Here is a 55,405-nt window from a genome sequence, read left to right as displayed (position 1 = left end):
GGAGCCGGTGACGTCCCGCTCGGCGAGGAAGAACACCAGGAACGGCGTGACCATGAAGCCGATGCGGTGGACGACCGACCCGGCGAAGACGGTCCATACGGTGCGCGGCAGTCCGCGGTAGCTGGAGAACATGTGCGGAAGCCTGCGCCCGTCCCCCGCACCCCCACCAATGATTAAGCTCAGACCGAATCCAACAGGGATACGGACCGGAGGGTGTGCGCCCATGGAGTACGAACTCAGCTTCTCCGCGGCCGATCTGGCGCAGACCCGGTTCGCGGTCTCCCCCATGTGGGAGGTCGTCACCAGCTACCGGATCCTGCGCGGGGACGGCGCCGCCGCCGGGCCGCACCGGCGCTGGGCCGAGCAGGTCCGGCCCCGGCTCGCCGAGGCCGGGCTCGACCGGGGCTGGCTGGCCGAACTGATCCCGCGCACAAGCTACCTCGCCGACTTCCTCAATCCGGCCCCCGCCGCCCCCTTCCCCACCCTCGCCGCCGAACTCGACGCGATCCGCCGGACCGCGCCCGACCGGGTCCGCGTCGAACTCGACATGCTGGCCGCCCAGTCCGGCGACCGGCGTCCCGGCCCGCGGCTCCGGCTGCTGCGCGAGGCCCCCGAGGCGGCTCTGGAGAAGGTCGTCGCGGAGATCGAGTGCTACTGGGAGCTGGCGCTCGCGCCGTACTGGGCGAGGGTCCGCGACGTACTGGAGGCGGACGTCTTCCACCGGGCCCGGCAGGTCGCCGAGCACGGCGCCGCCCACGTCCTCAACGAGCTGCACGAAACGGTGAGTTGGGACGACGGCAGCCTACGCCTGGTGCGCCGGCACTGCCGGCTGACCCGCGACGAGGCCGGGGCCGGGCTGCTGCTGATCCCGTCCGCGTTCGCCTGGCCCCGGGTGCTCACCCGCTCCGTGCCGCCCGAGCCGCCGCAACTCGCTTATCCGGCACGGGGGATCGGCACGCTCTGGGAGCCGCGGACCACGGCGGCCGGCGAGGCGGTCGCGGCGGTGATCGGCCGGTCGCGGACGCTGCTCCTGACCGAGCTCGACACCCCGGCCTCCACCACCCAGCTGGCCCGCCACTCCGGGCTCTCCCCCGCCGGCGTGTCCCAGCACCTCACCGCGCTGCGCGACGCGGGCCTGGTCACCGCGCACCGGGCGGGCCGCTCGGTGCTGTACGCGCGGACGGCGGTGGCGGACGCGCTGCTGACGGCGGGAGCCTCCTGAGCGTCCCGCGCGGGGCGTCCTGGGCGCGGGCCTCGTGAGCGGGGGCGGGGCTTGCCATCGAGCGCACTCCAACTCCTAGGCTGCGGACCTCCAATCCCCGTACGCGAAAAGGGAGTCCGGCATGCGCTATCGCATCCTCGGCGGCACCGGCATCGAGGTCAGCACGTACTGCCTCGGAGCGATGATGTTCGGCTCCGTCGGCAACCCCGACCACGAGGCGTGCACCCGGATCGTGCACGCCGCCCTCGACCAGGGCGTCAACTTCGTCGACACCGCCGACATGTACTCGGCCGGCGAGTCCGAGGAGATCGTCGGCAAGGCGCTCGGCGGGCGCCGGGACGACGTGGTGCTCGCGACGAAGGTGCACTTCCCGCTGACGGAGGGCCCGAACCGGAGCGGGAACTCCCGGCGCTGGATCGTCCGCGCCGTGGAGGACAGCCTGCGCCGGCTCGGCACCGACTGGATCGACGTGTACCAGGTCCACCGGCCCGACCCGCGCACGGACATCGAGGAGACGCTGGACGTCCTCGGCGACCTGGTGTCGCAGGGCAAGATCCGCGCGTTCGGCACGTCGTCCTTCCCCGCCGACGAGATCGTCGAGGCCCATGCCGTGGCCGAGCGGCGCGGGCTGCGCAGGCCGCGGACCGAACAGCCGCCGTACTCGATCCTCGCCCGCGGGATCGAGCGGTCCGTGCTGCCGGTGACCCGGCGGTACGGGATGGGCGTCCTGACCTGGAGCCCGCTCGCCTTCGGGTTCCTCACCGGGCGGTACCGCAAGGACATGCCGGTCGATCTGACGAGCGGCCGGGCCGCGCTCCGGCCGACCCGCTTCGACCCGGCGCTCCCCGAGAACGCGGCCAAGTTCGAGGCCGTCGAGAAGCTCGCCGCGCTCGCCGACGACATCGGCTGCACCCTGCCCGAGCTGGCGATCGCCTTCGCCGCGGCGCACCCGGCGGTGACCTCGGTGATCGTCGGCCCGCGGACGGAGGAGCAGCTCGTGGGACTGCTGAAGGGCGCGCCGCTGGTCCTCGACGACGAGGTGCTCGACCGGATCGACGAGATCGTGCCGCCGGGCACGAACGTGTACGACCCGGAGGCCGCCTTCCCGCCCGCGTCCCTGACGGACCTCGCCGGCCGCCGCCGCCCGCTGACGGACCGTGCGGCGGCGGACGCGGCGTGAACCCGTGAACCCGTGAACCCGTGCCCCCTGAAAGGGGGGTGGTCCCCACGGGTGGAATCGGTGCGGTAAGGGCGCGGTGCCGCGCCTTTCCGGCGCGGCACGGCGTCCCCTGGAGGGAGCAGACCCACCGACCCCCGAGGGAGCGACGTCGTGAAGTACATGGTGATGGTGCTGGGCTCGCAGACGGACTACGACGCCATGAAGGGCGAGGGCTCCGCCCAGTCCCCGGTGTGGACCCATGAGGACGTGCAGAACATGGTCGTCTTCATGAACGAGCTCAACGAGGAACTGACCGCCTCCGGCGAGATGCTGGACGGCCAGGGCCTCACCGAGCCCGCCCGCACCCGCTTCGTCACGGCCTCCCCGATCGGCGGCCCCACGATCCGCGACAACCCGTACGACCGCTCCCAGGAACTCCTCGCCGGCTACTGGATCCTCGACTGCGCGAGCCTCGACCGCGTCACCGAGATCGCCGCCCGCATCACCCAATGCCCGGTCCCGGCCGGCTCCCCGGACTACCCGGTCGTCATCCGCCCGATCGACGAGGTCGGCCCGGGCCGGTGACGGTACCCGCGCGCGTCAGTGCGCGTGCGGGCCTCCTGTGGTGCGGGGTCTGCCCGGGGGGACGAGCAGGGGGACCAGGAGCGCGGTGGCGGCTGCCGTCAGGGCGCAGGTGATGAACGCCGCGCGGTAGCCGGCGAGGGTCCCGGTGGTGATGCTCGATCCGGCGATCGTGGAGACGACCGCGACGCCGATCGAGCCGCCCACCTCGTGGAAGGTGTTGATGATGCCCGACGCGAGGCCCGCCTCGTGCGGGGCCGTCATGCCGAGGGCCGTGGTGGTGGCGGTGACGAAGACCGCGCCGAGGCCGAGGGCGGCGACCGAGAGGGCCGGGAGCAGGGTGGTCCAGGGGTCGGATTCCGCCGTGAAGAAGGGGAGCGGGGCGCAGCCGAGGGCCGCGATCGTCAGGCCGGCCGCCGCGCAGGGCCTGCTGCCGAGGGAGCCTACGAGGCGGGCGGCCAGGTGGGCGCCGACGGCGGTGGTGACGGCGACGGGGAGGAAGACCAGGCCGGTGCGCAGGGCGTCGTAGCCGTACAGGTGCTGGAGCTGGACCGAGCCGAGGAAGAAGAACGAGATCAGCAGCGCGGTCGCGACCAGCATCAGGAGCGAGCCCGCGACCACCGGCCGGCGGGTGAACATCCGCGGGTCCATCAGCGGGGCGCGGCTCGCCCGTTCGACGGCGGCGAAGACCCCGTACAGCAGGAGCGCGCCGAGCAGCGGCAGCAGCGTGGACGGGGACGTCCAGCCCGCGTCGCCCGCGCGCACCAGGCCGTACACGAGCGCTCCGGTGGCCGTGGTGACCAGCAGCGCCCCGGGAACGTCGAGGCCGCGCGGCGGCTGCGGGGCGCGGGCCCGGACGACGGCCGGGAGCGCGGCGAGCAGCGCGAGCCCGACGGGGACGTTGACGTAGAAGACCCAGCGCCAGCCCGGGCCGTCGGCCAGCGCGCCACCGAGCAGGACGCCCACGGCCGAGCCGGTGCCGCCGATCGCCGCCCAGACGCCGAGGGCCTTGGTGCGCTCCGCGCCGTGGAAGCCCGTGGTGACGAGGGAGAGCGCGGCCGGTGAGAGCAGCGCGGCGCCGACGCCCTGGGCGATGCGGCCGGTCAGCAGCGTCGCGGCGTCCGGCGCGAGGCCGCAGGCCAGCGAGGCGGCGGTGAACAGCGCGAGCCCGGCGAGCAGGGTGCGGCGGGCACCGAGGCCGTCCGCGAGCCGGCCGCCGAGCAGCATCAGGCCGCCGAAGCAGAGGGTGTACGCGGTGACCGCCCAGGTCAGCGCGGAGCGGCCGAGGCCGAGGTCGGCGGCCATGGTCGGCAGCGCGACGTTCACCACGGTGACGTCGAGGATCAGCATGAACTGGGCCGTGCAGATCAGTGCCAGTGCCGTCCAGCGGCGCGGGTCGGGCGGCGGGGACGGCGCGTGGGCCCCGGTGTGGGCGTGTGCGTCGGTGTGGGCGTCGGTGTGGGCGTGGGCGTCGGACGGCGTGTGGGCATGCGGGTGCCCTTGGGCGTGCGGGTCGGACTTCATGACTGAACTGTACGGTTCAGTTCAGATGTACTCAAGAGTTCAGTTGCGTTGGTAGGGTCGGCCCATGAGCGCCCAGCCCGCCAGACCCGCCCCCAGCGGAGCCCGCGCCGCCCGCAAGCGGCAGGACATCGTGCGGGCCGCCCGCGCGCTCTTCCTCCGCGAGGGCTTCGGCGTCGGCATGGACGCCATCGCCGCCGAGGCGGGCGTCTCCAAGGTGACCGTCTACAACCACTTCGGCAGCAAGGAAGCCCTGTTCACGGCCGTGGTCGCGGGCGCCCTCGACGAGCCCCTCGCCGACGAGACCGAGGCGGCCGCCACCCTCGCGCGGCTCGCCGCGGCCGGCGCCGAGGACCTGCGCGCCGCGTTCGTCGCCGCCGGCCGCGCCTGGGTCCGGGCCGTACGCGAGAACGACGAGGGCCGCGCGCTGCGCGCCCTCGTCGCCACCGAACTCCACCGCTTCCCCGAACTGGGCCGCGCCTGGCGGGCGCACGGCCCGGCCGGGCACCACCCCGCCGTCGCCGACACCCTGCGCACCCTCGCGGACCGCGGCCGCCTCGACGTCCCCGACCTGGAGGTCGCCGTCCTCCAGCTCTACTCGCTGCTCGTCTTCCCGCAGATGGTCTTCGAGCAGTACGGGACGGAACTCACCGACGACCTCGCCGAGCGACTCCTCACGGACGGCGTGGAGATGTTCCTGCGCCGCTACGCGCCCGGCTACGCGCCCTGACGAAGCCGCTCGAGCGTCGCGTCCAGCGGCAGCCCGCAGGCCGTGGCCCGGTTGTACGGCAGCTTCCCGAGCATCGCCGCCATCCCGCAGGTGTTCGTGAGCGCCGAGAACACCAGCCCGCCGGCGATCCCCGCCGACAGCAGCTGGAACGCCGGATGCACCAGCAGTCCCAGCACCAGACCGAGCAGCACGAGCGATCCGGCGACGAGCCGCACCTGTCGGTCCATCGCCCACACCGCCTTCGCCGGCGCACCCTCCGGCCGGTCCAGTGCGTGGCCGCGGGCCGCCCAGCCGCCCGTCCCGCCGGTCAGGTCCAGTACGGGGACGCCCTGCGCCGCGAGCTGCGCGGCCGCGGACGCGGACCGGTTGCCGGACTGGCAGACCACGAGCAGCTCGCCGCGCCCCGCCGCCTCCCGCAGCGCGGGCACGGCCTGCCCGAGCCGGTCGAGCGGCACGTTCAGCGCGCCCGGCACGTGACCGGAGGCGTACTCGGCGGGGGTGCGCACGTCGACGACGGTGAGCGTGTCGAGCCGGGCGCGGGCCTGGTCGGCGTCGAGGAGAGCGACGGAGTCGCGGGAGTCGTTCGAGGAGGGCTTGTTCATCGCGGGTGTCATCCTTGGTTTTCGACGGGGCCCCGTTCGGGGGAGTAAATTACCCCCTGGGGTATCTGTGAGGAGTGGTTGTGGATCTCGAACTCGCGGGCGCGGAGCTGAAGGCCGTGCTCAACCGGCTGCGCCGGGCACAGGGCCAGATCTCCGGCGTGATCAAGATGATCGAGGAGGGCCGCGACTGCGAGGAGGTCGTGACCCAGCTCGCGGCCGCGTCCCGGGCCCTGGACCGGGCCGGGTTCGCGATCATCGCGACCGGCCTGCAGCAGTGCATGACGGACATCGGGGACGGCCGGAAGACCGACGAGGACCGCGACCAGATGCGGGCCCGGCTGGAGAAGCTGTTCCTGTCGCTGGCGTGACGATCGCCGGTGGCCGACCGTATCGCTCCGGCGTTGCGGCGGTGTGACCTCGGCATTGCACGACGATCCGGCGGTCCGACCTCGGCATTGCGGGCGATCCGCTACAGCACGACGTCGAGGAGCATCAGCCCCGCGACCGCCAACAGCATCGCCCCGAAGATCCGCCGCAGCGTGTCCCCGGAGACCTTCGCGGCCAGCCGCCGCCCGTCCCAGGCGCCCAGGATCGCCGCGCCCGTGAACGGGGCGACCACGGCCCAGTCCAGCGTGGCGGCCGAGCCCGCGCGGGCGAGCAGCGCGGCCAGCGCGTTCACGGAGACGACGAGCAGGCTGGTCCCGACCGCCGTCCGCATCCGCAGGCCGACCACCTGGACCAGCGCCGGTACGGTCAGGAACCCGCCGCCCACGCCCAGCACGCCGGTCACCGCGCCGAGCCCGGCGCCCGCGCCCGCGACGGCGGGGCCGGACCGCCGCACCCCCGCGTCCACGCCCGCGGGCCGGATCATCCGCACCGCGGCCACGCCCGCCACCGCCGCGAACCCGGCCGTGAGCAGCGTCTCGGGCAGCCTTGCGGCGGCGAGGCCGCCGAGCGCGGCCGGCACGAGACCGGCCGCCGCGAACAGCGCGCCGGTCCCCCACCGCACGCGGCCGTCGCGGGCGTGCCCGTACAGCGCGGTCGCGGAGGTCGCGAGCACGATGAGCAGGCTCGCGGTCGCCGCGGCGGGCGGGGCGAAGCCGAGCAGGTAGATCAGGACGGGGACGGCGAGGACGCTGCCCCCGCCGCCGAGCGCGCCGAGCGCCAGGCCGACCACCGCGCCGGCCGCCAGGGCGATCAACATGTGGGCTGTGCGGGCGCGTTGGCGAAGGAGTCGTCGATCGCCACCACTTCGCGCCCCGCCGCCGCCAGCATCGAGGCGGCGATCGCGGCCCGCATCCCGCCCGCGCAGTGCACCCAGAGGGTGCCGCCGGACGGCAGTTCCCTGATCCGGCCCGGCAGTTCGTGCAGCGGCACGGAGAGCGACCCGGGGATGTGCCCGTTCGCTTCCCGCTCCGCCGCGCGGCGGACGTCCAGGACGACATCCCCCTCGGGGAGCCCGGCCGGCAGGTCGGCGAAGGTCGCGCGCCGGTACGACGCCGGCCGCTCCCCCTCCCGTACCCACTCCTCCGGCCGGCCGGTGGCCGCTGCGGCCGGGCGGTCGATGCCGACCCGGACCAGTTCGCGCTGCGCCTCGGCGAGTCGGGCCGGCGAATCGGCGAGCAGGGTGACCGGCCGGCCCCACGGGATCAGCCAGGCGAGGTAGGTGGCGAGCTGCCCGCCCGCCTCGATGTTGTACGAGCCGGCCACGTGGCCCTCGGCGAAGGCGACCCGGCTGCGCAGGTCGACCACCCATTCGCCGGCCGCGAGCCGGGCCGCGATCTCGTCGGGGTCGGCGACGGCGGGCGGGGTCAGGTCGACGGGGGCGGGGCCGGCGGTGTTGAGCGGCGCCATGTGGGCGTAGTACGCGGGGACGGCGTCGAGTCCGGCGAGCAGCGCGGCGACGAAGGTGTCGGCGTCCCTCAGCAGGGCCTCGTTGACCTCTCTCTGCTCGCCGACGGTGGTCGGCGCGGCGTCGGGCGAGGTCGCCGTCGCGGAGCAGAAGGAGCCGAAGCCGTGGGTGGGCAGGACGGCGGTGTCGTCGGGGAGTTCGGCGGCGAGCCGGTGTGCGGAGGCGTGCTGTGCGTGGGCGAGCACCTCGGTCAGTCGGGGCTCGACGAGGTCGGGGCGGCCCACGGTGCCGATGAGCAGCGAGCCGCCGGTGAAGACGGCGGCCGGCCGGCCGGCCTCCTCCAGGACGTACGCGGTGTGGTGCGGGGTGTGCCCCGGGGTGGCCATGGCGCGCAGCACGAGCCCCTCGTCGACGGCGAGGGTGTCCCCGTCGGCGATCGGCAGCCGGGCGTACGCGACGGAGGCCGCGGCGGGGACCACGTACCGGGCGCCCGCGATCCGGGCCAGCTCCAGGCCGCCGCTCACATAGTCGTTGTGCACATGGGTCTCCACCACATGGGAGATCCGCACACCGCGGCGGGCCGCCGCAGCGAGCACCCGGTCGATGTCGCGCGGCGGGTCGACCGCCACGGCGGTGGCGGGCCCGCCCGCCAGATAGCTGCGATTGCCGAGACCCGGCACCTCGACGGTGTCCACGAAGAACACGGCCGCTCCTTCCAGAGAACTCGATTACCCCCCGGGGTATACGAGCGACCATAACAGAATTACCCCCGGGGGTATCCAGCGCCTTGCCGGAACGGCAAAACCGCAGGCCGTGGGCACGACGAAGGGCCGGGACTCCGTCGTACGGAGTCCCGGCCCTCGGCTCAGGCAGGAGTGCGGGGTCAGTCGACCGCGATGCCCTTCAGACGCTTGGCGATCGTGGCCAGACGACGGCCCTGGTAGCGGGCGGCCTCCAGCACGTTCTCCTCCGGCGCGCCGTTGGCGCCCGGGTGGGCGGTGCCGTAGGGGTTGCCGCCGGCCGCATAGACGGCCGGGTCGGTGAAGCCGGGCGAGACGATGACCGAGCCCCAGTGGTGGAAGGTGTTGTAGAGCGCGAGCAGCGTGGACTCGTTGCCGCCGTGCACGTTGTGGGCGCTGGTGAAGGCGGTCGCGGGCTTGTCCACGAACACGCCGCGCTGCCACAGGCCACCGGTGGTGTCGATGTACTGCTTGAGCTGCGCCGAGATGTTGCCGTAGCGGGTCGGGGAGCCGAACGCGTACGCGTCCGCCCACTCCAGGTCCTCCAGCGTGGCGATCTCGATCTCGCCGCTGGTGGCGTCGACGTGGGCGCGCCAGGCCGGGTTCCCGTCGATGGCGGCATCGGGGGCGAGCTCGGGCGCCCGACGGAGGCGAACCTCGGCGCCGGCCTTCTCGGCACCCTCGGCGACGGCCTGGGCCAGCTGGTGGACGTTCCCCGTGGCCGAGTAGTAGACGACTGCAACCTTGACGGACATGATCAGGCCCTCCACAGACCGCTCAACCGGATTAGTTTCCGCTTCACTGTCGCCGAGCTTAAACGGATAGAGTTCCACTTCGCAAGCGGAACCCCGGACCAACCGGATAGTGCTCCGATATGCTCGGAGACACCGGCACACGACAAGGGGGACGGACGAAGGGCGGCACCACGGATGAGCACGAACGAACCCCAGCACGTCCAGGACGCCCAGGGCGCCCGGCGCGCCGGGCACGCCGAGGACGCCGGCCGCGACCTCCAGGCGATCCCGCTGCTCCCCACCACGGACCGCCCCGCCCCCGAGCGCGCCGACGCCGCCCGCAACCGCCGCAAGATCCTCGACGCGGCCGCCCGGATCGTCGCCGAGCAGGGCCCCGAGGCCGTGACCATGAACGCCGTCGCGCACGCCGGCTGTATGGGGGTCGGCACCGTCTACCGCCGCTTCGGCGACGTCTCCCAGCTCCTGTGGGCGCTCCTCGACGACCGGGAGCGGCAGTTCCAGGAGGCGTACATGGGCGGCCCGCCGCCGCTCGGCCCCGGCGCCCCCGCCGAGGAGCGACTGCCCGCCTTCCTCGACGCCCTCGTCGACCGGATCATCGAGCAGCGCGAGATCCTGCTCGCCGCGCAGTCCGCCGCGCCCAAGGCCCGCTACACCTCCGGCGCGTACCTCGCGATGCACGCCCACGTCTCGATGCTCCTCGGCCGGCTCCGCCCCGAGGCCAACGCCCCGCTCCTCGCGCACCTGCTGCTCGCGCCGTTCTCCCCGAGCCTGATGCACCACCTGTCGGTGGAACGGGAGTTGTCCGCCGCCGAGCTGAAGGCCGGCGTCGAGGCGCTGCTGAGCCTGCGGAGTTGAGGAAGGGCCCCGCCCTCCTCGCACCCGGCAGGATGGCGCCATGACGACCTTCCTGATCCTGCACGGATACGAGAACCACCGCCCCGAAGGCCACTGGCAGCACTGGCTCGCCGGGAAGCTGCGCGCGCGCGGCCACACCGTGCGCTACCCGCAGCTGCCGGAGCCGGACGCGCCGGTCCTCGACGACTGGCTCGACGCGCTGGAGGAACACGGACAGCGGCCGGACGAGGGCGGGTTCGTCGTCCTGGCGCACAGCCTGTCGGTGCTGCTGTGGCTGCGGGCGGCCGGACGGATCGACGCCGACCGGGTGCTCCTGGTCGCCCCGCCGTCGCCGCCGGTGACCGTCGGCATCCCGGACATCGCCGCCTTCGCCGAGGGCCTGGACCTGGCCGCCGTACGCCTGAAGGCCCCGACCCGGCTCGTGTACGGCGACGGGGACCCGTACTGCCCCGAGGGCGCCGACGTGCACTACGGCACCCCGCTCGGCCTCGACCTGGACCTCGTCCCGGGCGGCGGGCACCTCAACCCCGACTTCGGGTACGGGGCATGGGACTCGGTCCTGGAGTGGTGCGAAAACCCGGAGACCCGGGTGCGGGGCAACCGGTAGCGTCGGGCGGATGTTCCCGGAGACCGCACCGTACGACGAAGGCCTGCTCGACGTGGGCGACGGCAACCGCATCCACTGGGAGGTCTCCGGCAACCCGAACGGCAAGCCGGCCCTCGTCGTCCACGGCGGCCCGGGCTCCGGCTCGTCCCCGAACGCCCGGCGGCTCTTCGACCCCGAGCGGTACCGGATCATCCAGTTCGACCAGCGCGGCTGCGGCCGCTCGCTGCCGCACGCGAGCGACCCCTCCGCCGACCTGTCCGTGAACACCACCGCGCACCTGGTCGCGGACATGGAGCGGCTCCGCGAGCACCTCGGGATCGACCGCTGGCTGCTGTACGGCGGCTCCTGGGGCTCCACGCTGATCCTCGCGTACGCCGAGACGCACCCGTCCCGCGTCTCGGAGATCGTGATCGCGGCCGTGACGACCACGCGGCGCTCCGAGACGGCGTGGCTGTACGGGGGCGTGGGCCGGTTCTTCCCGGAGGCGCACGCGCGCTTCCGGGCGGCCGTGGGCGCCGCCGACGACGTTCCCGCCGCGGAGCTGATCGCCGCGTACGCGCACCGGATGGCGGACCCCGACCCGGCCGTACGGGAGAAGGCCGCGGCCGACTGGTGCGCCTGGGAGGACGCGGTGCTGTCCGGCGAGGGCCAGGGCACCCCGTACTCCGACCGCGTCGACACCGCCCGGCTCGCCACCGTCCGGATCTGCTCGCACTACTTCGCGCACGGGGCCTTCCTGGAGGAGGGCGCGCTGATCCGCGACGCGGACCGCCTCGCCGGCATCCCCGGCGTGCTGATCCACGGCCGTCAGGACATGGGCGGCCCGCTGATCACCGCCTGGGAGCTGGTCCGCGCCTGGCCGGACGCCGAGCTGCACGTCGTCGAGTCCGCCGGGCACCTCGGCGGCGAGGAGACCCGGACCCTGGTCCTGAAGGCCCTGGCACGCTTCGCGGAAGGATGACCGGCCATGCGGCGGGCCCGGCGGAGCGGGATCATCGAAGCATGACCACCGAGATCCACCTCGCCCAGCAGCCGGAGGCCGACGCACTGCTCGGCCGCTCCCCGCTCGCCGCGCTGGTCGGCATGCTGCTCGACCAGCAGGTCCCCATGGAGTGGGCGTTCTCCGGCCCGTACACGATCACGCAGCGGCTCGGCGGCGACGACCTGGACGCCGGGCAGATCGCCGCGTACGACCCCGAGGCCTTCGCTGCGCTGCTCTCGGAGAAACCGGCGGTGCACCGCTACCCCGGTTCGATGGCCAAGCGGATCCAGCAGCTGTGCCAGTTCCTCGTCGACGAGTACGGCGGGGACGCGGCGGCCGTCTGGACGGACGCGAAGACCGGCAAGGAACTGCTGGCCCGGCTGAAGGCGCTGCCCGGTTTCGGGGCGCAGAAGGCTCAGATCTTCCTGGCGCTGCTCGGCAAGCGGTTCGGTGTGCGGCCGACGGGCTGGCGGGAGGCGGCAGGACCGTACGGCGAGGCGAACTGCTACCGGTCGGCCGCGGACATCACCGGTCCGGAGTCGCTGGCGAAGGTGCGGGAGTTCAAGCAGGAGGCCAAGCGGGCGGCAAAAGCCGCCAAAGCCGCCGGGAATTGACGATTCCGAATGTCAATCCTGCTAAATGCGGCATGAATTGGCGCCGGACTGTTCACAGAATGCCCCGGAGATCGCTAACTTCCCCTCAACCTCGTTCGCACCGGGAAGGACCTCTGTGAACGCATCTCACCGCAGAGCCGCGGCCACCCTCGCCGCGGCCGCACTCGTGACCCCGCTCCTGCTGGCGACCCCCGCCGGCGCGACCTCGGACCCCGCCGCCGCACCGGCCCGTGACGCCGCGAAGCTGGCGAAGAAGCTGGTCCGCGAGACCTCCGCCGCAGGCGCGTACAAGCACCTGGAGGCGCTCCAGCGCATAGCCGACTCGGCCGGCGGCAACCGCGCCGCCGGCACGCTGGGGCACGACGCGTCCGCCGCGTACGTGTACCAGCAGCTGAAGAAGGCCGGCTACGCCGTCACGTACCAGAAGTTCGACTTCATCTACACCCAGACGCTGGCCGAGAAGGTCTCCGTCGTGTCGCCCGCGCCGCGTGACGTCACGATCGCGGCCATGACGTACACCACGTCGACGCCGGTCGGCGGCATCAAGGCCGACCTGGTGGCCGCACCGGTCGACGCCGACGGCACGAACGGCTGCGAGCCGGGCGACTTCGCCTCCGGCACGTTCACCGGCAAGATCGCGCTGATCAAGCGCGGCGGGTGCACGTTCGCCGCGAAGCAGCAGAACGCCGCGGCGGCGGGCGCCGCGGGCGCGATCATCTACAACAACGTCGACGGGGCCCTGTCCGGCACGCTCGGCGACCCGGCGGCCGGCAAGATCCCGACCGGCGGTGTCACCAAGGCGGAGGGCGAGAAGCTCGCCGCGGACCTGGCGAACGGCCCGGTCAACCTCTCCTTCGAGATCCGCCAGCTCCAGGAGAAGCGCACCACCAACAACGTGATCGCCGAGACCAAGGGCGGCAACGCGGCCAACACGGTCATGCTCGGCGCCCACCTCGACTCGGTGACCGCCGGCCCCGGCATCAACGACAACGGCTCCGGCTCGGCCGGCCTGCTGAACGCGGCGCTCGAACTCGCCGAGTCGAAGGCGAAGGTCCGCAACAAGGTCCGCTTCGCGTGGTGGTCGGCTGAGGAGAACGGTCTCCTCGGCTCCGAGCACTACGTCGCGAACCTTGGCGAGTTGGCGAAGAAGGAGCTCAAGCTCTACCTGAACTTCGACATGATCGCCTCGCCGAACTACGGCCTGTTCGTCTACGACGGCGACAACTCCGACGGCGTCGGCGCGGAAGCCGGCCCGGAGGGCTCGGCCCAGCTCGAGCGCGACATCACCGACTTCATGGACAAGCGCGGTGTCCCGCACGAGGGCACCGACTTCACCGGCCGCTCCGACTACGGCCCGTTCATCGAGGTCGGCATCCCGTCCGGCGGCACGTTCACCGGCGCCGAGGGCGTCAAGACGGCTGCGCAGGCGGAGAAGTTCGGCGGCGAGGCGGGTGTCGCGTACGACGTGAACTACCACGCCGCGGGCGACAACCTCTCCAACATCAACATGAAGGCGTTCGACGTCAACATCGACGTCATCGCCAACGCCGTGGGCACCTACGCCCACGACATCAGCTCCCTCAAGCGCCCGGTCGTCACCACCCCGACCGACGGCGGCGCCACCGGCGGCGGCCTCCACGACGGCCACGACGAGGCGACGGAGTAACACCCACCCGGACCACCGCCCCGCGGCGCGAAGCTGCCGCAGGGCGGGAGCCCGGGCGCGAAACCTCACGCGGCGCGAAGCCGCGGCAGGGGAAGCCCGGGACGCAGCCCCTGGGCACCTGCGACACGGGCCGGTTCGGCCCGCCACCCTGCGCGGCGCGAAGCTGCCGCGGATGGGAGGTCGGGGGCGGAGCCCCCGGGCCCGTCAGGGTTTCGGGGAGGGGCGGGGTGGGGGAATCTCCCCCACCCCGCCCCCTACCGCCGCCGCCTCGACGTGCCGAACAGGGAGCGGGTGATCTCGCGGCCCAGTTGGGTGCCCACCGAGCGGGCCAGGGACTTGAACATGCCGCTGCCCACCACCTGCTCCACGAGCGACTCGTCGTCCTTCTGCGACGCCCGCGGCGACGGGCCCGGGGCCTCCTCCTTCGGCGGCGCCGCCGCCGTCAGCCGTTCGTACGCCGACTCCCGGTCCACCGCCTCCGCGTACCGCCCGTACAGCGCCGAGCCCTTCACCGCCGTCTCCAGCTCCGCCGCCCCGATCGGGCCCATCAGCGACCGCGGCGCCCGCAGCCGCGTCGCCGCCACCGGCGTCGGCGCGCCGGTCTCGCTCAGCACCGTCACGACCGCCTCGCCCGTGCCCAGTCCGGTCAGGACCTCCTCCAGGTCGTACGCCGAGTTCGGGAACGTCCGCACCGTCGCCTTCAGCGCCTTCGCGTCGTCCGGCGTGAACGCCCGCAGCGCGTGCTGCACCCGGTTGCCCAACTGTGCGAGCACGTCCCCCGGCACGTCCTTCGGCGTCTGCGTCACGAAGAACACCCCGACGCCCTTCGACCGGATCAGCCGCACCGTCTGGGTGATCGACTCCAGGAACGCCTTCGACGCCCCGCGGAACAGCAGATGCGCCTCGTCGAAGAAGAACACCAGCTTCGGCTTGTCCAGGTCCCCGACCTCCGGCAGGTCGTGGAACAGGTCCGCCAGCATCCACATCAGGAACGTCGAGAACAGCTGCGGCTTGTCCTGCACCGCCGGCAGCTCCAGTACGGACACCACCCCACGCCCGTCCTCCGCCGTCCGCAGCAGCTCGGCCGTGTCGAACTCCGGCTCCCCGAAGAACCCGCCCGCCCCCTGCTGCTCGAACGCCGTGACCGCCCGCAGGATCACCCCGGCCGTCGCCGTCGACAGCCCGCCGATGCCCTTCAGTTCCGGCTTGCCGACGTCCGACACCAGGAAGGCCACCACCGCCCGCAGGTCCTTCAGGTCCACCAGCTCCAGACCCTTCTGGTCCGCGTAGTGGAAGATCAGGCCGAGCGACTGCTCCTGCGTCTGGTTCAGCTGGAGCACCTTCGACAGCAGCACCGGCCCGAAGCTCGTCACCGTCGCCCGCACCGGGATGCCGGCGCCGCTGCCGCCGAGCCCGTAGAACTCGCACGGGAAGCCCTGCCCGGACCACTCCTGCCCCACCTGCCCGGCCCGTTCCCGCACCTTCTCGCCGTCCTGCCCGGGCGCGGAGAGACCCGAGAGGTCGCCCTTCACGTCCGCCAGGAACACCGGGACGCCGAGCGCGGACAGCTGCTCGGCGATCAGCTGCAGCGTCTTCGTCTTGCCGGTGCCCGTCGCGCCTGCGACCAGTCCGTGGCGGTTCAACACGCCCAGCGGGATCCGGACCTGCGCGCCCGGGTGACACGCCCCGTCCCAGAGCACCGCCCCCAGATCGAGTGCGTCTCCCCGGAACGCGTACCCGGCGGCGATCTCGGCCACAGGCTGGTCGCTCACGCTCATCACGGACCCCTATTCCGGGTTTGCGGCACTTTGCCCCAGCATCGCACCGCCCCCGCGTGGCTGCGCCGGGAGCCGCTCGCCCGGTAGGCTTTCCGTGTGATCTTCAAGCGCATCGGTACCGGGAAGCCGTATCCCGACCACGGCCGGGAAAGCACCCGGCAGTGGGCGGACGTCGCGCCGCGCCCGGTCCGCCTCGATCAGCTCGTGACCACCAAGGGCCAGCTGGACCTGGAGACGCTGCTCGCCGAGGACTCGACGTTCTACGGCGACCTCTTCGCGCACGTCGTGAAGTGGCGCGGCGACCTCTACCTCGAGGACGGGCTGCACCGCGCCGTGCGCGCCGCCCTGCAGCAGCGCCAGGTGCTGCACGCCAGGGTGCTGGAACTGGACTGATCCGCTCCGCGAATCTGACCCTTTCGGGGTCACTTGAGCCCCATCCGGACGCGATCACATGATCATCAAGTAGGCAACACCCGCAGGCCGGATTACGCTGCGCCCATGAGCATGCTCACTCCCCCCGGTATGGGCGGAAAGTACCGCATCACGGGGGACACCTACCCGCGCATGCGCCGCCCCCGCCGCCGGCGCCGGATCGTCCTCGCGTCACTCGCCGCCGTGGTCGTCCTGGGCGCGGCAGGGTGGGGCACGATGCAGCTCGTCGACGTCTTCTCGGGCGGCGACGACACCAAGGCCAAGGCCGCCCGCGGCACCGACTGCAAACCCGCCGCCAAACCCACCGCCACGCCGGCCGCCGCCGGCGCGCTGCCCAAACCGGCGCAGATCACGGTGAACGTCTACAACGCCACCCCGCGCGGCGGCCTCGCCAAGTCGACGGCCGACGAGCTCAAGAAGCGCGGCTTCGTCATCGGCAAGGTCGGCAACGCCCCGGCCGCGTACGACAAGAAGGTCCCGGGCTCCGCGCTCCTGCTCGGCGCCCCGGCCGCCGCCAAGGGCGCGTTCCCGGTCCTGGGCACCCAGTTGAAGGGCGCCACGACCAAGATGGACGCCCGGACCACGGCCGACGTCGACCTGATCATCGGTACGGCGTTCAAGACGCTGGACCCGAAGACTACGGCGGACGCGGCCCTGGTCGCGCTGAACGCTCCCAAGCCCGCGCCCGCGCACAAGTGCTGAGCTGACGAAGGAAGGCCGGTTCCCCCGGGAACCGGCCCCTCCGTACGAATCCCTAGTCGACCGTCCCGTACATGCGGTCGCCCGCGTCGCCCAGGCCCGGCACGATGTAGCCGCTCTCGTTGAGCCGCTCGTCGACGGAGGCCGTCACGACGGTCACCGGCCTGCCCGCCAGCTCGCGCTCCATCACCTCGACGCCCTCCGGGGCGGCGAGCAGCACGACCGCGGTCACGTCGTCCGCGCCGCGCTTGATGAGCTCCTGGATCGCGGCGACCAGCGTGCCGCCGGTGGCCAGCATCGGGTCCAGGACGTACACCTGGCGGCCCGAGAGGTCCTCCGGCATCCGCGTCGCGTAGGTCGACGCCTCCAGCGTCTCCTCGTTGCGGATCATGCCGAGGAAGCCCACCTCGGCGGTCGGCAGCAGCCGCACCATGCCGTCCAGCATGCCGAGACCTGCGCGCAGGATCGGGACCACCAGCGGCCGCGGGTACGACAGCTTCACACCGGTCGTCGGCGTGACGGGGGTCTCGATGTCGACCTGCTCGGTGCGCACGTCCCTGGTGGCCTCGTAGGCGAGCAGGGTGACCAGCTCGTCGGCCAGTCGGCGGAAGGTCGGGGAGTCGGTGCGCTTGTCGCGCAGCGTGGTGAGCTTGTGGGCGACCAGCGGGTGATCGACGACGTGGAGACGCATGCGTCAACAGTAGCCCGCACTGGCGCCGACCCGTCCCCTGGAGGGAAGGTGGGGTCGTACACGGATCCGTGCGGACGGGCCTGCACGGAACCATGCCCGTGGGGTGGTGGGCCATGCCGGAACGACGACACGACGAGGAACCGCGCGAGACCGACGCCGAGCGCCGGCGCCGCCGCGCCCAGTTCCTGCGTGAGCTGAACGAGGCAAAGGCGCTGCGCGAGCGCGTACAGCCCCGCAGGGCCCGTGCGGCCCGGATGCGGCAGGCCATGCGCATGCGCACGTTCCGCTGGTGACACGCCGCGACGCTCGTCCGGAGGTCAGACTGATGCACGACGCAAGAGCCGAAGACCTCTCCTGAAGCCGCTCTTTCTGCCACGATGCCGATTGGGCGGGGCCTCGGAAGCGCACCGCCGGGATCGACACACCTCTGATCAGTGGGAGAGTCACGGTGTACTTCGCCGCACTGCTCGCGCGCACCGAAGACGGGTGGGAAGCGAGCGACACGGAACTCGACGACGTGGAGACCCTGTCCGACCTGACCGAGCTCGCCCGTGAGGCGTCGGTCGACGAGGACACGGTGGTCGTCTTCATCGAGCAGGAGGACGCGTGGTTCGGCATCGTCCGGATCGAGGGTGAGGACGACCCTCGGATCTACGTCTCGGACGGGGCCGCCGCCGCACGCTCCTCGTACGGGGAGATCCTGACCAAGGAACTCCTGGGCGCCGACCGGGACGGCGACGCCGACGACCTGGACACGCTGGACCTCGACGGGACGGAGGACGGAGAACCCGAGGCGCAGGACGACGAGGACGACGAGACCGGCGCGGCCGCCGACGCCGTGCCCTCGGCTCCGCTCGGCGACCGGCTGATCCTGGAGGATCTGGGCCTGTCCGAGCGGGCGCTGCTGGCGCTCGAGAGCGACGTGCTGGGCGAGATCGCGGAGGCCCTGGGCGCCGCGGAGGTCCTGGAGAGCGTTCGCTAGTGATCCGCCCCGTACCACCCGTACCACCCGGATCGGGACCGGCCGCCGCCGGTCCCGACGCCGTTTCCGACGCCGTTCCCGGTCCCGGGTCCACCCCCGGGTCCACCCCTGGCTCCGGCCCCGGGAAGGCCCCCGCGCCCGATCCGCTGCGGGACCCCTGGGAGGCGTCGATGCGGCTCGCGATCGCCGCGGCCGACGAGGCCGCCTCGGGCGGCGACGTGCCGGTCGGCGCGGTCCTGCTCGGCCCCGACGGCGCGGTCCTCGCCACCGGCCACAACGAGCGCGAGGCGACCCACGACCCCACCGCGCACGCGGAGGTCCTCGCCCTGCGCCGGGCCGCCGAGCGGCGCGGGGAGTGGCGGCTGACCGGCTGCACGCTCGTCGTCACCCTCGAACCGTGCGTGATGTGCGCGGGCGCGCTGGTGCAGGCGCGGGTGGACCGGGTCGTGTTCGGCGCCGTGGACGAGAAGGCCGGCGCGGCCGGTTCGCTCTGGGACCTCGTACGCGACCGGCGCCTGAACCACCGGCCGGAGGTGATCGCGGGCGTGCTCGCGGAGGAGTGTTCCGCCCAGCTCACGGCCTTCTTCCGGGACCGCTGATCAATGGATTTCATCGAATCGGCACCCTTGGGCTAAGCTCTCTCTCGGTAGCGTGTCCGAGCGGCCGAAGGAGCTCGCCTCGAAAGCGAGTGTGGCGCAAGTCACCGAGGGTTCAAATCCCTCCGCTACCGCTCTTGTACGAAGGGCCCGGTGCGCAAGCACCGGGCCCTTCGTCGTGCGGCTAGACTCACGCGACATCGCAGGGGAGGGCGGAGCAGATGGTGCAGGCGAAGAAGGTCGCGTTGTACGCAGTGGTCGTCTTTGTGCTGTACACGATCATCAACTCCCCCGCCCGGGCCGCCGATCTCGTCCAGGTAGGGTTCGAGGGGATATCGTCCGCCGCACAGGGCGTCGGCGAGTTCATGACGGAACTCGTCAACTAGATCGTCCCCAAGGAGTCCTGCTGTGATCCGCCATCTGGTCCTCTTCAAGCTCAACGACGGCGTGGAGCGCGACGAGCCGCGAGTCGTCGCCGGCGTCGAGGCCTTCCGCGCGCTCGGGGGGACGATTCCGGAGCTGACGTTCTGGGAGTGCGCCTGGAACATCACCGACCGGCCCATCGCGTACGACTTCGCCATCAATTCGGCGGTCGAGGACACCGACGCGCTGAAGCGCTACATCGAGCACCCGGACCACCAGGCGGCCGCGGGCCAGTGGCGTGAGTTCGCCACGTGGGTGATCGCGGACTACGAGTTCTGACCGACCCCCGGACCCGGATCACGGCCCCTCGCCTTCGCGGCGGGGGGCCTTCTCGCACCTCTGCCCGTCCAACTTGCCCTCAACACGTGGTTATACGGTGCTTGCACACAGTGGACATGTCTTGTGATGCTATGACCGCTTTTGACGGATGAGTTGACCGTAGTTGACCAGCAAGACCAGCCAGAGGGGTGGCGTGAACGTGCCGGCCAGTACTGCGCCTCAGGTGCCGCCCCAGAACGAGCCCGCGGAGTCGCAGGCCGGCGAGCCCGACGCGCCCGACACCGCCGCCCCCCGCCCGCGCGAGCGCAGCAGCCGCGGGGCCGACACCCGGGCGCTCACCCAGGTGCTCTTCGGGCAGCTGAAGAACCTGGAGCCGGGCAGTCCGGAGCACGACCGGGTGCGTGGGGCGCTGATCGAGGCCAACCTGCCGCTGGTGCGGTACGCGGCGGCCCGCTTCCGCTCGCGCAACGAACCGATGGAGGACGTCGTCCAGGTCGGCACGATCGGGCTGATCAACGCGATCGACCGGTTCGACCCGGACCGGGGCGTGCAGTTCCCGACCTTCGCGATGCCGACCGTCGTCGGCGAGATCAAGCGGTACTTCCGCGACAACGTGCGCACCGTGCACGTGCCGCGCCGGCTGCACGAGCTGTGGGTCCAGGTCAACGGCGCCACCGAGGACCTCACGACCGCCCACGGGCGCTCCCCCACCACCGCCGAGATCGCCGAACGACTGAAGATCGGCGAGGACGAGGTGCTGGCCTGCATCGAGGCCGGCCGTTCGTACCACGCCACCTCCCTGGAGGCGGCCCAGGAGGGCGACGGGCTGCCCGGGCTGCTCGACCGGCTCGGGTACGAGGACCCGGCACTGGCCGGCGTCGAGCACCGCGACCTCGTCCGGCACCTGCTCGTCCAGCTGCCGGAGCGCGAGCAACGCATCCTGATGCTCCGTTACTACAGCAATCTGACCCAGTCTCAGATCAGTCAGGAGCTCGGGGTCTCGCAGATGCACGTGTCAAGGCTCCTCGCCCGTAGCTTCGCCCGGTTGAGATCCGCAAACAGGATCGACGCGTAACCGGAACGGGTATACCGGTTCGGAGCAGTTTCAACCCGCCCCAAATGCCTTGCACCCCTTGTTTCCTGCGGATTTCCACCCTCGCCATGTCGACAAGTCACTACAGCGTGTTGCCGACATGTGACATTCTGCTGGAACCGCGTTTGGCGCAGCCCCGCCTCCGGTATTCAGGTGGAGGCTGCGTTCCTCCGATGGTCGTGGCCGCCGCGACCGTCCGCGACCTCAAGGGGGTGGCATGTCCGCAGAACAGGGCAGCTCGAAGGTGCTCACGCTCACGAAGAGCGAACCCACCGCGCCGCTTCTCGTCCCTTCGGAAGCCATCGACACCCGCACTCTGTCCCGCTCCCTGTTCCTGCGGCTGCGCGCCCTGGACACCGACGGCGTGGCCGCCGACAGCCCGGAGCGCACCTACGTCCGCGACACGCTCATCGAACTCAACCTGCCGCTCGTGCGGTACGCGGCGGCCCGGTTCCGCTCGCGCAACGAGCCGATGGAGGACATCGTCCAGGTCGGCACGATCGGTCTGATCAAGGCCATCGACCGTTTCGACTGCGAACGCGGCGTGGAGTTCCCGACGTTCGCGATGCCGACGGTGGTCGGCGAGATCAAGCGCTTCTTCCGCGACACCTCGTGGTCGGTGCGGGTACCGCGCCGGCTCCAGGAGCTGCGGCTCGCCCTCACCAAGGCGAGCGACGAGCTGTCCCAGAAGCTGGACCGCTCCCCGACCGTGCCCGAACTCGCCGCCGTGCTCGGGGTGTCGGAGGAGGACGTCGTCGACGGCCTCGCGGTCGGCAACGCGTACACCGCCTCCTCGCTCGACTCCCCGTCGCCCGAGGACGACGGCGGCGAGGGCTCGCTCGCGGACCGGCTCGGCTACGAGGACACGGCGCTCGAAGGCGTCGAGTACCGCGAGTCGCTGAAGCCGCTGCTGGCCAAACTCCCGCCCCGGGAGCGGCAGATCATCATGCTCCGCTTCTTCGCCAACATGACGCAGTCGCAGATCGGCGAGGAGGTCGGCATCTCGCAGATGCACGTCTCCCGGCTGCTCACGCGGACGCTGGCGCAGCTGCGCGAGGGCCTGATCGCGGACTGACGAGACCGACGAAGGCCGGGGAGCGAGTACCACAGCCGGTCCCGTACCGGGTGAAGTTCGCTCTCCGGCTTCCTTACTGACGCTCCGTCAGCCACACTGGCGCGATGCGACGGATGCGTCTGGGGTTTCTCACGGTGGCGCTCTGCCTCGGCGGGGCGCTGACCGCGTGCGGCAGCGGGGGCGACGGCGAGGGCTACGCGGCGGTGGGCGCCGGCGGCGCGTCGCCGCGAGGCGCGACCCCGCCCTCCGGCTCGGTGAGCCTGGTCCCGCTGGACGGCCCTTCGGCGAGCGGGACGACGTCCAGCACCTCGTCCCCCAGACCCGGCGAGACGAGCGGCGCGGGCGACACGGCCGGCGGAAGCACGGGTACGAGCGGCGGTACGGGTGCGGCCGGCGGCACCTCGCCGGGTACGGCGCCGGGCCCTGGCGGCGCGGGCTCCGGCGGCACCGCCACGGTCGTCCCCGGAAGCACCGCCCCGGCGCCGGCCCCCGGAGGGACCTCACCCGCACCCGGAACACCCGGGACGCCCGGCACTCCGGGCACGACGCCGCCGCCCACCAAGCCCGGCAGCCCCGCCCTGCTGACGATCTCCGCCACCCTCGACGACGCAGACCTCCGGTGGTGCGAGAAGGTGACGGTCACCTTCCGCAACACCGGAGGCACGGCCGTGGCCTCGGGCACGGTCGCCTTCGAGACGCACATCATCGGGGCGCTCGGCATCGACTGGGCGACACTCGGCTCCACGCAGCCGCTCCCCGCCCCGCTCGCCGCGGGTGCGACGAAGAAACGGACGTACACGGTCTGCGTGGACTCCTGGCGCGTTCCCCTCGGCATGCACATCGACACGCAGAAGGTCACGGCGACCGTCACCGAGTGACGCCGGGGTCAGCCCGCCCGGGTGAGGGAGGCCTGGAGGCGTGGCATCAGGTCGACAAGGTCCTGGTACCAGCAGCCGGACTGGTGGCCGCCGCCCTGGCAGTACTCGCCCCAGCCGGCGCCGTTGCCGTAGTTCTCGTAGTGGACGGGGATGCCCAGGGAGTCGAGCTTGGTCTTCATGTGGGCGGAGGAGCTCTCCAGCCACCATTCCATGACGTCGTGCTTCCCGCCGTCACCGTTGCCGATGTAGATGTGGATGCCCATGCCGCGGAGCTTGGCGGCGTTGGCGACCGGGTCGTTCTGGTTCCAGACCCGGTCGGCGTCGAAGACCGGGTACGGGCTGCCGAAGAGGGCGTCGCTGTCCACGCCGGGGGCGTAGGCGTTGCCGTCGCAGGCGACCGTCCCGGAGGTGGAGGCGCAGATCGCGCCGGTCGCGTTGGTCAGGGACGCGACCACCACCAGGCGCATGGCCATCTGGTTCGCGCCCAGTTCCAGGTCGCCGGACAGGGAGCCGACCTGGCTGAACAGCTCGGGGTACCGCTGGGCGTAGCGGAAGGCGCCGAAGCCGCCCATCGAGATGCCGGCGATGGCGCGGGCCTGCTTCGTGGGGATGGTGCGCAGGTTGGCGTCGATGAACGGGATCACCTGCTTGATGTGGAAGTTCTCCCAGTTCGCGGCCCCGGCGGCGGTGTTCTGGTTGAGCCAGTTGGCGTACCAGCCGCGGTTGCCACCGTCCGGCACGACGGTGATCATGCCGGACGCCCCGGTGAGCGCCGCGTTGCCGTAGAAGGGAGAGGAGGGGTCGTCCGGCGAGCCGTGCAGGAAGTACAGGACCGGGTACCGCTTGCCGGGGTTGGCCGCGTAGTCCTTCGGCAGGATGATCCGGATGTTCTGCTCGCCCTGGACCTCGGCGGACTTCACCGTGATCACGAAGTTCGTGTCGGTGTTGGTCGGAGCCGTACTGGCGGCGCTCTCGACCTGGGTCAGCCCGAACCCGTCGGCCGGTGAGGGCCGCGAGGAGGCCTGAGCGGTGGGGGCGGTCAGCGCCAGCAGGACGGCCGCGACCAGCATGCTCAGGACGCGCTTGACGGAGTTCTTCATCATCGGACTCCCGGAGTGACGGACTGGGCGGTGTCGAAGGCGGCCTTCTCCTGGTCGCCGAAGTTCGTCCCGGCCATGTAGGGGCTGGGGGCGCGGCCCTGGGCCTCGGCGATCGCGTCGAGACCGCCGGTGCTGGACTGGGCCAGGTGCGAGGTGACGCCGACCAGGACACCCTCCCCGGTGCCCTGATCGAAGTCCTTGAACCAGGGGCCGCCGCTGGCGCCGGGGCTGAGCTGGGTCTTCATCAGGTCGCTGTTGGTGTCCCACCACCACTCGCGGTTGATCCAGGACGGCCCCTGACTGAACATCAGGCCGCGTCCGTCGTAGATGCGCTGCTGCGCGGCGGGGACGTTGTTCGCGTTGGGCGAGCCGTTGATCACCGCCTCGCCGGTGCTGCTGAAGTTGGGCCCGCTGTAGCTCTTGTAGTTCGCGGCCGGGTAGCCGAAGTTCGTACGCGGTGTCTTGCGGGCCACGTTGAACCCGATGGGCTGGCCGCCCACGACCTCCTCGACCGGACGGTCGTCGGCCGGGTTGTCGACCACCATCGCGACCATGTCGTTGTTGTTGAGGAAGTTGGCCTGGGCCGCCCAGCCTTCGGTCAGCCAGGCCCGCGTCACGCCCCACACCCCGTACGGCGCGACGTCGGAGCCGATCGCCGGGCCGCTGTTCAGATCGGTGCCGGGGGCGACGCGTGGCAGGTTCTCGCCCCGGAAGCCGGGGATGAACAGCACGTTCGTCGCGATCTGGTTGGCGTCCAGCGGGGCGTTCAGACCCCAGTTGATGCGCAGGCAGTGGGCCGCGGTGACCACGACGCTCTTGTTCCGGCTCTGCACCACGGTGGCGGTGCAGGAGCCGACGCTGTCGGTCGGGGTCGCGCCGTCGGCGTTGCGCATCCGCATCACCAGCTTGCCCGTAGTCCGGGTGATCTTCCCGCCGCCGGCCCAGGGCCGGGCGGAGTCGTCCCAGCCGGCCGCCGGCGCGACGGCCTCGGCCCCGTCGCTGTTGAGCGCGGCGGCCGACAGCCGGTTCAGGTTCCAGTAGTCGACCTGGCTCTGCAGCGCGGTCGAGTAGTCGGCGCCGAGCGGGACCAGGCGGATCTCGCCGGGCCCGGCGGCATGGGCGGCCGGGGCTCCGGCCAGGGTGGCCGCGGTGACCGAGGCGACGGCGGCGGCCAGCACGGGTAACCGTCGGGGTGTCGTGCGACGTGCGGTCCGACGTGTCGTCCGACGTGTCGTCTGACGTGTCCTCATGGCGTGCTCCTCTTCGATGGGCGACGCTCCGATGCTGGTGTCCGCGCAGGTCGGGGCACAGGCCGAGCCACCGGCCATATGTGACCGGTCAGGGCACGTCGGTCCGTGACCGGAAGGTGGCCGGTGCGAAGTCCGGGTGCTGCCGGCGGAACGTGGTGCCGAGATGGTGCTGCAGCCGTACGTGCCGGAACTGGTACACCGCGCCGTTCTGACGCAGCACCCCGCGGCGGTAGGCGTCGTCCAGGAAGGCGGCCGGGTTCCAGGGGAGCCCCCCGGTCAACGGAAGCCAGACGCACGCAAGCAGGAACCACTGTCCCCAGGCGGTGAAGGCGAACACGTAGGAGAGCGCGCCGCCGAGCCCGCCGACCCCGCCGATGAGCAGGGCGTCCGACAGGCCCCAGTTGAACTGTCCCATCGGGCCTTCGAGCAGTGCGACGACCAGGTACCCGCCGAGGCCGATCGCCAGCGTGAGCGTCGTGGCCAGAACGAGGAACTGCCGCCCCACCGTCGCGCGGTTCGAGGACAGGAGGCTGACCGGGGTGGCGGCCGTGGCCACGTCGACGGGCGCTTCGAGCAGGGAGATCACCGCGAAGACCAGGCCGGCGGGCGTGCCGAAGGTCAGGACGAAGAACAGGATGTTGATCAGGGTGCCCTCGATCACCGCCGGATCGGTCAGCCGCACCTGCGAGTACAGCGCCCGCTGGAGGGTGAGGGCGCACCCGAATCCCACTCCCATGACGGAACCGCCGAGCAGACCGATCCCGAACCGGATCACCGAGGTGCGCAGCGGCCGGCGGCCGAGGCTGTCGTGGGTGCCGCGCAGTGTCAGCCGGACCCGGGTCGGTTCGAAGGCGGCCCAGCCCCCGAACCTGAGCATGAGCGCGTGGACCGAGCCGAAGGCGAGGCCCGCGACCGGTCCCATGAGACTGCCCTGCAGGAGGACCGCGCCGGTCCCCAGCGGGCCCAGCAGGCCGACCGTCCAGGTGGCCAGGGTGATGCTGAGGGCCGTGGCCAGGACGACCGCGAGGACGCGGACCGGGCGCGGCAGCAGATCGCCGAGCTGCCACCACGCGAGGTCGTGCCGGTCGCGGTCGAGCCGTACCAGGTGGTGGGCGAGCCGGCCGAGCCAGCGCTCGGCGCGCGCCGGGTCCCAGGACGCGGGCCGCGGCCGGCGGCCTGCGGCGTCCCGCTCGGGGGCGCGGCGCCGGTAGACGGCGGGTACGAAGCCCGCAAGCAGGTGTTCCTCCAGCGACTTCGTGGTGGGGAAGCGGGTGGCGTCCAGCAGTTCGGCGGGATCCAGGTCGGGTGTCTCGCTGTACATGGTGCGGGCGAGGATGACCATCAGCGGGGTGGTCAGCACCGCCGCGAGCCGCTCCCCGGCCGGGGTCTCCCGGGCACGCGTCTCCTCGAGGACGGCGTCCCATGCCGTTCCGGTCCCGCCGGTCCCGCGGGTCTCGGTCCAGCCGTCGCCGCCCTCGCCGCCGTCGCCGCCGTCGCCGGGGAGGACCGTTCGGACGGTGCGGGGCAGGTACGCCGCGAGGTCCTGAGGCGTGAGGTCGGTGAGCTCGACGGCCGCCGCCCAGACCAGCGGCGCGTGCGCCGCCCGGACGGCCTCGGCGAACTCGGGGCGCCGGCTGGTGAGGACCAGCGGCAGCGAGGTGTCGTTGAGGGCCTCCAGGGCCTCCCGTCTCAGGCCCTCCGCGATCTCGTCGAACCCGTCGAGGACGGGGAGGACCAGGTCGGCGTCGACGAGCGCGGCGGCCAGGGTCGACCCGTGCGGCCCACGGCGGGCCAGATGGGGATGGTCGCGCAGCAGTCGGGCGATCAGCCAGTCCCGCAGCGCGGTGGTCGCCGGGTCCCAGGAGCCGAGACTGAAGACGACCGGTACGCGGCCGTGGGCGTCCTGGCTCTCCAGGAGGTCCAGCACGAACCTGATCGTCAGGATCGACTTGCCCGAGCCCGCCCGGCCCAGGATCACCAGGCGGCCGGAGGGTATCCGGCGGTAGACCTCCGCCACGCTCCGCAGGTCGCCGTTCAGGTCCACCGCACGGCGGGGCGCCTCCCCCGGACCGAGCCGCTGGATGTTCTCCGCGCGGTCGGTCAGCTCCGCGGGCGCGGGGTTCCACCGGACCGGCAGCGGAAAGGGGTCGTGGACCCGGCGCTGCTCCTCCTCGCGCCGCCAGCGCCGTCTGACCTCCGTGGCCAACTCCCGCGCGGCGTCGGCGAGCGTGCGGTTCACCGGCGGCGGTGTGTACGTCGAGGGGGCGCGCGGATCACGTACGGCATCTCGTACGGGAACGGGATCTCGTACGGGAACGGGATCTTGTACGGGAACGGGATCTTGTACGGGATGGTCCGCGGGCTCCTGGGATTCCTCCGCGGTGCGCGGTTTCGCGAGTGCGGCCGCCAGACGCCGGCGGTCCTCCTCGCCGAGGTCGAGCGCGTCGGCCAGCAGGTTCACCGTCCCCAGCCGGTGATCCGTGGATCTGCCGCTCTCCAGGCGGCGAATGGTGCGCACGCTCACCCCGGACCGCTCGGCCGTCTGCTCCTGCGTCAGACCGGCGGAGGTACGTAATCGGCGTAGCAGCGTGCCGAGCTGTTCCGTCACCGGGCGTCTCCCCCTACCGACCAGTAAGCGACGGCGGCGAGCCTACCGGCGGCCACCGGTCACCGATGGCAGGTTCCCGGCCTGTTCGCCGAACATGACCAAGGTCACGCTCGGTGCGTGAACTATCGCTATTGGTGCGGCGAATGCTCCTTCAAGACGCCCTGGCTCAGGGCGTCGGAAGGGGAGCGACTGCAGCTCGAGCACTACGCGGGAAGGCACCCGGGCACTCCCCCGGGAGGCCAGGTCGAGGTCCGGCGGGGTGATCCGGACGGCGGCTGCGGCCGTCAGGGCTGCCTCGCCCTGGCGGCCGTCGCGCTCGTGCTGCTGGTCGTCGCGGCCGCCTTCCTTCGCTGACGCGGGCGGCGGGCCTCAGCCCAGGGCGAGCCAGCCCACCGCCGCGAGGACGACGATCGCCGCGACGACGCCCACGATCAGGCCGACACGCGGGCCCGAGGACGGCGCGGCCTGGGCCTGGCGCTGCGGGGCCTCGTCGACGAAGGCGCGGAACATCTGGGTGCTGCCGGCGGGGTCGTAGCTGCCCTCGGGGCCCTGACCCTGCGGTGCGTGGGGGTTGTGTGCCATGGGAAAGGACCCTAGCGAACCGGGGGTTGCGGCCCCAACCCCCGGCACCACTCCCGCACGCCCCCTCCCACTTTGCCGATTCTTTAGCGCCGTTTGACCGTTTTAGTTTGCCTGAAGCAACCATCTATCTCTATGGTTGCCCTAAGCAACAAGATGGATGGGGACGCGGTGGAGAAGCCGAACCGGTACGAGAACCTCGCCCGCCAGGTGAGTGCCATCGGCGCCGTGAAGCGCGGACTCGCTCGCGCACTGCCCGTCGAGTGCCAGGGCGGGGCAGCGGCCGTCCTCGCGCTCGTCAAGCACCACGGCGACATGCGGATCGGCCGGCTGGCCGAGGTGATGGCCGTCGACATGTCCGTGTGCAGCCGCCATGTCGCCCACACGGTGGAGCACGGCTGGATCGAGCGACTGCCCGACCCGGACGACCGGCGCTCCCGGATCCTGCGGATCACCCCGTCCGGCCACGACATGCTCACCGAACTCGACCGCCGGGTGACCGAAGCCTTCACCCGGCACCTCGCGGAGTGGTCCGACGACGACGTCGACCTGCTCACCACCATGCTCGCCCGCCTCCGTGAGTCCTTCGGAGACTGCCGGGCCCACCACGCCTGATAACGAAGGAAGTTCATGGCCACGACCACCCCCGCCCCCGCGACACAGGCGGGCGGCCACGTCTCCGGCGGGGCGCCCATGTCCCACCGGCAGATCATGGAGGCTCTGTCCGGGCTGCTGCTCGGCATGTTCGTCGCCATCCTGTCGTCGACGATCGTCTCCAACGCGCTGCCCGAGATCATCACGGACCTCGGCGGTGGCCAGTCCGCGTACACCTGGGTCGTCACGGCGTCCCTGCTGTCGATGACCGCGACCACGCCGCTGTGGGGCAAGCTGGCCGACCTCTTCTCCAAGAAGCTGCTCGTCCAGATAGCCCTGCTGATCTACGTCGCCGGCTCGGTGGTGGCCGGTCTCTCCCAGAGCACCGGCATGCTCATCGCCTGCCGCGTCGTCCAGGGCATCGGCGTCGGCGGTCTGACCGCCCTCTCCCAGATCATCCTGGCCGCCATGATCGCCCCGCGTGAGCGCGGCAGGTACAGCGGCTACCTCGGTGCGGTCTTCGCCGTCGCCACCGTCGGCGGCCCGCTGCTCGGCGGCGTCATCACGGACACCGAGTGGCTCGGCTGGCGCTGGTGCTTCTACGTCGGTGTGCCGTTCGCGCTGATCGCGCTCCTCGTGCTGCAGAAGACCCTGAAGCTCCCGGTCGTGAAGCGGGACGTCAAGGTCGACTGGGCCGGCGCCCTCTTCATCAGCGCCGCCGTCTCCCTGCTGCTCGTCTGGGTCACCTTCGCGGGCGACAAGTACGACTGGATGTCCTGGCAGAGCGCCGTCATGGTCGGCGGTTCGGTCCTGCTCGGTGCGGTCTTCGTCTTCGTCGAGTCGCGGGCGAGCGAGCCGATCATCCCGCTGCGCCTGTTCCGCAACCGCACCATCACGCTGGCCTCGCTGGCCTCGCTCTTCGTGGGCGTCGCGATGTTCGCCGGCACCGTGTTCTTCAGCCAGTACTTCCAGCTGGCCCGGAACGAGTCGCCGACGATGTCCGGCGTCCTGACCATCCCGATGATCGCGGGCCTGTTCGTCTCGTCCACGGTCTCCGGCCAGGTCATCACCAAGACCGGCCGCTGGAAGGCGTGGCTGATCGCCGGCGGCGCGCTCGCCGCGGGCGGCCTCGGCCTGCTCGGCACCATCCGGTACGACACGGAGTACTGGCACATCGCGCTGTTCATGGCGGTTCTCGGTCTCGGCCTCGGCATGATGATGCAGAACCTCGTGCTCTGCACGCAGAACCAGGTCGACCCCTCCGACCTCGGCTCGGCCTCCTCCGTCGTCACCTTCTTCCGCTCCCTCGGCGGCGCGATCGGCGTCTCGGCGCTCGGCGCGGTCATGGCCCACCGGGTCACCGACTACGTCAAGGAGGGCCTCGCGGAGCTGGGTCCGAAGGCCGCGGCGGCCATGGGTCAGGGCGGCGGCGGGATCCCCGACATGGACAAGCTGCCCGCCCCGATCCGTACCGTCATGGAGGACGCGTACGGGCACGGCGTCGGCGACGTCTTCCTCTACTCGGCGCCGTTCGCGCTGCTCGCCTTCCTGGTGACGCTCTTCATCAAGGAGGTCGCACTGAAGAGCAACGCCGCGACGGCGGACCGGTAGAAGGACTCCCGGCCGCGCTTCGAGCGGAGGCGCGGCCGGGTTCGTACGGAGCGGCGGGCAACAGGAAGGGGCGGCGCGCAGCGCCTCGGATAAGAGTGGCGGTGGGCGACGGGCGGGCGGCCCGCCGCTCCGTCATGTGTCGGTGCCGCGGGCGACCATGGTCTCGATGCCCGCGATCAGCACGTCCAGGGCGTAGTCGAAGTCGCGGTCCCAGATCTCGCCGACGCTGCCATGGGTGGCCCGCTCGTCGAGGAGTTCCGTCATCGGTTCGAGGACCTCCTCGAACTGCGGGTCGTTGCGGAAGGCCCTGATCGACTCCCCGTAGAACTCGTCCTGCGACATACCGGCCTCCGCCGCCCGCCGGCCGAACTGCGACTCGATCGTCCCGTAGCCGTACACGAACTGGAAGACCGCCGACATCGCGCCCGGCTGACGGCTCATCGGCAGTCCGGTGTCCCGGATCGCGTCCTGGATCTTGACGCCGACGGCGATGGCGTGCGGGCCGATGTTCAGGTACTGACCGGCGGACGGCGACATCCACGGGTGCCGGACCAGCATCCGGCGGTAGGCCAGGGCGACCGCCCGGATCCGCTCCTGCCAGTTCCCGGCGTCGAGTTCGGCGAGGTCGACCTCCCCGAAGACGCGGTCGATGGCGTACTCCATGATGTCGTCCTTGGTGTCCACGTACCAGTACAGGGACATCGCGGTGACGTTCAGCTCGGTCGCCAGCTTGCGCATCGAGAGCTTGGTCAGGCCCTCCTCGTCCAGCATCCGGATCGCGGCGGCCACGATCCGGTCCCGGTCGAGCCCCGCCGGGCCGCCCCCGCCACGGGCGGCCCGCTGCTCCAGCCAGACGCTGGAGCGCGCCGGGTTCTTGGCCCGATCCGCTGCCTTGACCATCGCGCGCTCCTTCATCGGTCAGTGGTCCGTGACCATGCTAGGCAGCCACGGTCGGCTGCTCGTCCCCCGCGGCCGCCTTCTGCCCCGCCTGCTCGGACCGCTCGGCCCGCTTCAGCAGCGCCGCCGCCAGCAGACCACCCGCGAAGACCGCGACCGCGCCGACCAGCTGGCTGGTCTGCAGGCCGGAGGCGAAGGCGTCCGAGATCTGCTGCCGCTCCGCGTCCGTGCCGGCCGCGGCCAGGGCCGCCGGCAGCGAGGTCGCGGTGACGGTGACCAGCGCGGCGAACCGGGCGTTGAGGACCGCGCCGAGGATCGCGACGCCGAGACCGTTGCCGAACTCCGCGAGCGTGCCGTTGACGCCCGCGCCGACGCCGGCCTTCTCCGGCGGGATGGCGCTCATGATGGCGTTGGCCATGGCCGGGTTGGAGAGCGCGATGCCCGCGCCCATCAGGACCAGGCCGAGCAGCATGCCGCCGTACGTGCCGTCGGTGCCGCCGCCGAGCAGGGCGATCGAGGTGAGACCGCCGGCCACCAGGCTGAGGCCGAGCGCCACGGACGGCGCGGTGCCGATCTTCATGACCAGCTTCGGGCCGAGGCCGGAGAGGTTGAGCACGACGATCGACAGGGCGAGCGGCGCCATCCGCAGACCGGCCTCCAGCGGCTCGTAGCCGAGCACGAACTGCAGGTGCTGGGTGAGCAGGAAGAGCGAACCGCCCATGCCGAGCATGACCAGGATCGCGCCGGCGACCGCGCCCACGAACTTCTGGTTGCGGAAGAAGTGCATGTCGAGCATCGGGTACGGGACGCGGAGCTCCCACAGCACGAAGCCGGTGAGGACGGCGACGCCGATCGCGGCCGGCAGCAGCACCTGCGTCGAGGTCCAGCCGTGCTCCGGGCCGGTGATGATCGCGTACACGACGGAGGACATACCGATGGTGGAGAGCAGCGCGCCGAACAGGTCGGGGCGGTCGCCCTGCGGGTTCTTGGACTCCGGGACCAGCTTCAGCACGGCGATCAGGCCGACGACCGCGACCGGGATGTTGATGAGGAAGATCATCCCCCACCAGAAGTGGTTCAGGATCGCGCCGCCGATCAGCGGGCCGGCCGCGAAGCCGAGCGAACCGATGGTGGCCCAGATGGCGATGGCCTTGACCCGCTGCGACTCGTCGAAGATCTGCATGACGACCGCGAGGGTCGTGGTCATCAGGAGCGCCCCGCCGACACCCATGCCCGCGCGGGCCGCGATCAGCTGCGCGGTGGAGTCGGCGAGACCGGCGGCGAGCGAGCCGAGGCCGAACAGCGCGAGACCGGCGGCGAGCAGCTTCTTGCGGCCGTAGCGGTCGGCGGCGTTGCCCGCGGTGAGCAGCAGGCCGGACTGGACGAGCGAGTACGCGTTGATCATCCACTGGATGTCGCTGGTGGACGCGTGCAGCTCGGTGGTCAGCGACGGGATGGCGACGCTCAGGACGGTGTTGTCGAGCAGCACCGTCAGCTGGGCGAGGCAGATCACGCCGAGGATCAGCCAGCGCTGCGGATGGCCGCCGGACGGTACGGCGGTCTGTTCGTTCTCGGCGGTCGTCGCCGTCATGGTTCCCCCTTGTACGGTGTACGGGACTCGGTCTCGTACACCGTACAGGGATCTCTCGTACGCTGTATAGGGGTTATTTCCCGGGCTACTTCTTCTTGGTCAGGTCGTAGAAGGTCGAGCCGTCGAGGGTGACCTTCTCGAAGGTGTCCGCGACCCACGCGGAGATCGCGCTGCTCGTTCCGCCGCCCGGGCCCATGCGCATCCCGCCGCCGCCCTCCCCGGAGCCGACGAGGTAGTGGATCCTCCCCTGGGCCACGTACTGCTTGAACTGCGCGAGCGTCGGCGACGGGTCACTGCCGTTGAAGCCGCCGATCGCCATCACCGGCTTCTCGGTGGCGAGTTGGTAGCTGGCCGCGTTCTGCGCGCCGACCGCGGCGGCGACCCAGGTGTACGCGTCGGCGTCCTTCGACAACGCCGCCTTCGCCTTCGCGCCCACCGTCGCGCCGTTGAGCAGGCCGCCGGCGGCGCCGGGGCGACCGGGGGCACCGGGGCCGAAGGTCTCCAGGTTCGGGAGGTTGCCCTGGCCGCCTTGACCCTGGCCTGGGCCCTGGCCCTGGCCCTGGCCGTCCTGCCCCTGCCCCTGCCCCTGCGGCGGGTTGCCCATCGGGCCGCCACCGGGCATCTGTCCCTGACCGGCGCCGCCAGGCATCTGCCCGGGCATGCCCCCGCCCCGGCCGCCACCGTCCGGCCCCGCGCGGAACAGCATCCCGCGGCCCGGCCTGCCGCCCATCGCGCCGCCCGCCGGGCCCGCCGTCACGATCGAGCCCTGGTGTCCCTCGTCCACCGTCGCCAGCGTGTACGCGACCGGCCCCGCGAGACTCGCGGCGATGCCGAGGCCCGCGAGCCCGAGCCCGATCCGCCGGTCGAACCGGCCCGCGAACGCCAGCCCGAGCGCGGCGAGCAGACCCGCACCGAGGACCACCGGCCGCAGCCACGGCAGCCAGTCGGGCGTGCGGCCCAGCAGGACGTACGCCCACACCGCCGTCACCGCGACCGTCGCCGCCAGCGCCGCCGCGGCGAGCGGACGGCCCCGCTCCTCCCAGAGCACCGCCGCACCCATGCCGACCAGCGCCGCGAGGTACGGGGCGAGGGCGATCGTGTAGTACTCGTGGAAGATCCCGGCCATGAAGCTGAACACCGCGAGGGTCGTCAGCAGCGCCCCGCCCCAGGCCAGGAACGCGGCCCGCGCGCCGCCCTCGACGGACGCAGCGGTGCGCGGCGCCCGCCAGGTGATCACCAGGCCGGCGACCAGCAGGAGCAGCGCGGCCGGCAGCAGCCAGGAGACCTGGCCGCCGACCGCGTCGCCGAACATCCGCCCGATGCCGGTCTCGCCCCAGCCGCCACCGCCGCGCGTCGGAAGCGCCTCGACGCCCTCGGGGAGCGCGCCGCTCGTGCTGCGGCCACCGACGCTGCCGGTCTCCTCGCCGTTGAGCCTGCCGAAGCCGTTGTAGCCGAAGGTGAGCTCCAGGAAACTGTTCTTCTGCGAGCCGCCGACGTACGGGCGCGAGGACTCGGGCCACAGTTCGACCACGGCCACCCACCATCCGCCGGAGACGACGAGCGCGAGCCCGCCCAGGGCCAGCCGGCCGAGCCGCCGCCCGATCCCGCCCGGCGCGCACACCACGTACACGAGCGCGAGCGCCGGCAGGACCAGGAACGCCTGGAGGGTCTTGGCGAGGAACGCGAAACCGAGCGCCACACCCGCCCCCACCAGCCACTTCGCCGCGCTCTCCTCCTGCTCCAGCGCCCGCAGCACGCAGTACACGGCGACCGTCGACAGCAGCGCGAGCAGCGCGTCCGGGTTGTTGAACCGGAACATCAGCGCCGCCACCGGCGTGAGCGCCAGCACCGCGCCCGCGAGCAGTCCGGCGCCCGCGCCGAAGCGCCGCCGCACCGCCGCGTACAGGACGGCGACCGTCGCCACGCCCATCAGCACCTCGGGCACCAGGATCTGCCAGGAGCCGAGCCCGAAGAGGCGGACCGACAGGGCCATCGGCCACAGCGCCGCCGGCGGCTTGTCCACAGTGATGGCGTTGCCCGCGTCCAGCGAGCCGAAGAAGAAGGCCTTCCAGCTCTCGCCACCGGCCTGAACGGCCGCCGAGTAGAAGGAGTTGGCGTAGCCGGAGGCGCTCAGGTTCCAGAGGTAGAGCACGCCGGTGGCCAGCAACAGGCCGAGGAACGCGGGCCGCGCCCAGGGGGCGTCGTCGGCCCGGCCGCGCCACAGGCGTCGGAGCACAGTCGTCATCGGTCGTCCTTGGAGGAAGAGGAGGAAGCCGTCCGCTCCGGGAAGACCCAGAGCCGGAAGAGGAGGAAACGCAGCACGGTCGCCGCGAGGTTGGCGGTGATCAGCACCGCGAGTTCGGCCGAGTGCGCCGGCTCACCGGCCGCCGTCCCGAGCGCCGCCAGCGAGCCGCTGGTCAGGGCGAGGCCGATGCCGAACACCACGAGCCCCTGCGCCTGGTGGCGCAGCGCCCGGTCCCGCCCCCGTACCCCGAAGGTGAGCCGGCGGTTCGCGGCGGTGTTGGCGAGCGCGGAGACCAGGAGCGCTGCCGCGTTGGCGAGTTGGGGCCCGAGGCCGAGCCGGAACGCCGAGTACAGCGCCAGATAGAACAGCGTGGACAGTGCGCCGACCACGCAGAACCCGACCAGCTGCCGCGTCAGACCGCCCGGCACGCCCGCCAGTTCGCGGTCCCGCGGGTCGTCGCCGAACGGCCGGGCGAGCCGTTCCAGCGGCAGCGAGCCGGTCGCGAGCGCCCGCCCCACCCGCCAGACGCCCTTCAGGTCCTCGGTCGCCGTCCTGACGATGTGCACGGTCGAGTCGGGGTCGTCGACCCAGTCGACCGGCACCTCGTGGATCCGCAGCCCGGCCCGCTCGGCCAGCACCAGCATCTCGGTGTCGAAGAACCAGCCGGTGTCCTCGACCATCGGCAGCAGCCGCTCGGCCACCTCGCGCCGGATCGCCTTGAACCCGCACTGGGCGTCGGAGAACCGGGCGGCGAGCGAACCGCGCAGGATCAGGTTGTACGCGCGGGAGATCAGCTCCCGCTTCGGCCCGCGCACCACCCGCGAGGAGCGGGCGAGCCGGGAGCCGATGGCCAGGTCGGAGTGGCCGGAGATCAGCGGGGCGACCAGCGGCAGCAGCGCGTTGAGGTCGGTGGAGAGGTCGACGTCCATGTACGCGAGGACCGGCGCGTCCGAGCCCGACCAGACGGTCCGCAGCGCCCGGCCGCGGCCCTTCTTTTCCAGCCGCACCGAGCGCACCTCGGGCACGGTCGAGGCCAGCCGGGCCGCGATCTCGGGGGTGCGGTCGGTCGAGGCGTTGTCGGCGACGGTGATCCGGAAGGCGTACGGGAACGTCGCGGCGAGGTGCGCGTGCAGCCGCCGGACACAGGGGTCGAGGTCCTTCTCCTCGTTGAACACGGGGATCACGACGTCGAGTACGGGCGGCCGGCCGACGCCACCCACGGGCAGGTGCTCACGGGCGGGAAGGGCCTCCGCCAGGGTGTCGGTTCGCATGCCCCCGACAGTTCCGGGGCCCGCTGTCACGCCTGTGTGATGAGCCTGTGCCCTGCCTGTGAGCTGTGCTCGGAGCCGTACGAAGCACTCGGCAGCCGGACGGAGAAGACCGTGCGACCGGGGGCGGACGCCACCGTGACCTCGCCGCCGTGCGCGGCGACGACCGCCCGCACGATCGCCAGGCCGAGCCCGGTGGAGCCCGCGTGCCGGGACCGGGAATGGTCCCCGCGGGCGAACCGCTCGAAGACGTGCGGCAGCAGCTCGGCCGGGATGCCCGGCCCGTCGTCCTCGATCTCGACGACGACCCACCCGTCGCCGTCGGTGCGCACCCGCGCGGTGACCAGGGTGCCCGGAGGGGTGTGCGTCCGGGCGTTGGACAGCAGGTTCACCAGGACCTGGTGCAGCCGCGCCGAGTCCGCCCGTACGGTCACCGGCTCGTCAGGCAGTTCGAGCCGCCAGCCGTGCTCCTGCCCGGCCGCCCGCGCGTCGCTCACCGCGTCCACGACCAGCGGGGACAGATCGGCGTCCCGGTACGCGAGCGGGCGGCCCGCGTCCAGCCGGGCGAGCAGCAGCAGGTCCTCCACCAGGCCGGTCATCCGGACCGCCTCGGACTCGATCCGGCCCAGCGCGTGCCGGGTGTCGGGCCCGCACTCCTCCCGGCCGCGCCGGGTCAGCTCCGCGTACCCGCGGATCGAGGCCAGCGGAGTGCGCAGCTCGTGGCTCGCGTCGGCGACGAACTGCCGGACCCGGGTCTCGCTCTGCTGCCGGGCGTGCAGCGCGGAGTGCACGTGGTCGAGCATCCGGTTGATGGCCGCGCCGACCTGCCCGACCTCGGTCCGCGGATCGGCCTCCGGCACCCGGTGGTGCAGGGCGGGTTCGCCGCTGTGCAGCGGAAGCCCGGCGACCTGCGTGGCGGTCGCCGCGACCCGCCGCAACGGCCGCAGCGCGATCCGGACGAGCAGCGTCCCGGCGAGGGAGGCGGCGACCAGGCCCGCGCCGGTCACGCTCACCTCGACCACGATCAGCGTGGACAGCGCGTCCTCGACCTCGGTGAGCGGGGTGCCCACCAGGAACTCGCCGTGCGCCCCGAGGGCGTACTGGATCCGGTAGTCGCCGAGCCCGGGCAGCTCGGCGGTGTGCGGCCAGCCGTCGCGCGGCACGTCGGCGAGGGCGGCGCGCTGCGCCTCGTCCAGGGCGCGGATCTTGGTCCGTAGCCCGGTCTCGTCGTCCGCTATCTCCGTGGAGAACGCGGCCTCGCCGAGTTCGCCGTCCACGAGCACCGCGCCGAGCGTGCCGAGCGGGGAGCCGGGGCCGCTGAGGATGCGCAGGCTGTCGGGCCCGCCGAGGCTCGGCCCGCGCGAGGGGGCCATCACCTCGGGCGGCGGTCCGGCGGCCCGGTCCGCCACGTTCTGCAGCTGGCCGTCGGCCTGCTCGTACAGGTACGAGCGGAACGCGATCGTCGTGACCGTCCCGATGACGGCGGCGACGACGGCGATCAGCACGACGGCGGAGACGACGAGCCGGGTCCTGAGCGACCAGGGCCGGGCCCGCCACGCCCGCAGCCGCGCCCCGGCGTCGGCCACGAGGGCGCGCCGCACCGTCTACTCCCCCGGCTTGATCAGGTACCCGGCCCCGCGCCGGGTGTGGATCATGGGGGTCCGGCCGGCGTCGATCTTCCGCCGCAGGTACGAGATGTACAGCTCGACGACATTGGCCTGGCCGCCGAAGTCGTACGACCAGACCCGGTCGAGGATCTGCGCCTTGCTGAGCACCCGGCGCGGGTTCCGCATCAGGTACCGCAGCAGCTCGAACTCGGTCGCCGTCAGATGGATCGGCTCGCCGCCGCGCGTCACGTCGTGGCTGTCCTCGTCCAGCGTGAGGTCCCCGACGCTGAGCACCGACTCGCCGCGCGCCGCCGCCGCGCCGGAGCGGCGGATCAGGCCGCGCAGCCGGGCCACCACCTCCTCCAGGCTGAACGGCTTGGTGACGTAGTCGTCGCCGCCGGCCGTCAGCCCGGCGATCCGGTCCTCGACCGCGTCCTTGGCGGTGAGGAACAGCACCGGCACGTCGGGCAGTTCGCGGCGCAGCAGGCCGAGCACCGCGAGCCCGTCCATGTCCGGCAGCATCACGTCGAGCAGCACCACGTCCGGCCGGAACTCGCGGGCCGTGCGGAGCGCGGAGGCGCCGTCGCCGACGCTGTGCACCTCCCAGCCCTCGTACCGCAGGGCCATGGAGAGCAGTTCGGTGAGCGACGCCTCGTCGTCGACGACGAGCACGCGTACGGCGGTACCGTCCGGTCTGAGCATGTCGGATCGCCCCCGGGGCGTCGTGGTGGTCATGGCACCACGCTCGGCCGGACTGCTGAGAGCGCCCTTGGCGCTATCTGTGAATTCCCTGAGAAACCGGGGAGAGCGGCGGAAGCGGAAGCCCGAACAACCGGGCCGCGTTGCCGTGGCAGACGCCGCGCAGCCAGTCGTCCCCCAGGTCGAGGCGGGCCAGGGCGTCCAGCTGGTGCCCGTACGGATACGGGATGCTGGGAAAGTCGGAACCGAGCAGGATCCGGTCCCCGAGGTCGAGCAGCCGCTTGCGCTCCGCGGTCGGGAAGGGCGCAAGACGTTCACTGAAATCGGTGAACGCCATGGTGGTGTCGAGGTGGACGCCCTCGTACCGTTCCGCGAGGCCGAGGAAGTCGGCGTACTCGGGCATCCCCATGTGCGCGACGATCAGCCGCAGCCGGGGGTACCGGGCGAGCAGCCGCCCGACGGGGCCCGGCCCGGTGAAGCGGCCGGGGGCGGGCCCGGAGCCGCAGTGGATCACGACGGGAACGGCGGACTCGGCGAGCACCCCCCAGACGTCGTCGAGCGACGCCTCGTTCGGATCGAAGTCGCCGACCTGCAGATGCACCTTGAAGACCCGCGCGCCGGCCTCGACCGCCCTGCGCACCTCCCCGCCCGCCCCGTCCTCCGGGTAGAGCGTTGCGGTGTGCAGGCAGTCCGGGGTCCGGGCCGCGAAGTCGGCGGCCCAGTCGTTGAGCCAGCGGGCCATGCCGGGCTTGTGCGGGTAGAGCATCGCGGTGAAGGCCAGGACCCCGAACCCGCGCAGGATCTCGACCCGCCGCTCCTCCTCCTCGCGGTACTCGATGGGCCACTCGACGCCGGTGAGCGGCCCGACGGCGTCGAAGTAGGCCCACACCTTGTCGAGGACGTTCTGCGGCATGAAGTGCGTGTGGACGTCGATCAGCCCGGGGAGCCCGAGGGCGCGGGCGAAGTCCCGAGGCTCAGTCGTCACGGTCGTCCCGCTCGAACCCGTAACTCTGCTCGACGCGCCCGATGTGGACGCAGTACCGCTCGTACCAGTGCTCCCGGCCGTGCTTCTTGGCGGCCCGGTGCTCGGCGTGGTCCCGCCAGGCGTTCAGCGCCTCCAGGTCGCGGAAGTACGCGACGGTGATCCCCACGCCGCCGGGGGTACGGGCGGACTCGTACCCGAGGAACCCGGGCACGTCCTGGACGAGCTCCTTCATCCGGTCGAGGGTCTCCCCGTACCCCTCGGGGTGATCGGGCCGGACGGAGGTGAACACGGCGGTGTAGTAGGGCGGTTCGAGCCCCGCAACGATTGTCTGGGTCATGTGGATCACCTTCCGCCGGGGACGAAGCCGCTGTCCAGAAGGCCGGGCGAAAGGGATCCAAGCCTTTACCCGGACCCCCGTCGGACACTCAGAACAGCCCGTCCTGCGCGGCGGCGGTGAGGGGAACGGTCACGAGGGAGTCGGCGGGAGCGGCCACGAGCTCCCACCCGCTGAGGAGCCGGGTGTCGAGCACGAGACACCGCCCGTCGCCGGCGAGCAGATGCAGATCGGGCCCGGCGGCGGCGAGCAGCCGCCCGGCGACGGTGCCGCCGTCGACGAGCTCGGTGACGGTCCCGTCGAGCGCGGGGAGCCCGTCGAGCCGGAACGCCTCGCCGTGGTCGTACGCGACGAACTCCACGGGTTCGAGGGTCTCGTCCCACCGGGGCACGGCGACGACCCGCCGGTACAGCTCCTCGACCTCCCGCGCCCGCGCCTCGGCACCGGGCAACGCGTGCCGCACGGCGCGCTTGCGCGCGTAAGGGATCCGATCGGGAACGGCGAGCGCGTGCCGCAGCACCTCCTCGGTCCGCCGCGCGGCCATCAGCGGCCCCCGCCCGAGCCAGCAGAAGGCGACGGCCCCCTGCTCCAGCAACCGCGCGGCCCCGCGGGCCTCGGCGGTGATCCCCACCTTCGTCATCCCGCCCCCGAACCAGGCCAGATACACCCGGTACGTCCGCGGATCATCGGCGATCGTGTCGGCGGCGACGGAATGCGCCCGCTCCAGCCGCGCACACTCCGCACACCGCCCACCGGTACTCCGCCCCGGCACCGAAGCGGAGGTCGGGCAGGCGTTCCCCCGAGCCCCCACACAGACCCGCGCCCCCACGGCCCGAAACCCGACGACCTGCCCGTACCGAAGCTCCGAAACCCGACCCCCCACCCACTCGAGCCGAGGCACCCCGTCCCCCCACCGCACCCCGGCACACCGCCACATCCGAAATCCCTCCGCCCGCTCACCGCTCCAACGAACGCAAGAGGCCCCGGACTCTCGTCCGGGGCCTCTTGATCTGTGTGCACTCGGCAGGATTCGAACCTGCAACCTTCTGATCCGTAGTCAGATGCTCTATCCGTTAAGCTACGAGTGCTTGTTCTGTTGTTGTCTTCGCTCCCCGGCCTTTCGGCCCGCTCGCGGCGACAGGAAGAACATTACATGACTGCCGCCGCCATGTGAAATCCATTGGTCCCACCCGTTGTGACCTGCGAAAACGTCGAGTCTCGCCGGGAACGGACGAAGCCCCGGCCGTGGGGCCGGGGCTTCGTTCTGGGAGCGGAGGCGGAGGGATTTGAACCCTCGATGGGCTTTAAGGCCCAAACCGCATTAGCAGTGCGGCGCCATAGACCGGACTAGGCGACGCCTCCTTCACACCGTCGCGCGGGCGCGAGTGGTGCGTGCAGATGATGACACAGCCGAGCCGGGTGTCACCAATCGCCTCCCACCGTACTAGGCCGCCCGGCCGCAGGGCAAAGCTCTCGGCTTGCGCAACGAACGGGCGTGCGGAGCGTTAGAGCAGTCGGAGCCGGGGCGTTCGCCCGCGGCTCCCGCCCGACCGCCGTACCTTCCGGGAGTTCGCATGCTGCGCCGTCTCGTCCTCACCACGGCCACCGCCGCCCTCGTGTCCGCCGCCGCGCCCGCCGCCGGGGCGCTCGCCCTGCCCGTCGGCGGGCTGCCGCCGCTGCCGCTGCTCTCGTCCCCCGATCGGCTGACCGTCACCGTCAGCAAGAGCGTCGACCCGGCCGCCAACGGGACCTTCGAGCTGGAGTGCGGGGCGAACGGGGCGTCCGGGAACCACCCGGCCGCCGACGGCGCCTGCACCCGGCTCGGGCAGCTCGCCGCCCGGGGCGAGGACCCCTTCGCGCCGCCCGCCGAGGACCGGATGTGCACCCAGCAGTACGGCGGCGCGGCCGTCGCCCACATCACCGGCACCTGGCAGGGCCGCAGCGTCGACGCCCGCTTCAGCCGCGCCGACGGCTGCGAGATCGACCGCTGGGAGAACCTGGAGCCGGTTCTGCCCCTCGTCCGCCGCTGACCGCCGCCGAATCCCCGAGACCCGCCGGAGACCACAGGTCAGCGTGCCGATCATGTGCCGATGACGTACGCCGACAGCACACAACCTTGCGAAGTGCTCCCCCGCATCCGCCGTCACGCCCGACGCCCCTGCCCTTAGACTCCTCCAGTGACAGGCCGGGCCCCGGAGGGCAAGATGGGGCGGCCGGCCGTCGCCAGGGCAAGGCAGTGGGTCAGGGAGGAACCGTCGTCGTGAGCAGCAGGCCATCCCGAGGCGCTGCTCGCCTCGCAGCCATACTCGACGCCCTCCCGGACGGCCTCGTGCTCGTCAACTGCAACGGCACGGTCGTCAACGCCAACACCATCGCGCTCGGCCTCTTCGAGACGCCCGGCACCGCCCTCGTCGGCCGCGGGCTGCTCGACCTGCTGCCCGAATTCGACTCGCGGCTCATCCCCGGCTCCATGCGGCGCCCGGAGGCCGCCGACGACCGGGGCCTCACGAAGCCCGCCCGGATGATCGCGCGCCGCACCGACGGCAGCGAGTTCCCGGTCGAGGTGACCAGCGCGAACCTCGAGGACGGCCGCGAGGCCTACGACTCGTACAGCTCCTACACCGGCGACGAGCTGCTGATGCTGGTCGTCCGCGACCTCACCGGCACCATGGACACCGAGGCCGAACTGGCCCGGTCGCAGCGGCAGACCGAGATGATCCTGCGGGCCGCGTCCGAGGGCGTCGTCGGCACCGACACCGACGGCCGGGTCGTCCTCGTCAACCCGGCCGCCGCCCAGATCCTCGGCTTCCGCGCCGGCGACCTCGGCGGCAAGCAACTGCACCCGCTGATCCTGCACTCGCGCCCCGAGGGCGAACCGTTCCCGTACGACGAGTCCCCGCTCGCCGACACCCTCAAGTCGGGCCGCAAGCACCGGGTCCGCGGCCAGGTGCTGTGGGCGAAGGACGGCTCGCGCGTCCCCGTCGACCTCACCACCGCCCCGGTCCGGGACGGCGACCAGCTCGTCGGCGCGGTCATGACCTTCACCGACCGGCGGCCGTACGAGCAGCTGGAGGAGGGCCACGCGGCCGAACTCGCCGCTCGCGAAGAGCGCGCCGCGGCCGAGCTCGCCGCTCACGAGGAGCGCGCCGCGGCCGAGCTCTCCGAGCTGCGGGAACGGCTGGCGGAGCAGGAGAAGCGGTACACGGAGCTGGCCGCCCGGCACGAGCAGCTGACGGCCCTCCTCGACGACTCGCTGCGGGGGCCGCTGGAGGAGCTGCGCGCCGAGCTGTCCGGCCTGGCCGCGGACGACGCCGGACAGCTGTGGCCCGAGGCCAACCAGCTGCTGCACCATCTCGCCGCCGGATACGGGCGGATGACGACGCTCGTCGACAACGTGCTCGGCTTCCAGCGCCTCGACGGCGGCACGGAGAAGCTCACGAAGACGGTCGTGCCGCTCGACGGCGTCGTCACGGCCGGCGTCGACGGCGCGGTCGAGCTCATCGGGCCCGGGCGCGCGCAGTTCGCCGTGCACGCGCCGCCGATCGAGGCCGAGGTGGACGCGCCCCGGCTGGTGACCGCGCTCGCCCACCTCGTCGCGGACGTGGCCGGGGTCGACGCGACCGGCAAGCCCAAGGTCGCCCCGACGGCGGGCGGCGGCTACGTCGACTCCACGATCGTGGTGGCGGCGGCCCAGCGCGGCGACGTCGTACGGATCGAGGTGCGCGGGCCGTCCTCCGGCGGCGACACGGTCCACCAGCCCGTCGTACGCGGCATCGTGGCGGCGCACGGCGGTGTGCTGCAGACGCACGAGGTGCCCGGGATGAGCGGCAGCGCGTACGTCCTGGAGGTCCCGCTGGGCGCCGGGCGGGGCGCCATCGCGCCGCCGGCCGCGCCGGAGGCCGACAGCGCGGCGGAGGCCGCGGGGGCGCAGGGCGCCTCGCTGCCCGCGCAGCAGAACGGGGAGACCACGACCGGCGGTGGCCGGCGGCGCGCGCGGCGGGCGTCCACGGACGCGTTCCTGGCGAGCCCGATGGTCCCGGAGGCGGGCGATGCCGGCGGCGGTGGCGGTGCCGTGGAGCCGAGCGGGCGGCGTCGTGCCCGCGGTACGGAGGAGGCGGCCGCGCCCACGCCCGTACCGGTGCCTTCTCCCGCTCTGGCGCCTTCACCCGTACCCGCACCGGCTCCCGCACCGGCTCCTTCTCCCGCGCCCGCCGAGCTGATCCCGGCGCAGAACGCGGGCGCCGTCGAGCCCACCGGCCGGCGCCGCGGACGGCCCGCCGAGGGCGCCGTGGTGACCGCAGCCGAGGGCGCGCAGAGCCGCCCCGCGCTCGGCGACACCGTTCCCCCGCAGGGCGTTCCGGCGGACGCCGCGGCCGTCGGCGCGGGCCGATCGGGCCGCCGCGCCCGTCGTGCCGCCCCGGAGGCGCTGCCCGCGCTGCCCTCGGCCCCGGTCCCGAACCCGGCCCCCGTCCCGGCCCCGGGTCCGCAGACCCCGCAGCCCGTACCGGCCGATCCCCGGAGTGCCAACGCCCTCCCCGCCGCGCCGAGCACTCCCCCGGTTCCGGCTCCGGCCGTGCCCGGTGACGCCGTCGCCCCCGACGCCCCCACCGGGCGTCGGCGGCGCGCGCTGGCCGGGGCCCAGGAGAGGGCCGCGGCCGAGGCGCCGCGGACGCCGTTCGCGCTGCCGCCGGCCGCCGCCGACCGGCAGCACGAGGACGAGGGACGCCACGACGCCGTACGGGCCGAGCCGGACGAGGACCACACCCCGCCGCAGCCGCACCCGCTGCCGCCCGCCGCCACGCCTAGCGGCCGCCGCCGCGCCGCGCAGGAGGCGGCACCCGAGGCCGAGGACGGGGCCGGGCACGAGGCCGAGGAGAAGACCACGACGGGAAGCGGCACCGGCACGGGTTCCGTACCGCTGCCGCCGGCCCTTCCCATGCCCCCGGCCGCGCGCGTCGCGCAGCCGCTGCCCGCCGAGACCCCGGCCGCTCCGGCCGCTCCGACGGGCGAGACCACGCAGGGGCGGGCGTTCAGCGTGCGCACCCTGGGCCAGGGCGTGCCGTTCGCCCAGCAGATCGCCGCCCAGCAGAACGGCTCCGGCTCCGGCCGCCGCCGCAAGCTGGCGACCCCGCCGGAGGACGACCGCCCGCTGCCGCTGCCCCTGCCGGCCGCCGAGGCGCCCGCCGCCGCGAAGCCGCACCCGCACCCGCAGCCGGTCACCGAGCCCGACCCGCAGCCGGTCCCGCCCGTCCCCTCCGCGCCGTCCAAGCTGACGCCGCCCGCCGAGGGCCGCGCGTACGCCATAGGGGCGCCCGACGAGGACGCCGACGAAGGCCCCGAGCCGCTCGACGGCCCCGGCGGTGCGGTCGAGGTGGCCAACCGGCCGGCCCCGCGGCCGGTGGACGACGAGCTGCCCCCGGAGCCGCTGGACAACCCGCGCCGGCTGCTCGTCTGGCCGGCGCCGGACGTGTCCACGCAGCAGGCGCTCAGCGACCGGGGCTACCGGCCGGTGATCGTCCACTCCCGCGAGGAGGTCGACGCGCAGATCGCCGCCTTCCCTGCCGCGCTCTTCGTCGACCCGCTGACCGGACCCATCACCCGTACCGCACTGCAGTCGCTGCGCCAGGCGGCGGTGGCCGCCGAGGTCCCGGTGCTGCTCGCGGCCGGCCTCGGGCAGGCGACGCGGGAGGCCGCGTACGGCGCTGACCCGGCCGTCCTGCTCAAGGCGCTGGCACCGCGCGACAGCGAGCAACACCCGTCCCGCGTGCTGCTGATCGAGGAGCACGACGACATCGCGCACGCGCTGACCGCGACGCTCGAACGGCGCGGCATGCAGGTGGCGCGGGCCGCGGCGGACACCGACGCGGTGGCACTGGCGACGCAGACCCGGCCGAACCTGGTGGTGATGGACCTGATGCAGGTGCGCCGCCGCCGGGCCGGGATCATCGACTGGCTGCGCGCGAACGGCCAGTTGAACCGCACACCGCTGGTCGTCTACACGTCCGCCGGGCTCGACGAGGAGGAGCTGCCGAAGCTGTCCTCGGGCGAGACCGTCCTCTTCCTGGCGGAGCGGTCCACAAGCGACGAGGTCCAGGCCCGCATCGTCGACCTGCTCGCGAAGATCGGCACCAACTGACGGAACGGGGCGGGGGAGTTGCTCCCCCGCCCCGTTCCGTCAGGCCTCGCGCGTCAGCCGAGCTGCGTCACGTCCAGCTCGCCCTCCGCGTACTGCCTGCGGATGACCTTCTTGTCGAACTTCCCGACGCTGGTCTTCGGCACCGCCGGAACGATCGTCCACCGCTCCGGCAGCTGCCACTTGGCGATCGACTCGCCGAGGAAGGACCTCAGCATCTCGTAGTCGGCCGTCGCGCCGTCCTTGAGGACGACGGTGGCCAGCGGGCGCTCGCCCCACTTCTCGTCCGGCACGGCGACGACCGCGGCCTCGGCGACGTCCGGGTGGGCCATCAGCGCGTTCTCCAGTTCGACGCTGGAGATCCACTCGCCGCCGGACTTGATGACGTCCTTCGCGCGGTCGGTGAGCGTGAGGTAGCCGTCCGGCCTGATCACGCCGACGTCGCCGGTCTTGAGCCAGCCGTCCGCGCTGAACTTGTCCTCGGGCACGAGCGGTTCGCCGTCCGAGCCGCCGTAGTACGAGGCGGCGATCCAGTTGCCGCGCACCTCCAGCTCGCCCGCCGACTCGCCGTCCCACGGCAGCACTTCGCCGGCCGGGCCGATCAGCCGGGCCTCGACGCCGGCCGGGAAGCGGCCCTGGGTGATGCGGTACGGCCACTCCTCCTCGGGGGTCAGACCCGCCGGCGGGTGGGCCATCGTGCCGAGCGGCGAGGTCTCGGTCATGCCCCAGGCGTGACAGAGCTTCACGCCGAGCCGGTCGTACGCCTCCATCAGGGACGGCGGGCAGGCCGAGCCGCCGATGGTCACGTTGGCCATGCAGGAGATGTCGCGCGGGTTGGCGGTGACCTCGGCGAGCAGGCCCTGCCAGATCGTGGGCACCGCGGCGGCGTGGCTCGGCTTCTCGCGCTCGATCATCTCGGCGAGCGGCGCGGGCTGCAGGAAGCGGTCCGGCATCAGCATGTTGATGCCGGTCATGAAGGTGGCGTGCGGCAGGCCCCAGGCGTTGACGTGGAACTGCGGGACGACGACGAGGGTCGTGTCCTTGTCCGTCAGGCCCATCGACTCGGTCATGTTGACCTGCATCGAGTGCAGGTAGATCGAGCGGTGCGAGTAGACGACGCCCTTGGGGTCGCCGGTGGTGCCGGAGGTGTAGCACATGGCCGCGGCCCGGCGCTCGTCGAGCTCGGGCCAGTCGTACGTGGTCGGGCGGCCGGCGATCAGCTCCTCGTACTCGTGCACGCGGGCGGCGGCGCCGTCGAGGACGGAGCGGTCGCCGGGGCCGGCCACGACGACGTGCTCGACGGTCGGCAGGTGCGGCAGGAGGGGCGCCAGGAGCGGCAGCAGCGAGCCGTTGGCGATCACCACGCGGTCGTTGGCGTGGTTGACGATCCAGATCAGCTGCTCGACGGGGAGGCGGAGGTTCAGGGTGTGCAGGATCGCGCCCATGGACGGGATCGCGAAGTACGCCTCGACGTGCTCGGCGTTGTTCCACATGAGGGTCGCGACCCGGTCGTCCTCCCGGACACCGAGTTCGTCGCGCAGGGCGTTGGCCAGTTGCGTCGCACGGGCGCCCGCCTCGGCGAATGTGCGCCGCTGCGGCTCGGGCTCCCCCGTCCAGGTGGTGATGGTCGACTTCCCGTGGATCGTCATCCCGTGCTGGAGGATGCGGGTCACGGTCAGTGGTACGTCCTGCATGGAGCTCAGCACGGCGTCCTCCCGGTGGGCGCTACGTGGCAGTCAAGGTGTGCAGATTCTGCGCGCGTACCATGCGGTATGTCACTACCCGGAAGTACCGAAATTGCCAGTGATCGCTGGCACAGCCCAATCCTGTGCAGACGCCCAACCTACGGCTGGGCAGACGCTCAACGGACGGGCGACAGTTCCGGGTCCTCGCGGAGCTTGCCCAGTGCGCGGGAGACGGCGCTCTTCACCGTGCCGACGGAGACACCGAGCACTTCGGCGGTCTGGGCCTCGCTGAGATCCTCGTAGTACCTGAGGACGACCATGGCCCGCTGGCGGTCGGGGAGCTTCATCACGGCGCGCCACATCGCGTCGTGCAGCACCTGCCGCTCGGCCGGGTCCGGCTCGGGCAGGCCGAGCGGCTCCGGCAGGTCGTCGCAGGCGAACTCGTCGACCTTCCGCTTGCGCCACTGGGAGGTGCGCGTGTTCAGCAGAGCGCGGCGGACGTAGCCGTCCAGGGCGCGGTGGTCCTCGATCCGCTCCCAGGCGACGAAGGTCTTCGCGAGCGCGGTCTGCAGCAGGTCCTCGGCGTCGCTGGGGTTCGCGGTGAGCGAGCGCGCGGTGCGCAGCAGCACGGGCCCCCGGGCCCGTACGTACGACGAGAACGAGGGGTATCCGCCGGCGGGGCTGGAGGCGCCGGCACAGACGGGACCGGGTGGCGGAGTCATGTCTCCACGCTAGGAGCGGGCGTGGGACCGGGGATCGGCCCCAGGTCCCGAACCCGGGTCCGCCTCAGGTTGTAGGGGTGGGGACAGCCGGACCTCCTGAAGGTGGAGGGCCGGATCAGGGTCGTCGGGGTCGCCGGGGGCGCCGTCGGGTCCCGGAGGCGTACAGGACCGGGCGCCCCGGCCCCGCTCACGTCCCGTCCGCCCCCAGGACGAGGCCGGAGGTGGGGACGCCCGTGCCCGCCGTCACGAGCGCGCGCGCCGCCCCCGTGACCTGGTTCACGGACGTGCCGCGCAGCTGCCGCACCGCCTCCGCGATCCCGTTCATGCCGTGCAGGTACGCCTCCCCCAGCTGGCCGCCGTGCGTGTTCAGCGGCAGCGCGTCCGCCGCCACGAAGTCCGCCGCCTCGCCGGGCCCGCAGAAGCCGAACTCCTCCAGCTGCATCAGCACGAACGGGGTGAAGTGGTCGTAGATGATGCCCACGTCGATGTCGCCGGCGGCGAGCCCGGAGTCGCGCCACAGCCGGCGGGCCACGACGCCCATCTCCGGCAGCCCGGTCAGCTCGTCCCGGTAGAAGCTGGTCATCGCCTCCTGGTTGCGCCCGGCGCCCTGCGCCGCCGCGACGATCACGGCGGGCGGCTTCGCCAGGTCCCGGGCCCGCTCCACGGAGGTGACGACGATCGCCTGGCCGCCGTCCGTCTCCTGGCAGCAGTCGAGCAGCCGCAGCGGCTCGGCGATCCAGCGGGAGGCCGCGTGGTCGGCGAGGGTGATCGGCTTGCCGTGGAAGTACGCGGCGGGGTTGTTCGCGGCGTGCCGCCGGTCGGTGACGGCGACATGACCGAAGGCGTCCGGTGTCAGCCCGTACGTGTGGAGGTAGCGCTGGGCGATCATCGCGACCCAGGACGCGGGCGTGAGCAGACCGAACGGCAGCTGCCAGCCGAGCGCCGCGCCCTCCGCGGACGGCTCGCGCCGCTGCACCCCGGAGCCGAAGCGGCGGCCCGAGCGCTCGTTGAACGCCCGGTAGCAGACGACCACCTCGGCCACCCCGGTCGCCACGGCGAGGGCCGCCTGGTGGACGGTGGCGCAGGCCGCCCCGCCGCCGTAGTGGACGCGGGAGAAGAAGGACAGCTCGCCGATGCCGGCCGCCTGCGCGACGGTGATCTCGGGGCTGGTGTCCATCGTGAAGGTGACCATGCCGTCGACGTCGGCGGGGGCGAGCCCGGCGTCGTCCAGCGCCGCCTGCACGGCCTCCACGGCCAGCTTGAGCTCGCTGCGCCCGGAGTCCTTGGAGAACTCGGTGGCCCCGATGCCGACGACGGCCGCCCGGCCGCCGAGCGAGCCCCGGCCGCGCCCGCTCATCGCGGCACCTCCACGGTGATCGTGCCGGTGACGTGGTGCCCGAGCCGGTTGGCGCCGACGACCCGCACCGCCGCGGTGTCGCCGTCGACCTCCGTGACCGTGCCGGTCAAGGTCATGGTGTCCCCCGGGTAGTTGGGCGCGCCGAGCCGGATCGCCACCTTGCGGAGCACGGCCCGGGGGCCGAAGCAGTCGGTGACGTAGCGGCCGACGAGCCCGTTGGTGGTCAGGATGTTCATGAAGATGTCCGGGGAGCCCTTCTCGCGGGCCAGTTCGGCGTCGTGGTGCACGTCCTGGTAGTCGCGGGAGGCGACCGCCCCGGCGACGATCAGGGTGCGGGTGATCGGGACGACGAGGGGTGGCAGCTCGTCGCCGGGCTGCACGGCCTGGGCCTTCATGACGGCTCTCCGTTCGCGAGGTGTACGTCGTCCGCCAGCAGGTCGCCCAGTTCCTGGAGGAGTTCGGCGCCGCGGCCCAGGTACGCGTCGAGCTGCCGGCCCCACAGGAAGTGCCGGTGCACGGGGTGGTCGAGGTCCGCGCCCGTGCCGCCGTGCAGGTGCTGCCCGGCGTGCACGACCCGCTTGCCCGCCTCGGCGGCCCACCACGCGGCGGTCAGCGCCTGGCCGGCGCACGGCAGGCCCGCATCGTGGCGCCAGGCCGCCTCGTACGCGGTGACGCGGATCGCCTCGGTGTCCATGTGCGCGTCGGCGGCGCGGAGCTGGACGCCCTGCCGGGTGGCGAGCGGCCGCCCGAACTGCTCGCGGGTGTTGGCGTGGTCGACGGCGCGGGCCAGCGAGCCCGCGCAGACGCCCGCCTGGAGGCCGGCGAAGGCGGTGCGCGCGGCGGCGAGCACGTCGTCGTACGCCTCCGGTCCGGTGCCGAGCCGCTCGCCGGGCGCGCTGTCGAGCAGGAGCCGGCCCGCGGACCAGGGGGCGGTGAGCTCGACGGGTTCGACGACCGCGTCCGCCGTCCGGATGAGCCAGAGCGCCCGCTCCTCGTCGGGGACGAGGACATGGGTGGCGTCCCGCAGCCACGGCACCCACGGCACCTCGCCGGTCAGCCGCCCGTCCGCGCCGATGCCGCCGCGCTCGCCCGGGTCGCCGGAAGCCGGGAAGGCTCCGGCCACGACGGCCGAGCCGTCCCGCAGCGCGGGCAGCAGCCGGGCGCGCTGCTCGTCGGTGCCGTGCCGGGCGACGGCCAGGATCCCGTACACGCAGCTCGCCGCGAACGGCGTCTGCGCGGTCGTGCGGCCCTGCTCCTCCAGAAGGAGGACGAGGCCGAGCAGCCCGATCTCCTCGACGGCGGCCGGCAGCCCGGCCGCGCACAGCGCCTTCCACAGTTCGGCGTCGGTCCCGGTGCCGGCCGCCGCGAGGCGGTCGGGCGTGGCCAGGTCGCCGAAGATCCGGGCCGCCAGTTCCTGGGCCGCGGCCTGCTCCTCCGTGGGCGTGAAGTCCATCGTCAGCCCTCCCCTTCGGAGGCTCCGTCGAGCGCCCGGAACACGGGCAGTTCCAACTCCTCGTCGAACCGCTGGAACGCGAGGCGTACCGGCATCCCGATCCGCACCTTGTCGTACGGCACACCGACGACGTTGCTGATCATCCGCACGCCCTCCGCCAGCTCGATCAGCCCGACCGCGTACGGGGGGTCGAAGGCGGGGAAGGGCGGGTGGTGCATCACGACGTACGAGTAGACGGTGCCCTCGCCGCTCGCCTCGACGGTGTCCCAGTCCTGCCCGCCGCACGCGTTGCAGCCAGGCAGCCAGGGGAACCGGAGGGTTTCGCAGCCGGTGCAGCGCTGAATGAGCAGCCGGTGCTCGGCGACGCCCTCCCAGAACCCGGCGTTGTCCCGGTTGATCACGGGCCGGGGGCGCCGGGGCTCGTCCTTTCCGGTGGGCCTCGGGGTCCGTGCGGCGGGGGCGTACTTGAGGACCCGGAACCGGTGCGTGCCGGCGAGTTCGCCGTTCGCCCGGACGTCCATCCGGGTCGTGACGAAGTACCCGGTGCCGAGCTTGGTCGTCTTGCGCGGCGAGACGGACTCGATCACCGAGTCGAAGGTGATCACGTCACCGGGACGGAGCGGTCGCAGGTACTCCTGCTCGCAGTCGGTCGCGACGATGGAGGTGCAGCCCGCCTCGTCGAGCAGCGCGGACAGCTCCTCGTACGCGGAGGAGAGGCCGGCGTGCCCGGACAGGCCGCCCATCGTCCAGGCCTGCAGCATGGTCGGCGGGGCGACAGCGTCCGGCCCGGTGTACGCGGGGTGGGCGTCGCCCATGGCCTCGCACCAGTGCCGGATCATCGGCTCGTTGACGGGGTCCTTGCCGCGCCCGGCGGTGGTGTTGGGCAGGCCCTCGAAGCCCTTGAGCCGCTCGTACAGAGGGTCGGTGTCGGTCATCGTCGTCCCCTCGTCCGCATCCCGAGCCGCATGGTCGCGACGATCTCCCGCTGGACCTCGCTCACCCCGCCGCCGAAGGTGTTGATCTGCGCGGCGCGGTTCATCCGCTCCAGCTCGCCGTCCCCGAACGCCCCGGGCGATCCGGCGCGGACCAGGCCCGCGTCCCCGGCGATCTCCTGGCAGATCCGGTACACCTCGACCGCGGACTCGGTGCCCGCGAACTTCACCCCGCTCGCGTCACCGGGCAGCAGCCGGCCGGCCCCCACGTCACCGACCAGCCGCCAGTTGAGCAGCCGGGTCGCGGCGAGCCGGGCGTACGCCTCGGCAGCCCGCGCCCGTACCCACGGCTGGTCGATCCGGCGGCGGCCGGTGACCGGGTCGGGGGTGCGGGCGGCGGCGAGCGCGGCGTCGAAGAAGTCCTCGGCCTGCATGCCGATGGCGGCGAGGGCGACGCGTTCGTGGTTGAGCTGGTTGGTGATCAGGCCCCAGCCGGCGTTCTCCGCGCCGACCAGGTTGCCGGCCGGGACGCGGATCGAGTCGTAGTACGTCGCGGTGGTCGTCAGACCGCCGACGGTGTCGATCGGGGTCCAGGAGAAGCCCGGCGCGTCGGTGGGGACGAGGACGATGGAGATGCCGCGGTGCGGGGGAGCGTCCGGGTCGGTGCGGCAGGCGAGCCAGATCCAGTCGGCGTTCTGGGCGTTGGAGGTGAAGATCTTCTGCCCGTCGATCAGCCACTCTCCCCCACTCTCGGCTTCTCCCCCAGCCTCCGGCCGGGAGGGGTCCCCAGAGCGGGAGGTGCCCCCATCGTCCCGGACGGCCTTCGTGCGGAGGGAGGCGAGGTCGGTGCCGGCCTCGGGCTCGCTGTAGCCGATGGCGAAGACGATCTCGCCGCGCAGGATGCCGGGGAGGAAGGACGCCTTCTGCTCGTCGGTGCCGTACTTCATCAGGGTCGGGCCGACGGTGTTGAGGGTGACCATCGAGACGGGCGCGCCGGCCCGGTACGCCTCGTCGAAGAACACGAACTGCTCGTCGGGGCCGCGGCCCTGGCCGCCGTACTCCTCCGGCCAGCCGAGGCCCAGCATGCCGTCGCCGCCGATGCGGCGCAGCAGTCGGCGCTGGGCGGCGGTGTCGCCGGGGGGCGGGGGCCCGTCGGGCATCACGTCGCGGAAGTACGCGCGGAGCTCGGCGCGCAGCCGGAGCTGGCGCTCGGTCGGGGCGAGGTGCACGGCGGGGGCCTCCCGGTGTCCGCTCGGACGATCAGCGTTTCTGACTGTCCGTCAGATCGCAGTCGGCTGTCAAGGTTCCGGCGGCGGCGGAGCCCCCGGGAACACGGAGGGCGGAGCCCGCGGGAACGCGGAACGGCCCGCACGCCGGCACCGAAGTACCGTCGCGCGAGCCGTCGTTCACCCCGCCGTCACGCCCCCCGTCGGACCGGACCCGTAGGCGTCGCTACGGTCTACCACCACAGCGGGTAGAAGGTGACGGACGTGTTGTCCTGGTCGATCGCGGTGAAGGCCGAGCCGTTCACGCTGGCGGTGTTGTTCTGGTTGGAGGCGCCGGAGCCGGTGGCCACCTGCTGGGTGGTCGTCGAGTTGCCGAAGTTGTCGCCGCCCACACCGCTGCCGACGATCGAGGCCACACTCGTATTCGATCCGTCGTCCGCGAATCCGCCGTTGTCGGCCTGGGCCACCCCGCCGAAGACCGCGGCGGCGAGGGGGAGGGCGGCGACGGCGGCGACGATGCGGGCGGTACGGATGCTTGCCATGTTCATTTCCTCCAGGAACGCGGTGCGGAACTGCGCTCTGCAGTCCTGCACTCGGCAGAAGTACGGCTGAAATCAAGGCAGTTGGCCGACCGCCTCGATCGTTTCTCACGACGTCGCGAGACCAGAGTTGCCCAACGAATCCCCGGCGAACCACCCCGGAGCGGCCGATTCCCCCTCAAGCGTGAGGACAAGTCGATAAACGTCCCGCTCACCCCGGAAGCCGCAGCTCACACGCCTGGGGGAGCGGCACCGAGGCGCCACCCGGGCGCCGCAAGGGGGAAAGCGTTCCGGCAGATTTTCAGCCAATCTCCCCCCGGCCGCTTTCCGCTTCCCTTCTTCGAACGTGCGTACGAAACTAGAGTCATGGCGAACCCTGACCGGCAGACCGCCACCCTGGCCCTCGCCCACGCGCTGTCCGCGGCAGAGCGCGGGCTCCCCGTCATCCCCCTGTCCCCCACGAAGCTCCCGGCGCTGCGCTCCCCGCACCACGACGACGCCCCCGGCACGGCCCGCTGCCGCGGCGAGTGCGGGCTGCCCGGCCACGGCGTCCACGACGCGACGACCGACCCGGCGGCGGTACGCGCCCTGTTCGCGGCCGCGCCCTGGGCCACCGGCTACGGCATCGCCTGCGGCCGGCCGCCGCACCACCTCATCGGCGTCGACCTCGACACCAAGGGCGACACCGACGCGGTGGCATCACTCCGCGAACTCGCCCTCCGCCACCTGTTCACGCTCCCGCCGACGGTCACGGTCCTCACCCCGAGCGGCGGCCGCCACCTGTGGCTGACCGGCCCGCCGGACGTCGTGGTCCCCAACTCGGCGAGCCGGCTCGCCCCCGGCATCGACATCCGCGGCTCGGGCGGCTACCTGGTCGGCCCCGGCTCGGTCACCGCCCACGGCGCGTACCGCCTGGCCCCGGGCACCGCCGACCGCGACCCGGCCCCCTGTCCACGGGCCCTGCTCCACCTCGTCGCCCCGCCGGCCCGCACCCGCACGAAGCCGGCGACGACCCGCGCTCCGCACGGCGAAGGCCTGATCGCCTTCGTCCTCGCGGCCCACGAGGGCCAGCGCAACACCCGTCTCTTCTGGGCCGCCTGCCGCGCCTACGAGAACGGCCTCGGCAACAGCTTCGCGGAGCGCCTGGTCTCCGCCGCCCTCCACACCGGCCTCACCG

The 55,405-nt window shown here is 72.7% G+C and carries 55 protein-coding genes and 3 tRNA genes (2 of these 58 only partly in view); 27 read left to right on the top strand and 31 right to left on the bottom strand.

Annotated elements, in window-relative coordinates:
- Positions 1 to 132: the beginning of an MFS transporter gene (locus tag R2D22_RS19295; RefSeq protein WP_318105208.1), read on the bottom strand. 1,146 nt of this gene lie to the left of the window's left edge; only the first 132 of its 1,278 coding nucleotides appear in the window; it begins with the start codon at positions 130 to 132; the stop codon falls past the left edge of the window.
- A gap of 91 nt (positions 133 to 223) precedes the next feature.
- Between R2D22_RS19295 and R2D22_RS19290 the strand changes: the two genes are divergently transcribed.
- The 3 genes from R2D22_RS19290 to R2D22_RS19280 all read left to right on the top strand — a co-directional run bounded on the left by R2D22_RS19290 (position 224) and on the right by R2D22_RS19280 (position 2,966).
- Positions 224 to 1,222 (top strand): DUF5937 family protein, encoded by a 999-nt coding sequence (locus R2D22_RS19290; protein WP_318105206.1) that lies wholly within the window; start codon positions 224 to 226, stop codon positions 1,220 to 1,222.
- 121 nt (positions 1,223 to 1,343) lie between these two features.
- On the top strand, positions 1,344 to 2,402 hold the full coding sequence (locus R2D22_RS19285) for an aldo/keto reductase (protein ID WP_318105205.1): 1,059 nt from the start codon (positions 1,344 to 1,346) through the stop codon (positions 2,400 to 2,402).
- A 150-nt stretch (positions 2,403 to 2,552) separates the two neighbouring features.
- Positions 2,553 to 2,966, top strand: coding sequence for a YciI family protein (locus R2D22_RS19280; protein WP_318105204.1), 414 nt, complete (start codon positions 2,553 to 2,555; stop codon positions 2,964 to 2,966).
- Positions 2,967 to 2,981: 15 nt separating this feature from the next.
- Here R2D22_RS19280 and R2D22_RS19275 read toward each other — a convergent pair whose 3' ends face one another.
- Entirely contained in the window at positions 2,982 to 4,487 is a 1,506-nt protein-coding gene (locus R2D22_RS19275; RefSeq protein ID WP_318105203.1) for a DHA2 family efflux MFS transporter permease subunit, read from the bottom strand.
- A gap of 64 nt (positions 4,488 to 4,551) precedes the next feature.
- Here R2D22_RS19275 and R2D22_RS19270 point away from each other — a divergent pair, with 64 nt between their 5' ends.
- Positions 4,552 to 5,214, top strand: a complete 663-nt coding sequence (locus R2D22_RS19270) for a TetR/AcrR family transcriptional regulator (protein ID WP_318105201.1) — start codon at positions 4,552 to 4,554, stop codon at positions 5,212 to 5,214.
- Here the strand turns inward: R2D22_RS19270 and R2D22_RS19265 are convergent.
- The gene (locus R2D22_RS19265) at positions 5,202 to 5,816 is read right to left on the bottom strand and encodes a rhodanese-like domain-containing protein (RefSeq protein ID WP_318105199.1); all 615 of its coding nucleotides are present in this window, start codon (positions 5,814 to 5,816) and stop codon (positions 5,202 to 5,204) included. The genes R2D22_RS19270 and R2D22_RS19265 overlap by 13 nt on opposite strands.
- An 80-nt stretch (positions 5,817 to 5,896) precedes the next feature.
- Here R2D22_RS19265 and R2D22_RS19260 point away from each other — a divergent pair, with 80 nt between their 5' ends.
- Positions 5,897 to 6,184, top strand: coding sequence for a metal-sensitive transcriptional regulator (locus R2D22_RS19260; protein WP_318105197.1), 288 nt, complete (start codon positions 5,897 to 5,899; stop codon positions 6,182 to 6,184).
- A 101-nt stretch (positions 6,185 to 6,285) separates the two neighbouring features.
- On the opposite strand, the gene R2D22_RS19255 is transcribed toward R2D22_RS19260, so the two are convergent.
- The 3 genes from R2D22_RS19255 to wrbA all read right to left on the bottom strand — a co-directional run bounded on the left by R2D22_RS19255 (position 6,286) and on the right by wrbA (position 9,163).
- Positions 6,286 to 7,020 carry a sulfite exporter TauE/SafE family protein gene (locus tag R2D22_RS19255; RefSeq protein ID WP_318105193.1) on the bottom strand — a complete coding sequence of 245 codons (735 nt, stop codon included), beginning with the start codon at positions 7,018 to 7,020 and terminating at the stop codon, positions 6,286 to 6,288.
- A complete protein-coding gene (locus tag R2D22_RS19250) occupies positions 7,014 to 8,372 on the bottom strand; it encodes an MBL fold metallo-hydrolase (protein WP_318105190.1) in 1,359 nt (452 codons plus the stop codon). The genes R2D22_RS19255 and R2D22_RS19250 overlap by 7 nt, the downstream gene beginning before the upstream one ends.
- Positions 8,373 to 8,551: 179 nt before the next feature.
- Positions 8,552 to 9,163, bottom strand: coding sequence for an NAD(P)H:quinone oxidoreductase (gene wrbA, locus R2D22_RS19245; protein WP_318105187.1), 612 nt, complete (start codon positions 9,161 to 9,163; stop codon positions 8,552 to 8,554).
- Positions 9,164 to 9,337: 174 nt separating this feature from the next.
- Between wrbA and R2D22_RS19240 the strand changes: the two genes are divergently transcribed.
- From R2D22_RS19240 to R2D22_RS19220, 5 genes are all read left to right on the top strand, one after another.
- Entirely contained in the window at positions 9,338 to 10,018 is a 681-nt protein-coding gene (locus R2D22_RS19240) for a TetR/AcrR family transcriptional regulator (protein ID WP_318105186.1), read from the top strand.
- 40 nt (positions 10,019 to 10,058) lie between these two features.
- Complete coding sequence (locus R2D22_RS19235; protein ID WP_318105184.1) at positions 10,059 to 10,625, top strand: RBBP9/YdeN family alpha/beta hydrolase; 567 nt, start codon at positions 10,059 to 10,061, stop codon at positions 10,623 to 10,625.
- A gap of 10 nt (positions 10,626 to 10,635) precedes the next feature.
- Positions 10,636 to 11,586, top strand: coding sequence for a prolyl aminopeptidase (gene pip / locus R2D22_RS19230; protein ID WP_318105182.1), 951 nt, complete (start codon positions 10,636 to 10,638; stop codon positions 11,584 to 11,586).
- A gap of 41 nt (positions 11,587 to 11,627) precedes the next feature.
- Entirely contained in the window at positions 11,628 to 12,221 is a 594-nt protein-coding gene (locus tag R2D22_RS19225; RefSeq protein ID WP_318105181.1) for an HhH-GPD-type base excision DNA repair protein, read from the top strand.
- Between the two features lie 115 nt (positions 12,222 to 12,336).
- The gene (locus tag R2D22_RS19220) at positions 12,337 to 13,887 is read left to right on the top strand and encodes a M28 family metallopeptidase (RefSeq protein ID WP_318105180.1); all 1,551 of its coding nucleotides are present in this window, start codon (positions 12,337 to 12,339) and stop codon (positions 13,885 to 13,887) included.
- 254 nt (positions 13,888 to 14,141) lie between these two features.
- On the opposite strand, the gene R2D22_RS19215 is transcribed toward R2D22_RS19220, so the two are convergent.
- Positions 14,142 to 15,659, bottom strand: coding sequence for a helicase HerA-like domain-containing protein (locus R2D22_RS19215; protein WP_411977044.1), 1,518 nt, complete (start codon positions 15,657 to 15,659; stop codon positions 14,142 to 14,144).
- A 102-nt stretch (positions 15,660 to 15,761) separates the two neighbouring features.
- Between R2D22_RS19215 and R2D22_RS19210 the strand changes: the two genes are divergently transcribed.
- Entirely contained in the window at positions 15,762 to 16,058 is a 297-nt protein-coding gene (locus R2D22_RS19210; protein WP_318105176.1) for a type II toxin-antitoxin system VapB family antitoxin, read from the top strand.
- Positions 16,059 to 16,163: 105 nt separating this feature from the next.
- Entirely contained in the window at positions 16,164 to 16,799 is a 636-nt protein-coding gene (locus R2D22_RS19205) for a LytR C-terminal domain-containing protein (RefSeq protein WP_318105174.1), read from the top strand.
- A gap of 52 nt (positions 16,800 to 16,851) precedes the next feature.
- Here R2D22_RS19205 and upp read toward each other — a convergent pair whose 3' ends face one another.
- Complete coding sequence (upp, locus tag R2D22_RS19200) at positions 16,852 to 17,487, bottom strand: uracil phosphoribosyltransferase (RefSeq protein ID WP_318105173.1); 636 nt, start codon at positions 17,485 to 17,487, stop codon at positions 16,852 to 16,854.
- A 113-nt stretch (positions 17,488 to 17,600) separates the two neighbouring features.
- On the opposite strand from upp, the gene R2D22_RS19195 reads away from it, so the two are divergent.
- From R2D22_RS19195 to R2D22_RS19155, 9 genes are all read left to right on the top strand, one after another.
- Positions 17,601 to 17,780, top strand: a complete 180-nt coding sequence (locus tag R2D22_RS19195; protein ID WP_318105171.1) for a hypothetical protein — start codon at positions 17,601 to 17,603, stop codon at positions 17,778 to 17,780.
- A gap of 155 nt (positions 17,781 to 17,935) precedes the next feature.
- Positions 17,936 to 18,469, top strand: coding sequence for a tRNA adenosine deaminase-associated protein (locus R2D22_RS19190; RefSeq protein WP_318105169.1), 534 nt, complete (start codon positions 17,936 to 17,938; stop codon positions 18,467 to 18,469).
- Positions 18,470 to 18,639: 170 nt separating this feature from the next.
- Positions 18,640 to 19,068, top strand: a complete 429-nt coding sequence (gene tadA, locus R2D22_RS19185; RefSeq protein WP_318105168.1) for a tRNA adenosine(34) deaminase TadA — start codon at positions 18,640 to 18,642, stop codon at positions 19,066 to 19,068.
- A 46-nt stretch (positions 19,069 to 19,114) separates the two neighbouring features.
- Positions 19,115 to 19,199, top strand: a tRNA-Ser gene (locus R2D22_RS19180).
- Between the two features lie 87 nt (positions 19,200 to 19,286).
- A complete protein-coding gene (locus tag R2D22_RS19175; protein WP_318105167.1) occupies positions 19,287 to 19,451 on the top strand; it encodes a hypothetical protein in 165 nt (54 codons plus the stop codon).
- 22 nt (positions 19,452 to 19,473) lie between these two features.
- Complete coding sequence (locus R2D22_RS19170) at positions 19,474 to 19,767, top strand: Dabb family protein (protein ID WP_318105166.1); 294 nt, start codon at positions 19,474 to 19,476, stop codon at positions 19,765 to 19,767.
- 199 nt (positions 19,768 to 19,966) lie between these two features.
- A complete protein-coding gene (locus R2D22_RS19165; protein ID WP_318105165.1) occupies positions 19,967 to 20,842 on the top strand; it encodes an RNA polymerase sigma factor SigF in 876 nt (291 codons plus the stop codon).
- Between the two features lie 235 nt (positions 20,843 to 21,077).
- Positions 21,078 to 21,935, top strand: a complete 858-nt coding sequence (locus tag R2D22_RS19160) for an RNA polymerase sigma factor SigF (RefSeq protein WP_318105164.1) — start codon at positions 21,078 to 21,080, stop codon at positions 21,933 to 21,935.
- A 104-nt stretch (positions 21,936 to 22,039) separates the two neighbouring features.
- Positions 22,040 to 22,813, top strand: a complete 774-nt coding sequence (locus R2D22_RS19155) for a hypothetical protein (RefSeq protein WP_318105163.1) — start codon at positions 22,040 to 22,042, stop codon at positions 22,811 to 22,813.
- A gap of 8 nt (positions 22,814 to 22,821) precedes the next feature.
- Here R2D22_RS19155 and R2D22_RS19150 read toward each other — a convergent pair whose 3' ends face one another.
- The 3 genes from R2D22_RS19150 to R2D22_RS19140 all read right to left on the bottom strand — a co-directional run bounded on the left by R2D22_RS19150 (position 22,822) and on the right by R2D22_RS19140 (position 27,771).
- Positions 22,822 to 23,916, bottom strand: coding sequence for an alpha/beta hydrolase (locus tag R2D22_RS19150; RefSeq protein WP_318105162.1), 1,095 nt, complete (start codon positions 23,914 to 23,916; stop codon positions 22,822 to 22,824).
- Positions 23,913 to 25,091, bottom strand: coding sequence for a trypsin-like serine peptidase (locus R2D22_RS19145; protein WP_318105159.1), 1,179 nt, complete (start codon positions 25,089 to 25,091; stop codon positions 23,913 to 23,915). The genes R2D22_RS19150 and R2D22_RS19145 overlap by 4 nt, the downstream gene beginning before the upstream one ends.
- Before the next feature lie 160 nt (positions 25,092 to 25,251).
- On the bottom strand, positions 25,252 to 27,771 hold the full coding sequence (locus R2D22_RS19140; protein WP_318105157.1) for a helix-turn-helix domain-containing protein: 2,520 nt from the start codon (positions 27,769 to 27,771) through the stop codon (positions 25,252 to 25,254).
- A gap of 117 nt (positions 27,772 to 27,888) precedes the next feature.
- Between R2D22_RS19140 and R2D22_RS19135 the strand changes: the two genes are divergently transcribed.
- Complete coding sequence (locus tag R2D22_RS19135) at positions 27,889 to 28,125, top strand: hypothetical protein (RefSeq protein WP_318105156.1); 237 nt, start codon at positions 27,889 to 27,891, stop codon at positions 28,123 to 28,125.
- Between the two features lie 15 nt (positions 28,126 to 28,140).
- Here the strand turns inward: R2D22_RS19135 and R2D22_RS19130 are convergent, their stop codons facing one another.
- Positions 28,141 to 28,353 (bottom strand): hypothetical protein, encoded by a 213-nt coding sequence (locus R2D22_RS19130; protein WP_318105154.1) that lies wholly within the window; start codon positions 28,351 to 28,353, stop codon positions 28,141 to 28,143.
- A 153-nt stretch (positions 28,354 to 28,506) separates the two neighbouring features.
- On the opposite strand from R2D22_RS19130, the gene R2D22_RS19125 reads away from it, so the two are divergent.
- Positions 28,507 to 28,965: a MarR family winged helix-turn-helix transcriptional regulator gene (locus R2D22_RS19125; protein ID WP_411977149.1), complete on the top strand. Its 459-nt coding sequence runs from the start codon at positions 28,507 to 28,509 to the stop codon at positions 28,963 to 28,965.
- Positions 28,966 to 29,043: 78 nt separating this feature from the next.
- The gene (locus R2D22_RS19120; RefSeq protein ID WP_475638843.1) at positions 29,044 to 30,555 is read left to right on the top strand and encodes a DHA2 family efflux MFS transporter permease subunit; all 1,512 of its coding nucleotides are present in this window, start codon (positions 29,044 to 29,046) and stop codon (positions 30,553 to 30,555) included.
- Between the two features lie 132 nt (positions 30,556 to 30,687).
- Here the strand turns inward: R2D22_RS19120 and R2D22_RS19115 are convergent, their stop codons facing one another.
- From R2D22_RS19115 to R2D22_RS19065, 11 genes are all read right to left on the bottom strand, one after another.
- Positions 30,688 to 31,455 carry a TetR/AcrR family transcriptional regulator gene (locus R2D22_RS19115; RefSeq protein WP_318105148.1) on the bottom strand — a complete coding sequence of 256 codons (768 nt, stop codon included), beginning with the start codon at positions 31,453 to 31,455 and terminating at the stop codon, positions 30,688 to 30,690.
- A gap of 37 nt (positions 31,456 to 31,492) precedes the next feature.
- Positions 31,493 to 33,043, bottom strand: a complete 1,551-nt coding sequence (locus R2D22_RS19110) for an MFS transporter (protein WP_318105147.1) — start codon at positions 33,041 to 33,043, stop codon at positions 31,493 to 31,495.
- An 85-nt stretch (positions 33,044 to 33,128) separates the two neighbouring features.
- Positions 33,129 to 35,288, bottom strand: coding sequence for an ArnT family glycosyltransferase (locus R2D22_RS19105; RefSeq protein ID WP_318105146.1), 2,160 nt, complete (start codon positions 35,286 to 35,288; stop codon positions 33,129 to 33,131).
- Positions 35,285 to 36,559 (bottom strand): bifunctional glycosyltransferase family 2/GtrA family protein, encoded by a 1,275-nt coding sequence (locus tag R2D22_RS19100; protein ID WP_318105145.1) that lies wholly within the window; start codon positions 36,557 to 36,559, stop codon positions 35,285 to 35,287. The genes R2D22_RS19105 and R2D22_RS19100 overlap by 4 nt, the downstream gene beginning before the upstream one ends.
- Positions 36,560 to 36,585: 26 nt before the next feature.
- Positions 36,586 to 38,157: a sensor histidine kinase gene (locus R2D22_RS19095; protein WP_318105144.1), complete on the bottom strand. Its 1,572-nt coding sequence runs from the start codon at positions 38,155 to 38,157 to the stop codon at positions 36,586 to 36,588.
- A 3-nt stretch (positions 38,158 to 38,160) separates the two neighbouring features.
- Positions 38,161 to 38,898, bottom strand: a complete 738-nt coding sequence (locus R2D22_RS19090) for a response regulator transcription factor (protein WP_318105143.1) — start codon at positions 38,896 to 38,898, stop codon at positions 38,161 to 38,163.
- 40 nt (positions 38,899 to 38,938) lie between these two features.
- Positions 38,939 to 39,847 (bottom strand): amidohydrolase family protein, encoded by a 909-nt coding sequence (locus tag R2D22_RS19085; protein ID WP_318105141.1) that lies wholly within the window; start codon positions 39,845 to 39,847, stop codon positions 38,939 to 38,941.
- Complete coding sequence (locus tag R2D22_RS19080) at positions 39,837 to 40,184, bottom strand: antibiotic biosynthesis monooxygenase family protein (protein ID WP_318105139.1); 348 nt, start codon at positions 40,182 to 40,184, stop codon at positions 39,837 to 39,839. Before R2D22_RS19080 ends, R2D22_RS19085 begins: the two co-directional genes overlap by 11 nt.
- 88 nt (positions 40,185 to 40,272) lie before the next feature.
- Positions 40,273 to 41,118, bottom strand: a complete 846-nt coding sequence (locus R2D22_RS19075; RefSeq protein WP_318105138.1) for a DUF2797 domain-containing protein — start codon at positions 41,116 to 41,118, stop codon at positions 40,273 to 40,275.
- A gap of 78 nt (positions 41,119 to 41,196) precedes the next feature.
- Positions 41,197 to 41,269: transfer RNA gene (locus R2D22_RS19070), tRNA-Arg, on the bottom strand.
- Between the two features lie 183 nt (positions 41,270 to 41,452).
- Positions 41,453 to 41,543 (bottom strand) — tRNA-Ser (locus R2D22_RS19065).
- A gap of 212 nt (positions 41,544 to 41,755) precedes the next feature.
- On the opposite strand from R2D22_RS19065, the gene R2D22_RS19060 reads away from it, so the two are divergent.
- Both R2D22_RS19060 and R2D22_RS19055 read left to right on the top strand, forming a co-directional pair.
- Complete coding sequence (locus R2D22_RS19060) at positions 41,756 to 42,211, top strand: SSI family serine proteinase inhibitor (protein WP_318105137.1); 456 nt, start codon at positions 41,756 to 41,758, stop codon at positions 42,209 to 42,211.
- Positions 42,212 to 42,441: 230 nt separating this feature from the next.
- Positions 42,442 to 46,317: a response regulator gene (locus R2D22_RS19055; RefSeq protein ID WP_318105135.1), complete on the top strand. Its 3,876-nt coding sequence runs from the start codon at positions 42,442 to 42,444 to the stop codon at positions 46,315 to 46,317.
- 53 nt (positions 46,318 to 46,370) lie between these two features.
- Here R2D22_RS19055 and R2D22_RS19050 read toward each other — a convergent pair whose 3' ends face one another.
- The 8 genes from R2D22_RS19050 to R2D22_RS19015 form a co-directional block, all read right to left on the bottom strand.
- Positions 46,371 to 48,020 (bottom strand): long-chain fatty acid--CoA ligase, encoded by a 1,650-nt coding sequence (locus tag R2D22_RS19050; protein WP_318105133.1) that lies wholly within the window; start codon positions 48,018 to 48,020, stop codon positions 46,371 to 46,373.
- A 155-nt stretch (positions 48,021 to 48,175) separates the two neighbouring features.
- Positions 48,176 to 48,721, bottom strand: a complete 546-nt coding sequence (locus R2D22_RS19045) for a SigE family RNA polymerase sigma factor (protein WP_318105132.1) — start codon at positions 48,719 to 48,721, stop codon at positions 48,176 to 48,178.
- 187 nt (positions 48,722 to 48,908) lie between these two features.
- Entirely contained in the window at positions 48,909 to 50,078 is a 1,170-nt protein-coding gene (locus tag R2D22_RS19040; RefSeq protein ID WP_318105130.1) for a lipid-transfer protein, read from the bottom strand.
- A complete protein-coding gene (locus tag R2D22_RS19035) occupies positions 50,075 to 50,473 on the bottom strand; it encodes a MaoC family dehydratase (RefSeq protein WP_318105128.1) in 399 nt (132 codons plus the stop codon). The genes R2D22_RS19040 and R2D22_RS19035 overlap by 4 nt, the downstream gene beginning before the upstream one ends.
- Complete coding sequence (locus R2D22_RS19030) at positions 50,470 to 51,531, bottom strand: acyl-CoA dehydrogenase family protein (RefSeq protein ID WP_318105126.1); 1,062 nt, start codon at positions 51,529 to 51,531, stop codon at positions 50,470 to 50,472. Before R2D22_RS19030 ends, R2D22_RS19035 begins: the two co-directional genes overlap by 4 nt.
- A 2-nt stretch (positions 51,532 to 51,533) precedes the next feature.
- Complete coding sequence (locus tag R2D22_RS19025) at positions 51,534 to 52,466, bottom strand: bifunctional MaoC family dehydratase N-terminal/OB-fold nucleic acid binding domain-containing protein (RefSeq protein ID WP_318105124.1); 933 nt, start codon at positions 52,464 to 52,466, stop codon at positions 51,534 to 51,536.
- Positions 52,463 to 53,692, bottom strand: coding sequence for an acyl-CoA dehydrogenase family protein (locus R2D22_RS19020; RefSeq protein WP_318105122.1), 1,230 nt, complete (start codon positions 53,690 to 53,692; stop codon positions 52,463 to 52,465). The genes R2D22_RS19025 and R2D22_RS19020 overlap by 4 nt, the downstream gene beginning before the upstream one ends.
- 230 nt (positions 53,693 to 53,922) lie before the next feature.
- Positions 53,923 to 54,231 carry a hypothetical protein gene (locus tag R2D22_RS19015; RefSeq protein WP_318105121.1) on the bottom strand — a complete coding sequence of 103 codons (309 nt, stop codon included), beginning with the start codon at positions 54,229 to 54,231 and terminating at the stop codon, positions 53,923 to 53,925.
- 363 nt (positions 54,232 to 54,594) lie between these two features.
- Here R2D22_RS19015 and R2D22_RS19010 point away from each other — a divergent pair, with 363 nt between their 5' ends.
- A protein-coding gene (locus R2D22_RS19010) for a bifunctional DNA primase/polymerase (protein ID WP_318105119.1) crosses the window boundary here: on the top strand, positions 54,595 to 55,405 show its 5' portion. Its footprint extends 68 nt past the window's final position; 811 of the gene's 879 nt are visible here — the first part of the coding sequence; it begins with the start codon at positions 54,595 to 54,597; its stop codon lies off the right edge, out of view.

Origin of the sequence: Streptomyces sp. HUAS YS2, from assembly GCF_033343995.1 — a bacterium.
Classification (GTDB): domain Bacteria; phylum Actinomycetota; class Actinomycetes; order Streptomycetales; family Streptomycetaceae; genus Streptomyces; species Streptomyces solicathayae.
The sequence above is the reverse complement of the archived record's forward strand: the minus strand, read 5'-3'. Positions and strand labels throughout refer to the sequence as shown.

Bases quoted from the DNA above. Each gene is read 5' to 3' on its own strand.
- R2D22_RS19290 (WP_318105206.1), top strand. From the start codon at position 224: ATGGAGTACGAACTCAGCTTCTCCGCGGCCGATCTGGCGCAGACCCGG.
- R2D22_RS19120 (WP_475638843.1), top strand. From the start codon at position 29,044: ATGTCCCACCGGCAGATCATGGAGGCTCTGTCCGGGCTGCTGCTCGGC.
- R2D22_RS19100 (WP_318105145.1), bottom strand. From the start codon at position 36,559: ATGCGAACCGACACCCTGGCGGAGGCCCTTCCCGCCCGTGAGCACCTG.
- R2D22_RS19080 (WP_318105139.1), bottom strand. From the start codon at position 40,184: ATGACCCAGACAATCGTTGCGGGGCTCGAACCGCCCTACTACACCGCC.
- R2D22_RS19240 (WP_318105186.1), top strand. From the start codon at position 9,338: ATGAGCACGAACGAACCCCAGCACGTCCAGGACGCCCAGGGCGCCCGG.
- R2D22_RS19025 (WP_318105124.1), bottom strand. From the start codon at position 52,466: ATGACCGACACCGACCCTCTGTACGAGCGGCTCAAGGGCTTCGAGGGC.
- R2D22_RS19195 (WP_318105171.1), top strand. From the start codon at position 17,601: ATGCCGGAACGACGACACGACGAGGAACCGCGCGAGACCGACGCCGAG.
- R2D22_RS19115 (WP_318105148.1), bottom strand. From the start codon at position 31,455: ATGGTCAAGGCAGCGGATCGGGCCAAGAACCCGGCGCGCTCCAGCGTC.
- pip (WP_318105182.1), top strand. From the start codon at position 10,636: ATGTTCCCGGAGACCGCACCGTACGACGAAGGCCTGCTCGACGTGGGC.
- R2D22_RS19275 (WP_318105203.1), bottom strand. From the start codon at position 4,487: ATGAAGTCCGACCCGCACGCCCAAGGGCACCCGCATGCCCACACGCCG.
- R2D22_RS19060 (WP_318105137.1), top strand. From the start codon at position 41,756: ATGCTGCGCCGTCTCGTCCTCACCACGGCCACCGCCGCCCTCGTGTCC.
- R2D22_RS19175 (WP_318105167.1), top strand. From the start codon at position 19,287: ATGGTGCAGGCGAAGAAGGTCGCGTTGTACGCAGTGGTCGTCTTTGTG.
- R2D22_RS19205 (WP_318105174.1), top strand. From the start codon at position 16,164: ATGAGCATGCTCACTCCCCCCGGTATGGGCGGAAAGTACCGCATCACG.
- wrbA (WP_318105187.1), bottom strand. From the start codon at position 9,163: ATGTCCGTCAAGGTTGCAGTCGTCTACTACTCGGCCACGGGGAACGTC.
- R2D22_RS19270 (WP_318105201.1), top strand. From the start codon at position 4,552: ATGAGCGCCCAGCCCGCCAGACCCGCCCCCAGCGGAGCCCGCGCCGCC.
- R2D22_RS19225 (WP_318105181.1), top strand. From the start codon at position 11,628: ATGACCACCGAGATCCACCTCGCCCAGCAGCCGGAGGCCGACGCACTG.
- R2D22_RS19030 (WP_318105126.1), bottom strand. From the start codon at position 51,531: ATGGACTTCACGCCCACGGAGGAGCAGGCCGCGGCCCAGGAACTGGCG.
- R2D22_RS19155 (WP_318105163.1), top strand. From the start codon at position 22,040: ATGCGACGGATGCGTCTGGGGTTTCTCACGGTGGCGCTCTGCCTCGGC.
- R2D22_RS19160 (WP_318105164.1), top strand. From the start codon at position 21,078: ATGTCCGCAGAACAGGGCAGCTCGAAGGTGCTCACGCTCACGAAGAGC.
- R2D22_RS19075 (WP_318105138.1), bottom strand. From the start codon at position 41,118: ATGTGGCGGTGTGCCGGGGTGCGGTGGGGGGACGGGGTGCCTCGGCTC.
- R2D22_RS19045 (WP_318105132.1), bottom strand. From the start codon at position 48,721: ATGACTCCGCCACCCGGTCCCGTCTGTGCCGGCGCCTCCAGCCCCGCC.
- upp (WP_318105173.1), bottom strand. From the start codon at position 17,487: ATGCGTCTCCACGTCGTCGATCACCCGCTGGTCGCCCACAAGCTCACC.
- R2D22_RS19130 (WP_318105154.1), bottom strand. From the start codon at position 28,353: ATGGCACACAACCCCCACGCACCGCAGGGTCAGGGCCCCGAGGGCAGC.
- R2D22_RS19110 (WP_318105147.1), bottom strand. From the start codon at position 33,043: ATGACGGCGACGACCGCCGAGAACGAACAGACCGCCGTACCGTCCGGC.
- R2D22_RS19285 (WP_318105205.1), top strand. From the start codon at position 1,344: ATGCGCTATCGCATCCTCGGCGGCACCGGCATCGAGGTCAGCACGTAC.
- R2D22_RS19150 (WP_318105162.1), bottom strand. From the start codon at position 23,916: ATGATGAAGAACTCCGTCAAGCGCGTCCTGAGCATGCTGGTCGCGGCC.
- R2D22_RS19105 (WP_318105146.1), bottom strand. From the start codon at position 35,288: ATGACGACTGTGCTCCGACGCCTGTGGCGCGGCCGGGCCGACGACGCC.
- R2D22_RS19090 (WP_318105143.1), bottom strand. From the start codon at position 38,898: ATGACCACCACGACGCCCCGGGGGCGATCCGACATGCTCAGACCGGAC.
- tadA (WP_318105168.1), top strand. From the start codon at position 18,640: ATGCGGCTCGCGATCGCCGCGGCCGACGAGGCCGCCTCGGGCGGCGAC.
- R2D22_RS19040 (WP_318105130.1), bottom strand. From the start codon at position 50,078: ATGAGCGGGCGCGGCCGGGGCTCGCTCGGCGGCCGGGCGGCCGTCGTC.
- R2D22_RS19235 (WP_318105184.1), top strand. From the start codon at position 10,059: ATGACGACCTTCCTGATCCTGCACGGATACGAGAACCACCGCCCCGAA.
- R2D22_RS19015 (WP_318105121.1), bottom strand. From the start codon at position 54,231: ATGGCAAGCATCCGTACCGCCCGCATCGTCGCCGCCGTCGCCGCCCTC.
- R2D22_RS19255 (WP_318105193.1), bottom strand. From the start codon at position 7,020: ATGTTGATCGCCCTGGCGGCCGGCGCGGTGGTCGGCCTGGCGCTCGGC.
- R2D22_RS19035 (WP_318105128.1), bottom strand. From the start codon at position 50,473: ATGAAGGCCCAGGCCGTGCAGCCCGGCGACGAGCTGCCACCCCTCGTC.
- R2D22_RS19265 (WP_318105199.1), bottom strand. From the start codon at position 5,816: ATGAACAAGCCCTCCTCGAACGACTCCCGCGACTCCGTCGCTCTCCTC.
- R2D22_RS19125 (WP_411977149.1), top strand. From the start codon at position 28,507: ATGGATGGGGACGCGGTGGAGAAGCCGAACCGGTACGAGAACCTCGCC.